47 protein-coding genes and 3 pseudogenes (2 of these 50 only partly in view) are annotated in these 57671 nt (G+C 70.2%); 21 read left to right on the top strand and 29 right to left on the bottom strand.

Annotation, left to right across the window (positions count from 1 at the left end):
• Positions 1-692 carry the final stretch of an IS1182 family transposase gene (locus Sdia_RS04955; RefSeq protein ID WP_189500063.1) on the top strand. 967 nt of this gene lie to the left of the window's left edge, so the window shows 692 of its 1659 coding nt (coding positions 968-1659); its start codon lies off the left edge, out of view; it ends in the stop codon at positions 690-692.
• Positions 693-729: 37 nt separating this feature from the next.
• On the opposite strand, the gene Sdia_RS04950 is transcribed toward Sdia_RS04955, so the two are convergent.
• The 10 genes and pseudogenes from Sdia_RS04950 to Sdia_RS30685 all read right to left on the bottom strand — a co-directional run.
• On the bottom strand, positions 730-1203 hold the full coding sequence (locus Sdia_RS04950) for a hypothetical protein (protein ID WP_115068947.1): 474 nt from the start codon (positions 1201-1203) through the stop codon (positions 730-732).
• Positions 1204-1362: 159 nt separating this feature from the next.
• On the bottom strand, positions 1363-2073 hold the full coding sequence (locus tag Sdia_RS04945) for a DUF3566 domain-containing protein (RefSeq protein WP_229830703.1): 711 nt from the start codon (positions 2071-2073) through the stop codon (positions 1363-1365).
• 18 nt (positions 2074-2091) lie between these two features.
• The gene (gyrA, locus tag Sdia_RS04940; RefSeq protein WP_189500062.1) at positions 2092-4713 is read right to left on the bottom strand and encodes a DNA gyrase subunit A; all 2622 of its coding nucleotides are present in this window, start codon (positions 4711-4713) and stop codon (positions 2092-2094) included.
• A 131-nt stretch (positions 4714-4844) separates the two neighbouring features.
• A complete protein-coding gene (gene gyrB, locus Sdia_RS04935) occupies positions 4845-6956 on the bottom strand; it encodes a DNA topoisomerase (ATP-hydrolyzing) subunit B (protein WP_181844064.1) in 2112 nt (703 codons plus the stop codon).
• A gap of 633 nt (positions 6957-7589) precedes the next feature.
• Positions 7590-8114, bottom strand: coding sequence for a DciA family protein (locus tag Sdia_RS04930; RefSeq protein ID WP_100457428.1), 525 nt, complete (start codon positions 8112-8114; stop codon positions 7590-7592).
• Positions 8111-9244: a DNA replication/repair protein RecF gene (recF, locus tag Sdia_RS04925; protein WP_189500061.1), complete on the bottom strand. Its 1134-nt coding sequence runs from the start codon at positions 9242-9244 to the stop codon at positions 8111-8113. The genes Sdia_RS04930 and recF overlap by 4 nt, the downstream gene beginning before the upstream one ends.
• A 95-nt stretch (positions 9245-9339) precedes the next feature.
• A complete protein-coding gene (gene gnd / locus Sdia_RS04920) occupies positions 9340-10218 on the bottom strand; it encodes a phosphogluconate dehydrogenase (NAD(+)-dependent, decarboxylating) (protein WP_100457430.1) in 879 nt (292 codons plus the stop codon).
• Positions 10219-10296: 78 nt separating this feature from the next.
• Positions 10297-11427, bottom strand: a complete 1131-nt coding sequence (dnaN, locus tag Sdia_RS04915) for a DNA polymerase III subunit beta (RefSeq protein WP_100457431.1) — start codon at positions 11425-11427, stop codon at positions 10297-10299.
• A 1248-nt stretch (positions 11428-12675) separates the two neighbouring features.
• A pseudogene (gene dnaA / locus Sdia_RS04910) lies at positions 12676-14082 on the bottom strand (chromosomal replication initiator protein DnaA); the annotation flags it as partial.
• A 345-nt stretch (positions 14083-14427) separates the two neighbouring features.
• Positions 14428-14808: pseudogene (locus Sdia_RS30685) on the bottom strand (chromosomal replication initiator protein DnaA); the annotation flags it as partial.
• 386 nt (positions 14809-15194) lie between these two features.
• Here Sdia_RS30685 and rpmH point away from each other — a divergent pair.
• The 9 genes from rpmH to Sdia_RS04865 all read left to right on the top strand — a co-directional run bounded on the left by rpmH (position 15195) and on the right by Sdia_RS04865 (position 22537).
• The gene (rpmH, locus tag Sdia_RS04905) at positions 15195-15332 is read left to right on the top strand and encodes a 50S ribosomal protein L34 (protein ID WP_003949374.1); all 138 of its coding nucleotides are present in this window, start codon (positions 15195-15197) and stop codon (positions 15330-15332) included.
• Between the two features lie 18 nt (positions 15333-15350).
• On the top strand, positions 15351-15722 hold the full coding sequence (gene rnpA, locus Sdia_RS04900) for a ribonuclease P protein component (protein WP_100457433.1): 372 nt from the start codon (positions 15351-15353) through the stop codon (positions 15720-15722).
• Positions 15719-16114 carry a membrane protein insertion efficiency factor YidD gene (yidD, locus tag Sdia_RS04895; protein WP_100457434.1) on the top strand — a complete coding sequence of 132 codons (396 nt, stop codon included), beginning with the start codon at positions 15719-15721 and terminating at the stop codon, positions 16112-16114. Before rnpA ends, yidD begins: the two co-directional genes overlap by 4 nt.
• A gap of 3 nt (positions 16115-16117) precedes the next feature.
• Positions 16118-17425 (top strand): membrane protein insertase YidC, encoded by a 1308-nt coding sequence (yidC, locus tag Sdia_RS04890; protein ID WP_100457435.1) that lies wholly within the window; start codon positions 16118-16120, stop codon positions 17423-17425.
• 13 nt (positions 17426-17438) lie between these two features.
• On the top strand, positions 17439-17945 hold the full coding sequence (locus Sdia_RS04885; protein WP_100457436.1) for a Jag family protein: 507 nt from the start codon (positions 17439-17441) through the stop codon (positions 17943-17945).
• Positions 17946-18459: 514 nt separating this feature from the next.
• Positions 18460-19167 (top strand): 16S rRNA (guanine(527)-N(7))-methyltransferase RsmG, encoded by a 708-nt coding sequence (gene rsmG, locus Sdia_RS04880; protein ID WP_115068951.1) that lies wholly within the window; start codon positions 18460-18462, stop codon positions 19165-19167.
• Between the two features lie 338 nt (positions 19168-19505).
• On the top strand, positions 19506-20582 hold the full coding sequence (locus Sdia_RS04875) for a ParA family protein (RefSeq protein ID WP_100457438.1): 1077 nt from the start codon (positions 19506-19508) through the stop codon (positions 20580-20582).
• A complete protein-coding gene (locus Sdia_RS04870; RefSeq protein ID WP_115068952.1) occupies positions 20579-21706 on the top strand; it encodes a ParB/RepB/Spo0J family partition protein in 1128 nt (375 codons plus the stop codon). Before Sdia_RS04875 ends, Sdia_RS04870 begins: the two co-directional genes overlap by 4 nt.
• A gap of 213 nt (positions 21707-21919) precedes the next feature.
• Complete coding sequence (locus tag Sdia_RS04865; protein ID WP_100457440.1) at positions 21920-22537, top strand: GNAT family N-acetyltransferase; 618 nt, start codon at positions 21920-21922, stop codon at positions 22535-22537.
• Positions 22538-22661: 124 nt separating this feature from the next.
• Here the strand turns inward: Sdia_RS04865 and trxA are convergent, their stop codons facing one another.
• The 7 genes from trxA to Sdia_RS04830 form a co-directional block, all read right to left on the bottom strand.
• A complete protein-coding gene (gene trxA, locus Sdia_RS04860) occupies positions 22662-23006 on the bottom strand; it encodes a thioredoxin (protein ID WP_100457441.1) in 345 nt (114 codons plus the stop codon).
• 57 nt (positions 23007-23063) lie between these two features.
• The gene (gene trxB / locus Sdia_RS04855) at positions 23064-24035 is read right to left on the bottom strand and encodes a thioredoxin-disulfide reductase (protein ID WP_115068953.1); all 972 of its coding nucleotides are present in this window, start codon (positions 24033-24035) and stop codon (positions 23064-23066) included.
• Positions 24036-24301: 266 nt separating this feature from the next.
• Entirely contained in the window at positions 24302-25525 is a 1224-nt protein-coding gene (locus Sdia_RS04850) for an RsmA family anti-sigma factor (protein ID WP_189400390.1), read from the bottom strand.
• 5 nt (positions 25526-25530) lie between these two features.
• Positions 25531-26247 carry an RNA polymerase sigma factor SigM gene (gene sigM, locus Sdia_RS04845; RefSeq protein ID WP_100457443.1) on the bottom strand — a complete coding sequence of 239 codons (717 nt, stop codon included), beginning with the start codon at positions 26245-26247 and terminating at the stop codon, positions 25531-25533.
• A gap of 27 nt (positions 26248-26274) precedes the next feature.
• A complete protein-coding gene (locus tag Sdia_RS04840; protein ID WP_100457444.1) occupies positions 26275-27972 on the bottom strand; it encodes a protein kinase family protein in 1698 nt (565 codons plus the stop codon).
• Between the two features lie 109 nt (positions 27973-28081).
• Positions 28082-30259, bottom strand: a complete 2178-nt coding sequence (murJ, locus tag Sdia_RS04835; protein ID WP_100457445.1) for a murein biosynthesis integral membrane protein MurJ — start codon at positions 30257-30259, stop codon at positions 28082-28084.
• Positions 30260-30307: 48 nt separating this feature from the next.
• Positions 30308-32671 carry a DUF6049 family protein gene (locus Sdia_RS04830; protein WP_189500060.1) on the bottom strand — a complete coding sequence of 788 codons (2364 nt, stop codon included), beginning with the start codon at positions 32669-32671 and terminating at the stop codon, positions 30308-30310.
• Between the two features lie 177 nt (positions 32672-32848).
• Here Sdia_RS04830 and Sdia_RS04825 point away from each other — a divergent pair, with 177 nt between their 5' ends.
• The gene (locus Sdia_RS04825; RefSeq protein WP_100457447.1) at positions 32849-34315 is read left to right on the top strand and encodes a CCA tRNA nucleotidyltransferase; all 1467 of its coding nucleotides are present in this window, start codon (positions 32849-32851) and stop codon (positions 34313-34315) included.
• 162 nt (positions 34316-34477) lie between these two features.
• Here the strand turns inward: Sdia_RS04825 and Sdia_RS04820 are convergent, their stop codons facing one another.
• From Sdia_RS04820 to Sdia_RS04805, 4 genes are all read right to left on the bottom strand, one after another.
• On the bottom strand, positions 34478-34615 hold the full coding sequence (locus tag Sdia_RS04820; protein ID WP_189500100.1) for a hypothetical protein: 138 nt from the start codon (positions 34613-34615) through the stop codon (positions 34478-34480).
• Positions 34616-34733: 118 nt separating this feature from the next.
• The gene (locus Sdia_RS04815; RefSeq protein ID WP_100457449.1) at positions 34734-35993 is read right to left on the bottom strand and encodes an MFS transporter; all 1260 of its coding nucleotides are present in this window, start codon (positions 35991-35993) and stop codon (positions 34734-34736) included.
• Positions 35994-36148: 155 nt separating this feature from the next.
• Positions 36149-37231 (bottom strand): inositol-3-phosphate synthase, encoded by a 1083-nt coding sequence (locus Sdia_RS04810; protein ID WP_100457450.1) that lies wholly within the window; start codon positions 37229-37231, stop codon positions 36149-36151.
• Between the two features lie 59 nt (positions 37232-37290).
• Positions 37291-37968, bottom strand: a complete 678-nt coding sequence (locus Sdia_RS04805) for a PadR family transcriptional regulator (RefSeq protein WP_100457451.1) — start codon at positions 37966-37968, stop codon at positions 37291-37293.
• Between the two features lie 384 nt (positions 37969-38352).
• Here Sdia_RS04805 and Sdia_RS04800 point away from each other — a divergent pair, with 384 nt between their 5' ends.
• Both Sdia_RS04800 and Sdia_RS04795 read left to right on the top strand, forming a co-directional pair.
• On the top strand, positions 38353-41034 hold the full coding sequence (locus Sdia_RS04800; RefSeq protein ID WP_229830701.1) for a transglycosylase domain-containing protein: 2682 nt from the start codon (positions 38353-38355) through the stop codon (positions 41032-41034).
• A 237-nt stretch (positions 41035-41271) separates the two neighbouring features.
• A pseudogene (locus Sdia_RS04795) lies at positions 41272-42807 on the top strand (glycosyltransferase family 87 protein).
• An 82-nt stretch (positions 42808-42889) separates the two neighbouring features.
• On the opposite strand, the gene Sdia_RS04790 reads toward Sdia_RS04795, so the two are convergent.
• The 3 genes from Sdia_RS04790 to Sdia_RS04780 form a co-directional block, all read right to left on the bottom strand.
• Complete coding sequence (locus Sdia_RS04790) at positions 42890-43921, bottom strand: alanine racemase (protein WP_115068959.1); 1032 nt, start codon at positions 43919-43921, stop codon at positions 42890-42892.
• Positions 43922-44009: 88 nt separating this feature from the next.
• The gene (locus Sdia_RS04785) at positions 44010-45131 is read right to left on the bottom strand and encodes a lipid II:glycine glycyltransferase FemX (RefSeq protein WP_100457455.1); all 1122 of its coding nucleotides are present in this window, start codon (positions 45129-45131) and stop codon (positions 44010-44012) included.
• A 178-nt stretch (positions 45132-45309) separates the two neighbouring features.
• On the bottom strand, positions 45310-45630 hold the full coding sequence (locus Sdia_RS04780; protein WP_100457456.1) for a hypothetical protein: 321 nt from the start codon (positions 45628-45630) through the stop codon (positions 45310-45312).
• A 298-nt stretch (positions 45631-45928) separates the two neighbouring features.
• On the opposite strand from Sdia_RS04780, the gene rpsF reads away from it, so the two are divergent.
• The 4 genes from rpsF (at position 45929) to rplI (ending at position 47651) form a co-directional block, all read left to right on the top strand.
• Entirely contained in the window at positions 45929-46219 is a 291-nt protein-coding gene (rpsF, locus tag Sdia_RS04775; protein ID WP_100457457.1) for a 30S ribosomal protein S6, read from the top strand.
• Positions 46220-46295: 76 nt separating this feature from the next.
• Positions 46296-46883: a single-stranded DNA-binding protein gene (locus Sdia_RS04770; protein WP_100457458.1), complete on the top strand. Its 588-nt coding sequence runs from the start codon at positions 46296-46298 to the stop codon at positions 46881-46883.
• Positions 46884-46949: 66 nt separating this feature from the next.
• Positions 46950-47186, top strand: coding sequence for a 30S ribosomal protein S18 (gene rpsR, locus Sdia_RS04765; protein ID WP_003949403.1), 237 nt, complete (start codon positions 46950-46952; stop codon positions 47184-47186).
• Positions 47187-47204: 18 nt separating this feature from the next.
• Complete coding sequence (rplI, locus tag Sdia_RS04760; RefSeq protein ID WP_100457459.1) at positions 47205-47651, top strand: 50S ribosomal protein L9; 447 nt, start codon at positions 47205-47207, stop codon at positions 47649-47651.
• 248 nt (positions 47652-47899) lie between these two features.
• On the opposite strand, the gene Sdia_RS04755 is transcribed toward rplI, so the two are convergent.
• Positions 47900-49237, bottom strand: coding sequence for an MATE family efflux transporter (locus Sdia_RS04755; RefSeq protein WP_100457460.1), 1338 nt, complete (start codon positions 49235-49237; stop codon positions 47900-47902).
• Positions 49238-49707: 470 nt separating this feature from the next.
• Between Sdia_RS04755 and dnaB the strand changes: the two genes are divergently transcribed.
• A complete protein-coding gene (gene dnaB, locus Sdia_RS04750; protein ID WP_100457461.1) occupies positions 49708-51177 on the top strand; it encodes a replicative DNA helicase in 1470 nt (489 codons plus the stop codon).
• Between the two features lie 82 nt (positions 51178-51259).
• Here dnaB and Sdia_RS04745 read toward each other — a convergent pair whose 3' ends face one another.
• The gene (locus Sdia_RS04745; RefSeq protein WP_189400400.1) at positions 51260-51823 is read right to left on the bottom strand and encodes a dihydrofolate reductase family protein; all 564 of its coding nucleotides are present in this window, start codon (positions 51821-51823) and stop codon (positions 51260-51262) included.
• Between the two features lie 329 nt (positions 51824-52152).
• On the opposite strand from Sdia_RS04745, the gene Sdia_RS04740 reads away from it, so the two are divergent.
• The 3 genes from Sdia_RS04740 (at position 52153) to Sdia_RS04730 (ending at position 55672) form a co-directional block, all read left to right on the top strand.
• The gene (locus Sdia_RS04740; protein WP_100457463.1) at positions 52153-52695 is read left to right on the top strand and encodes a DapH/DapD/GlmU-related protein; all 543 of its coding nucleotides are present in this window, start codon (positions 52153-52155) and stop codon (positions 52693-52695) included.
• Between the two features lie 179 nt (positions 52696-52874).
• A complete protein-coding gene (locus tag Sdia_RS04735; protein ID WP_189500059.1) occupies positions 52875-54023 on the top strand; it encodes a serine hydrolase domain-containing protein in 1149 nt (382 codons plus the stop codon).
• A gap of 248 nt (positions 54024-54271) precedes the next feature.
• On the top strand, positions 54272-55672 hold the full coding sequence (locus Sdia_RS04730) for a serine hydrolase domain-containing protein (protein ID WP_189500058.1): 1401 nt from the start codon (positions 54272-54274) through the stop codon (positions 55670-55672).
• Positions 55673-55828: 156 nt separating this feature from the next.
• Here the strand turns inward: Sdia_RS04730 and Sdia_RS04725 are convergent, their stop codons facing one another.
• From Sdia_RS04725 to Sdia_RS04715, 3 genes are all read right to left on the bottom strand, one after another.
• On the bottom strand, positions 55829-56224 hold the full coding sequence (locus Sdia_RS04725) for a GNAT family N-acetyltransferase (protein ID WP_189500097.1): 396 nt from the start codon (positions 56222-56224) through the stop codon (positions 55829-55831).
• A gap of 218 nt (positions 56225-56442) precedes the next feature.
• Positions 56443-56901, bottom strand: coding sequence for a MarR family winged helix-turn-helix transcriptional regulator (locus Sdia_RS04720; protein ID WP_100457465.1), 459 nt, complete (start codon positions 56899-56901; stop codon positions 56443-56445).
• A 253-nt stretch (positions 56902-57154) separates the two neighbouring features.
• Positions 57155-57671: the 3' portion of a GNAT family N-acetyltransferase gene (locus Sdia_RS04715; protein WP_189500057.1), read on the bottom strand. Its footprint extends 362 nt past the window's final position; only the last 517 of its 879 coding nucleotides appear in the window; its start codon lies off the right edge, out of view; its stop codon occupies positions 57155-57157.

Below are 57671 nucleotides of genomic sequence, written 5' to 3'. Positions count from 1 at the left end.
TCCAGGACGTACGGCTGGTCGCCCCGATCCACGCTCATCTCGCTGAGCGCGCCCTGCTGCCAGACCGGCACCTGGTCGACGCGGGCTACGCGACGGCCCGCGAAGTGGTCACCGCCCGTCGGGACCACGGTGTCGGCCTGGTGGGGCCGATCCTCGCGTCGACCAGCTGGCAGACCAAGGACAGCGGCGGCTTCTCGCAGGCCGACTTCACCATCGACTGGGACAGCCAGCGGGTGACCTGCCCCAACGGCATCACCACCAGCAACTGGCGGGAAGACCGCTCCCAGTACGGGGCGGCAGTGGTCCGGGCGCGGTTCCCGACGGCTGCCTGCCGGCCCTGCAAAGCGCGAGAGCAGTGCACCCGTTCCAACAACAAGTCGGACATGGGGCGCCGAATCACCCTCCGCCCGCAGGCGGAGCAGGAGGTGATCCAGCAGGCACGGGCCCAGGAAGACACCCCGGAGTGGAAGGAGCAGTACGCACACCGGGCCGGTGTCGAAGGCACGATCTCCCAGGTAGTACGAGCCTTCGGCCTGCGGCGATGCCGGTATCACGGCCTGCCCAAGGCCCGGCTGCAACACCAGCTCACCGCGATCGCGATGAACTTCCACCGCCTCAACGCATGGTGGACCGACACCCCACGAGCCCGGACCCGCACATCCCATCTTGCAGCTCTCCGGCCTGCCCATTAGACACAGCAGGCCTGCGTCCAACAGGGGCCGGGGGCCGTCAGTCCCACGAGTTGAAGAGTGTTGCGCCAAGGGTGTCCGGTTGCCACTGCTTGGTCTGACGCCACTCCGTCGCAGATAGAGCAGAGGTGTCCGACTCCGTCAGCGGCAACAGCAGCTGTGCTGCGCTCAAGACGACAAAGCCGTTGTCGGAGAGGACAGCGGCCCAAGTGGGAGGTTCCTGGAACTCGTCGGTGTACCAGTAGCGCCGGTCTCCGACGAAGGCGATCAACGGGTAGTGAGCGTGGAACAGCGCGATGTGGGCGCCGTCCCGATCGCTGATCGTGGCGCTGTGGAAGTTCTGCGGGTACTCCTGTTCCGTGAAGTCCTCGACCTGCCCGCCTGCAGCCCGCGCCGCGGCATACCAGGCGGCACGGCATGTCTGGGGATCGGTACTCGGCAGGGGCGGGTCACCCCGGTCGCGGAACCCGGTTACGCCCAGCTCCAAGAGAAAGGTGACCTGCGAGTCCTCCACGTTCACCCCTCCGAGCAGCCGTTCAACTTTGATGGCACAAACCTAGTGATCACCAACCTCCGTTAGCACAGGACATTCGCCAACGGTGTCGACCGAAGGGCGGGACCGGAATCCGGCCCCGCCCTCAGCGGCGTTCAGCGGCCCCGCCGGGGCCACCGCTCATTCGTCCTCGGCGAGCGTCAGCTCGACCCCGCCGACGAAACCGGCGGAGAGGTTGTAGATGAAGGCGCCCAGCGTGGCCAGGGCCGTCGCCAGGACCACGTCGATCACCGCGATGACCGAGGTGAACATCAGCACCCGGGGCAGCGACAGGAACGACTGGAGGTCGAACCCGTTCGACTCGCTCGACCCGGTCGCCTCCGCGATGGTGCCGCCGACCGTCGAGAAGACGCCCATGGCGTCCATGACCATCCACAGCACCGCCGCCGCCACCACCGTGCAGATGCCGAGCGCGATGGAGAGCAGGAAGCTCACCTTCATGACCGACCACGGGTCGGCCTTGGCCACCCGCAGCCGCGCCTTGCGGGTGCGCGGCTGGGTGCGCGCGCCCGTCCGGGGCCGCCGCACACCCGCCTGCTCCGGCGTCGGGTACGCCTGCGGCGGGGTGTAGGGCTGGGCCGGGCCCGCGTCGGCGGCGGGCCGCTCTCCGGGCAGCGGGCCCGCCTCGTACTGGTCGTACCCCTGGTACTGCCGGCCTCCGCCCTGGGTGCCCGGGTAGGGCTGCGCCCCCAGGGAATCGGGCTCGCGCGTGTCCGTCACGGTTCTCCCCCCGCCCGCGGAGGGATTTCCTCCGGCCTCGGCCTGGTGCGTGGCGGAGCCACGAACGCCGTTTCCGGGTCCACTCGCTCCGGCGCCCGTGGCTCCGCTCACGTTGACTCTCTCCTCGTGCTACTCCGCCGAGGGCTCGGCGGACTCGTCCGGGGACTGCGTGTCCCCGTCCGTACCACTGGCCGCCTCGTCCTCAGCGGCGTCGGCGGGGAGGTCACCGTCGACCTCCTCGGCCTCGCGGCCCGCTTCGGCGTTGCGGGCGATGCCCACCACGGCATCGCGCTTGCCCAGGTTGATCAGCTGGACGCCCATGGTGTCACGGCCGGTCTCCCTGATCTCGTTGACGCGCGTGCGGATCACACCGCCGCCGAGCGTGATGGCGAGGATCTCGTCGGTCTCCTCGACCACCAGCGCGCCGACCAGCGACCCGCGGTCCTCGACGATCTTCGCAGCCTTGATGCCGAGTCCGCCACGGCCCTGCACCCGGTACTCGTCCACGTTGGTGCGCTTCGCGTACCCGCCGTCCGTGGCGGTGAAGACGAAGGTACCCGGCCGGACCACGTTCATCGAGAGGAGCTGGTCGCCCTCACGGAAGCTCATGCCCTTCACACCGGAGGTGGCGCGGCCCATCGGACGCAACGACTCGTCGGTCGCGGTGAACCGGATGGACTGTGCCTTCTTGCTGATCAGCAGCAGGTCGTCGTCGGCCGAGACCAGCTCGGCGCCGATCAGCTCGTCGTCCGAACCGTCGGGAGTCTCGCGCAGATTGATGGCGATGACACCGCCGGAGCGGGGCGAATCGTAATCCTTCAGAGGCGTCTTCTTGACCAGCCCGCCCTTGGTGCCGAGCACCAGGTACGGCGCGGCGTCGTAGTCGCGGATCGCGAGGATCTGCGCGATGGACTCGTCCGGCTGGAAGGCGAGCAGGTTGGCGACGTGCTGGCCGCGCGCGTCCCGGCCGACGTCCGGCAGCTCGTACGCCTTGGCGCGGTAGACGCGGCCCTTGTTGGTGAAGAAGAGCAGCCAGTGGTGGGTGGTGGAGACGAAGAAGTGGTCGACGATGTCGTCTTCCTTGAGCTTCGTGCCCCGCACACCCTTGCCGCCGCGCTTCTGCGAGCGGTAGTCGTCGGTCTTGGTGCGCTTGACGTAGCCGCCGCGGGTGATCGTGACGACGATGTCCTCCTCGGCGATCAGGTCCTCGATGGACATGTCACCGTCGAAGGGCACCAGCGCGGAGCGCCGGTCCTCGCCGAACTTGTCGACGATCGCGGCCAGTTCCTCGCTGATGATCTGCCGCTGGCGGTCCGGCGAGGCGAGGATGGCGTTGTACTCGTCGATCTTGGCCTGGAGGTCGTCGTGCTCGGCGACGATCTTCTGGCGCTCCAGGGCGGCGAGCCGGCGGAGCTGCATCTCCAGGATCGCGTTGGCCTGGATCTCGTCGATCGTCAGCAGCTCCATCAGGCCGCCGCGCGCGACCTCCACCGTCTCGCTGGCCCGGATCAGCGCGATGACCTCGTCGATCGCGTCCAGGGCCTTCAGCAGACCGCGCAGGATGTGGGCGCGCTCCTCGGCCTTGCGCAGCCGGAAACGGGTCCGCCGGACGATGACCTCGATCTGGTGGGCGACCCAGTGCCGGATGAAGGCGTCCAGCGAGAGGGTGCGCGGCACCCCGTCGACCAGCGCCAGCATGTTGGCGCCGAAGTTGGTCTGGAGGTCGGTGTGCTTGTAGAGGTTGTTGAGGACGACCTTGGCGACCGCGTCCCGCTTGAGGACGATGACCAGGCGCTGGCCGGTCCGCGAGGAGGTCTCGTCGCGGACGTCGGCGATGCCGCCGATCCGGGCGTCCTTCACCAGGTCGGCGATCTTCTGCGCGAGGTTGTCCGGGTTGACCTGGTAGGGCAGCTCGGTGACGACCAGGCACTGGCGGTTCTGGATCTCCTCGACCTCGACCACCGCGCGCATCGTGATGGAGCCGCGCCCGGTCCGGTACGCCTCCTCGATGCCCTTGCGTCCGACGACCAGGGCGCCGGTCGGGAAGTCCGGGCCCTTGATCCGCTCGATCAGCGCGTCCAGCAGGGTGTCCGGGTCGGCCTCCGGGTTCTCCAGGAACCACTGGGCGCCCGCCGCGACCTCGTGGAGGTTGTGCGGCGGGATGTTGGTGGCCATGCCGACCGCGATACCCGCCGAACCGTTGATCAGCAGGTTCGGGAAGCGGGCCGGGAGGACCGAGGGCTCCTTGGAGCGGCCGTCGTAGTTGTCCGTGAAGTCGACGGTCTCCTCGTCGATGTCGCGGACCATCTCCATCGACAGCGGCGCCATCTTGCACTCGGTGTACCGCATGGCGGCGGCCGGGTCGTTGCCCGGGGAACCGAAGTTGCCGTTCGAGTCGACCAGCGGCATCCGCATCGACCAGGGCTGGGCGAGGCGGACCAGCGCGTCGTAGATCGAGGAGTCGCCGTGCGGGTGGTAGTTGCCCATCACGTCACCGACGACGCGCGCGCACTTGTAGAAGCCCTTCTCGGGCCGGTAACCGCCGTCGTACATCGCGTACAGCACGCGCCGGTGGACCGGCTTGAGGCCGTCGCGCACGTCGGGCAGGGCGCGCGAGACGATGACGGACATCGCGTAGTCGAGGTACGAGCGCTGCATCTCGGTCTCGAGCCCGACGGGCTCGACCCGCATGGCCAGCGGGAGGCCCTCGGCGTCGGTCTCGGGAGTGCTGGGGTTGTTCTCGTCGGCCATGGCCGTGCTGGTTCCCTTCGGGAGCGAATCCCCCGCAGCCGTCCGCCGCGGACGACGGGGTCGGGCGGTTCGGTTACGAGTACGAAGTCGTGGCGCCGTCCCCGCCCCGGCGGGCGGGGACGGCGACGCCGTCAGATGTCGAGGAAGCGGACGTCCTTGGCGTTGCGCTGGATGAACTGGCGCCGGGCCTCGACGTCCTCGCCCATGAGGACGGAGAAGAGGTCGTCGGCCTGGGCGGCGTCGTCCAGGGTGACCTGGCCGAGGACGCGGTGCTCCTGGTCCATCGTGGTGATGCGCAGCTCCTCGGCGTTCATCTCACCGAGACCCTTGAAGCGCTGGACCGAGTCGTCGCGGATGCGCTTGCCCTGCTCGCGGCCGAGCGCGATCAGCGCGTCCCGCTCGCGGTCGGAGTAGGCGTACTGGAAGTCGTCCCGGGTCCACTTGATCTTGTACAGCGGCGGGCGGGAGAGGAAGACGTGGCCCGCCTCGACCAGCGGCCGCATGAAGCGGAAGAGGAAGGTCAGCAGCAGGGTGTTGATGTGCTGGCCGTCGACGTCGGCGTCGGCCATCAGGATGATCTTGTGGTAGCGGAGCTTCTCGATGTCGAAGTCCTCGTGGACCCCGGTGCCGAAGGCCGAGATGAGCGCCTGGATCTCCTGGTTGTGCAGGATCTTGTCGATGCGGGCCTTCTCGACGTTCAGGATCTTGCCTCGGATCGGCAGGATGGCCTGGTACATCGGGTCGCGGCCGGACTTGGCGGAGCCGCCGGCCGAGTCGCCCTCGACGATGAAGATCTCGCACTTGGTCGGGTCGTTCGACTGGCAGTCCGAGAGCTTGCCGGGGAGCGAGGCCGTCTCCAGCAGGCCCTTGCGGCGGGTCAGGTCGCGCGCCTTGCGGGCCGCCACGCGGGCGGTCGCGGCGGCGATGCCCTTGCGGATGATGTCCGCGGCCTCGTTGGGGTTGCGGTCGAACCAGTCGGCGAGGTGCTCGTAGACGACCTTCTGCACGAAGGTCTTGGCCTCGGTGTTGCCGAGCTTGGTCTTGGTCTGGCCCTCGAACTGCGGCTCACCGAGCTTGACGGAGATGATCGCCGTCAGGCCCTCGCGGATGTCGTCGCCGGTGAGGTTGTCGTCCTTGTCGCGCAGGAGCTTGCGGTCCCGGGCGTACTTGTTGACCAGAGTGGTCAGCGCGCCGCGGAAGCCCTCCTCGTGGGTGCCGCCCTCGTGGGTGTGGATGGTGTTGGCGAAGGAGTAGACCCCCTCGCTGTACCCGCCGTTCCACTGCATGGCGACCTCGATGGACAGGAGCCGGTCCTTGTCCTCCGCCTCGATGTCGATCACCGTCGGGTGGATGACCTCGCCCTTGCGGGAGTTGAGGTACGTCACGAAGTCGACGATGCCGCCTTCGTAGTGGTAGGTGACGGTGCGCGGCTCCTCGGGCTCACCCGCCGTCGCCTCGTCCGAGTCGGCGCCCGCCGTCGCCTTGGCGGAGGCGCGCTCGTCGGTGAGCTTGATGGTGAGGCCCTTGTTGAGGAAGGCCATCTCCTGGAAGCGCCGGGAGAGCGTCTCGAAGGAGTAGTCGGTGGTCTCGAAGATCGACGGGTCGGCCCAGAAGGTGACCGAGGTGCCGGTCTCCTCGGTGGCCTCGCCCCGCGCGAGCGGCGCGGTCGGGACGCCGCGCTCGTAGCTCTGCGTCCAGTGGTGGCCGTCGGTGAGGATCTCCACGGCGACCCGGTTGGACAGGGCGTTGACCACGGAGACGCCGACGCCGTGCAGACCGCCGGAGACCGCGTAGCCGCCGCCGCCGAACTTGCCGCCCGCGTGCAGCACGGTGAGGACGACCTCGACGGCCGGCTTGCCCTCGGAGGGGACGATGCCGACGGGGATGCCGCGGCCGTTGTCGACCACGCGGACGCCGCCGTCGGCCAGGATCGTCACGTCGATGAAGTCGGCGTGGCCCGCCAGCGCCTCGTCGACGGAGTTGTCGACGACCTCCTGGACCATGTGGTGCAGGCCGCGCTCACCGGTCGAGCCGATGTACATGCCGGGTCGCTTGCGGACCGCGTCCAGGCCCTCCAGGACCGTGATCGCGCTCGCGTCGTACGACACGGCGGCCTCCACCGCGGTGCCCTCGGGCGCGGCGATGACCGCGTCCGGTGTCAGCGCGGGGCCGCCGGTGCCGGACGCGTCCTCCTCGCCGGGGGTGGACGGGATGTTCTCGTTGGGGTTGCCGGAATCGGCCACGAAGCGCCCTTTCTGGCACAGCTCAAGCCTTGATCCCCGGAGAGCCGGGATGCGGCTGCGTCGTTCGGTCTCGGTCAGCGGTTGCTGGGGCGAGGCGCGCTGTCCGGCTCCCGGCGGGGGCCTGCGGTGCGTCTCTGTCCGGCCTCCCGGCGAGGGAAGCACGAATCGAGCCCAGTCTACCGCTAGCGCCGATGGTAATGGGGCCTTGCCGGTACCTGAGTTCGCATCTGCGGCTCTGAACCGCCCTCTTTCGACTCCCCATATGCGGCCCAGGGCTCCAGGGGGCTCACAGTGGCACTCAGCGCTTCGGGGTGGCTCCATCGCGTCAACGTTCGGGCCGGGGGCGCGCGGGGGTCTTTCGGGTGACCCCGGGCACTGGGGAAAAACAGGTGGTGAGAGGCGGTTTCCGGGCTCGGCGCGGGGCTTGCGGTCCCGGGGTGGAGTGCGCGGGAGGGGGCGGGCGGCGACGCGTGTGCCGGCTGGGGAGGCGGGGGCCGGGCCCGGTCCCGGCCAGGGGGAGGCGGGGGCCGGGCGGGCCCGTCCCCGGACGGCGTGCACAAGCTCACATGACCGCCGGGCGAGAGCTGGTCCGGCATCGCCCACCGCCCGGTGCCGGGCGGGGAGCGGCCGGCTCTATCCGTACGTGTCCCCCGGCCCCTTGCTCCCCGGTGCGCGCAGCGGGCCGTACCGCCGGGAGGGGCCCGAGGGGCCCAGCACCTTGAGGAAGGTGACGGTGCCGGGCCCGATGTCCTTGTTGAGGCGGGCCACCAGCTGGGGGGCGAGCAGGCGCACCTGGGTCGCCCAGGGCGTCGAGTCGCAGCGCACGGTCAGTACCCGGGCCTCCTCGTCGTACCGTTCGGGCACGCAGTGGTTGGCCAGGTCCGGCCCCACGATCTGCGGCCAGCGGCCCATCACGCCCCCCACCGCGGCCGGCTTCTCCCAGCCCCGCTCGGTCATCAGCCGCGTGATCGCCGAGGCCAGTGGCAGCGGGTCCCGCCCGTCCGCGCGCGCGCCGGAGCGCAGGCCGCCGCGCCGGGCCTGCTTCTTCTGCTGGGCCGCCGCGCCCTGGGCCCGGGCCTGTTCGCGGGCGGCGCGCAGCGCGACCCTGGCCAGGTCCACGCCGGCCGGCTCGGCGCTGCTCCTGTCCGGCTCGGTCATGCCGGGGTCACCTCACCCCGGGTGACGCGGAAGCGGGCGCCCGCGAGGACCGGCGGTACGTCCTCGTCGACGGCGGCGGTCACCAGGACCTGCTCGCCCGGCGCGACCAGCTCGGCGAGCCGCTCCCGGCGCCGGGTGTCCAGCTCGGCGAAGACGTCGTCCAGGACGAGCACCGGCTCGCCGGTCGCCTCGCCGCCCTCCGAGCGCAGCAGGTCGTAGCTGGCCAGCCGCAGGGCCAGCGCCAGCGACCAGGACTCGCCGTGGCTCGCGTACCCCTTGGCGGGGAGATCGCCGAGGCGCAGGAGGAGTTCGTCGCGGTGCGGGCCGACGAGGGTGACGCCGCGCTCGATCTCCTGCTTGCGGACCTCCGCGAGGGCCTCCAGCAGGACGCCGTACAGCTCCTCGCGGGTGGTGCCCCCGCCGGCCGCCGAGGGCTTGTACTCCAGGTGGACCGGGCCGCCGCCGGGTGCCAGCCGCTCGTACGCCTTGTCGGTGAGCGGCTGGAGGGTGGCGATCAGGTCGAGGCGCTGGGCGAGCAGTTCGGCGCCGGCCCGGGCGAGGTGCTGGTCCCAGACGTCCAGGGTGGAGAGGTCCATGGTGCGGCCACCGTGGCGGCGGGCCAGCGCGGCCGTCTTCAGCAGCGTGTTGCGCTGCTTGAGCACCCGGTCGTAGTCGGAGCGGACCCCGGCCATCCGGGGGCTGCGGGCGGTGACCAGTTCGTCGAGGAAGCGGCGGCGCTCGCCCGGGTCGCCCTTGACCAGGGCGAGATCCTCGGGGGCGAAGAGCACGGTGCGCACGATGCCGAGCACGTCACGGGGTTTGACGTGCGAGGACCTGTTGATCCTGGCGCGGTTGGCCTTGCCCGGGTTCAGCTCCAGCTCGATGGTGCGGCGCCGCTCGCCGTGCTCGACGGCGGCGCGGATCACCGCCCGCTCCGCCCCGGCCCGCACCAGGGGCTGGTCCGAGGAGACCCGGTGGCTGGAGAGGGTGGCGAGATAGCCGACGGCCTCGACCAGGTTGGTCTTGCCCTGGCCGTTGGGTCCGACGAAGGCCGTGACGCCCGGGTCGAGCGCGAGGTCGGCCCGGGCGTAACTGCGGAAGTCGGCCAACGACAGGTGCGAGACGTGCATGGACGGAAGCCGACCTCCCCGGCGGTGTGCCGACCGGGGCCGTGCGGCCCCGGTCGCTGCGCGACGGACCTGGTCCGTCGCGCCTGCGCTGCTGACTACTTCTTCGCCTCGACCGCGTGGCCGCCGAACTGGTTGCGCAGCGCGGCGATCATCTTCATCTGCGGCGAGTCGTCCTGGCGGGAGGAGAAACGCGCGAAGAGCGAGGCGGTGATGGCGGGGAGCGGCACGGCGTTGTCGATGGCGGCCTCGACCGTCCACCGACCCTCGCCGGAGTCGGCGGCCCAGCCGCGCAGCCCCTCCAGGTGTTCGTCCTCGTCCAGCGCGTTCACCGCGAGGTCGAGCAGCCAGGAGCGGATGACCGTCCCCTCCTGCCAGGAGCGGAAGACCTCGCGGACGTCGGTGACCGAGTCGGCCTTCTCCAGCAGCTCCCAGCCCTCGGCGAACGCCTGCATCATGGCGTACTCGATGCCGTTGTGGACCATCTTGGCGAAGTGGCCGGCGCCGACCTTGCCCGCGTGGACCGAGCCGAACTCGCCCTCGGGCTTGAGCGCGTCGAAGATCGGCTGGACCTTGGCGACGTTCTCCTCGGTGCCGCCGTACATCAGGGCGTAGCCGTTCTCCAGGCCCCAGACGCCGCCGGAGACGCCGCAGTCGACGAAGCCGATGTCCTTGATGCCGAGCTGCACGGCGTGCTTCTCGTCGTCGGTCCAGCGGGAGTTCCCGCCGTCGACCACGATGTCGCCGGGCTCCAGGAGCTCGGCGAGCTCGTCGACGGTCGCCTGGGTGGCGGCGCCGGCCGGGACCATCACCCAGACGACGCGCGGGCCCTTGAGGCGGCCCACCAGCTCTTCCAGGCTCTGGACGTCCGCCAGATCGGGGTTGCGGTCGTATCCGATGACGGTGTGGCCTGCGCGGCGGATGCGCTCGCGCATGTTGCCGCCCATCTTGCCGAGGCCGACGAGACCGAGCTCCATCAGTGTTCCTTCGCTGCGTTCGGGCATTGCGTGACGCTGCCCGAGCCTACTGCCGTACCCCGCCGCACACCTGTGGGCTCAGCCGCTCAGTCGTACGGGCATGATCAGGTACTTGTACGCCTCGTCCGCCTCGGCGTCGACCGCGGGCTTGCCGCTGAGCAGGGCCGGCTTGGTCGAGGTGGTGAACGAGAGCTGGGCGGCGGGCGAGTCGATCGCGCTGAGGCCGTCCAGCAGGAAGGTCGGGTTGAAGGCGATGGAGATGTCGTCGCCCTCGAGCTGGGCGTCGACCCTTTCCACAGCCTGTGCGTCGTCGCTGGAGCCGGCCTCCAGGGTGAGGACGCCCGCCTCGAAACTCAGGCGGACCGGGGTGTTCCGCTCGGCCACCAGGGAGACGCGCTTGACGGCCTCCACGAAGGGCGCCGTCTCGATCACCGCGACGGAGTTGAACTCGGTCGGGAAGAGCGTGCGGTACTTCGGCAGGTCGCCTTCGAGCAGCCGGGTGGTGGTGCGGCGGCCGGCGCCCTCGAAACCGATGAGGCCCTCGCCCGCACCGGAGCCGGCGAGCGCGATGGTGACACTGTCGCCGCTGGTCAGGGCCTTGGCGGTGTCCAGGAGAGTCTTGGCGGGGACCAGGGCGACGGCGGACGCCTCCGGGTCCTCCGGCTTCCACAGGAACTCGCGGACCGCGAATCGGTAGCGGTCGGTGGAGGCGAGCGTGACGGTGTCGCCCTCGATCTCGACGCGGACACCGGTGAGCACGGGGAGCGTGTCGTCCCGGCCCGCGGCGATGGCGACCTGGGCGGCGGCCGAGGCGAAGACGTCGCCCGGGACGGTGCCCGTGGCGGTCGGCATCTGCGGCAGGGCCGGGTACTCCTCCACCGGCAGGGTGTGCAGGGTGAAACGCGAGGTACCGCAGTTCACCGTCGCCCGTACACCGTCTGTGGAGATCTCCACCGGGCGGTTGGGGAGGGCGCGGCAGATGTCGGCGAGCAGTCGGCCGGAGACGAGGACGGTGCCCTCCTCCTCGGTCTCGGCCTCGACGGAGACCCGCGCCGAGACCTCGTAGTCGAAGCTCGACAGGGAAAGGGCGCCGTCCTCCGCCTTCAGCAGCAGCCCCGCGAGGACGGGGGCCGGCGGCCGGGCCGGGAGGGAGCGGGCCGCCCAGGCCACTGCCTCCGCGAGTACGTCGCGTTCCACCCGGATCTTCACCGTAAGCCGCCTCCTGCGCTTGCTGGCTGCTCTCGCCCTGCTGGCCGTCGTCTGTCTGGTCGTCTTGCTGGGTCCTGCTGCTGCGGCGGGCCCGCCGGGGCCCGGTCGCTCTCCGCGGCGGGCGGGCCGCGGATGAAGTCGGCGGCCGGTGGGTACGGAACGGGCAGTCGGTGAGTGCTTCCGGCTTCGGTGCCGCTGCCTCGTCGATGCCGTCCCGGCGTCCTGCCGCCGTGCACCAGTCTGACGCACACCACCGACAGTCCGTGCGGCCCCGGGTCAAATCGAGAGATCGGCCCGGATCGGCGCTCGGGCCGAGTTGTGCACAGCACCCACTTCGAAACGGATTCCCTGCTCTCTACTCATGGACGTAGTAGTAGGGCCTGTGGATTCCGTGGATAACCCCGTCCTCGCAGGTCGGAAGCGGTTTTTTGTCCACCGGCCCTGTGGGTGGAGGCGGTGGACAACCGAGGGTTCCTGTGGACGGCCGGAAGTTACCCACACACGGTCCACAGCGGCGGGTGAGTTCTCCCCAGCTGCGTCCCCAGGTTCGGAGGAGTTCCCCACAGGGACCTGCGGCAACTTCCTGTGACGCAGTTCACTCCGAGTGGTGAGCGGGCGCGTTGGGTTGCCGAACAGTGGACAGCGCTGTGGGAAAGCCCCCGGAAGCTGTGCACAACACGGCTCAGCCTGTGGGCCGCCGGTGGACAACCGCGAGAGCCTCCCTGTGGACAGAGAATGATCCACAGCCTGTGGATATCTTCTGTCCACTAATCCCCACCCTTCCGACCTGGACTGATGATCTCTCACTCCACCCGCCTGTGGACAGGATCTGGACAACTCCCCAGTCCCCAAGCTGTGGACGCCATGAACCTGACGAATCTGTGGAGAACCCCGCCGCACAGGTCACTATTCGAACGGCGGGCCCGGGCCGGACCGTCGACCAGAGCGGCCGGCGAGGGCGCAAGAGGGGCGGGAAGAGCTCTCGCGCGACGGCGTTCGGGTCGCCGAGCGCTCACCGAGGACGGCCAGGGGACCTCTTCGGGCCCGGGGCCGGGCCGGTCAGGTGCCGGGTGCCCCGCGGGTGCGTCCGGGGCGTCCGGCCCACACGGCGAAGCCCCGTCCACCGCCTGGGGACGGAGGCGGACGGGGCTCATGCGGGTCCATGAGGGCGTGCGGGCCCGGACGGGGCTCGTGCGGGCCCGGGCAGGGCGTGCGGGCCCCAGTAATAAGGAGAAGGGCGCGCTCGTGTCAGCCGTTCTTGATGCGGTTGGTCAGCTCCGTGACCTGGTTGTAGATCGAGCGGCGCTCCGCCATCAGGGCGCGGATCTTGCGGTCGGCGTGCATGACCGTGGTGTGGTCCCGACCGCCGAACTGGGCCCCGATCTTCGGCAGCGACAGGTCGGTCAGCTCACGGCAGAGGTACATCGCGATCTGGCGGGCCGTCACCAGCACGCGGCTGCGCGAGGAACCGCAGAGGTCCTCGACGGTCAGGCCGAAGTAGTCGGCGGTGGCCGCCATGATGGCGCTCGCGGTGATCTCCGGGGCCGCGTCCTCGCCGCCGGGGATCAGGTCCTTCAGCACGATCTCGGTCAGACCGAGGTCGACCGGCTGCCGGTTGAGCGAGGCGAAGGCCGTCACCCGGATCAGCGCGCCCTCCAGCTCACGGATGTTCCGCGAGATGCGCGAGGCGATGAACTCCAGGACCTCCGGCGGGGCGTTGAGCTGCTCCTGGACCGCCTTCTTCCGCAGAATCGCGATCCGCGTCTCCAGCTCGGGCGGCTGGACGTCGGTGATCAGGCCCCACTCGAAACGGTTCCGCAGCCGGTCCTCCAGCGTCACGAGCTGCTTGGGCGGCCGGTCCGAGGAGAGCACGATCTGCTTGTTGGCGTTGTGCAGGGTGTTGAAGGTGTGGAAGAACTCCTCCTGCGTCGACTCCTTGTCCGCCAGGAACTGGATGTCGTCGACGAGCAGGATGTCCATCTCGCGGTACCGCTTGCGGAAGCTGTCGCCCTTGCCGTCGCGGATCGAGTTGATGAACTCGTTGGTGAACTCCTCCGAGCTCACGTACCGCACCCGCGTCCCCGGGTAGAGACTGCGCGCGTAGTGCCCGATGGCGTGCAGCAGGTGCGTCTTGCCGAGCCCCGACTCCCCGTAGACGAAGAGGGGGTTGTACGCCTTGGCCGGCGCCTCGGCGACCGCGACGGCGGCCGCGTGCGCGAAGCGGTTCGAGGCGCCGATGACGAAGGTGTCGAAGAGGTACTTCGGGTTCAGCCGCGCCGTCGGCTCGCCGGGCCCGGTCGCCGGCGCGGGCTGCGCGGCCAGCGGACCCGGCGCCCCGCTGGAGGCGGGCAGCGCCGAGCCGACCGGCCCGCCGCTGTGCACCCCGTGGCCGCCGTGCGCGCCACGCGCCTCCCGGGGGCCGCGCGGGTCGTGCCCGTCGTCCAGCGGCTCACGCCGTCCGTAGTCCCCGCGCTCGGGCCCCGGGCCGCGGTAGTCGTGCTGGCCGGAACCCCCGTGCGAGGGCCCGGTGTACGAGTCGCGCTCCGGGTAGCCGAGGCGCGGCTGCTGCCAGTAGTCGTCCTGCGTGCGGGGCCAGGCGCCCGGCTCGGGACGCGGACGCAGGTACTCCGGGTACGCGGGGCGGGCCTGCGGCAGGCCCTCGCGGCCCCGGCGCTCCTCGTCCCGGTGCTCGCCACCGGCCCCGCCCGGCTCGCCGCCGCGCTGCCCGTCGTAACGGTCCTGGCCGTACTGGTCGCCGTACTGCTCCTGGGGGAACGGCTGCTGCTCCGGCGGGTAGCCCGGCTCCTGCGGATACGGGTCGCCGGGGTGGCGGTCCTGGTCGTAGCGGCCGGGCTCGTAGCGGTCGCCGCCGAGGGGCTCCTGCTCGTACTCGTAGCGGCCGGAGGTGCCGGAGCGGCCGTGTTCCTGGGGGAAGGGGAACGCGCCCGGGCGGCGCTCCTCCTCGCGGGCCGGCTGCTGCTCCTCCGGCTCGGGCTCCTCGCCGCGCCGCTCGCCGCCCGCGCCGTAAGGGGGGTAGCCGTAGCCGCGGTCCTGGGCGGGGCGGGGCGGGGGCTCCGGGTAGCGCTGCGGGGGAGCGGGGTCGCCCATCGCCGGATCGACGGTGATGGCGATCCGGACAGGGCGGCCGCACTCCCGGCTCAGGGTCTCGCTGACCACCGGGGCGAGCCGGCCCTCCAGGACACCTTTGGCGAACTCGTTCGGCACCGCGAGCAGGGCCGTGTCGGCGACCAGCGCGAGCGGCTGGCAGCGCCGGACCCACTGCTCGTCCTTGGCCTCGACACCCTGTCCGCGCCCGTCCCCGAGAAGATGCTCCAGTACGCGCGGCCAGACTGCGGCAAGATCGGCGGGTACATCAGCCACAGGGCACGCTCTCTCACGGGTCCCACCAAGGAGTGGTGAAGGGACGGGTTGGTGTGGTCCGGTCCGGGCGGGGATCGGGGCGGATCAGGGGGGAAGCCCACGAAACCGGAGTCTGGCCACGGTAGTCAGCGCGGCCACTGCGGTACAAGTCGTTGTCCACAGCCTGTGCACAGTGTCCCTCCGCGATGCTGGTTTGACCGAATGGCGCAGCCGCACGTACCGTGACGAGGTCGAGTTGTCGATGGCTGCTGCCGCCTGCCTCCGATGGGCATAGATCATCTAGGGTGATCGTGGAGCGGTGCACTCGGGCGTAAGCGAGCTACTCGTGGGCGCACGGTGACAGCCAAGGCATCCCGCAACTACCTCATCATTTCTGGAGCCCCCGAGTGAGCAAGCGCACCTTCCAGCCGAACAACCGTCGTCGCGCGAAGACCCACGGTTTCCGCCTGCGTATGCGTACCCGTGCCGGCCGCGCGATCCTCGCGTCCCGCCGTGGCAAGGGTCGCGCCCGCCTGTCCGCCTGATCGCGCACAGGTCGTGTCGTGCTGCCCTCCGAGAATCGGCTGAGGCGGCGCGAGGACTTCGCGACCGCGGTACGCCGAGGACGTCGGGCCGGTCGCCCGGCCCTCGTCGTCCATCTCCGCAGCGGTGTCACGGACCCGCACGTGTCAGGGGAGGAGTCTCCCCCGACCCGTGCGGGTTTCGTCGTGAGCAAAGCTGTGGGCGGAGCCGTCGTCCGTACCGCGGTGAAGCGAAAGCTTCGCCACCTCATGCGGGAACGACTCGCCAGGCTGCCCGAGGGCAGCCTGGTCGTCGTCCGCGCGTTGCCCCCAGCCGGTGACGCAGACCACGCACAGCTGGCCCGAGACCTGGACGCCGCCCTGGAGCGGCTCCTGGGAGGGGGCGCGCGATGAAGTATCCGCTGCTCGCTTTGATCAAGTTGTACCAGTGGACGATCAGTCCGCTGCTCGGCCCGGTGTGCAAGTACTACCCGTCGTGTTCCCACTACGGCTACGGCGCCATCGACCGGCACGGAGCGATCAAGGGAACGGCCCTCACCGCCTGGCGGATCCTGCGGTGCAATCCGTGGTCCCCCGGTGGTGTCGACCATGTGCCTGAGCGCAAGCGACCGCGATGGCACGAAATGCTGCGCAACGCCTGGCGAGACCGGGGCGCCGGCCAGGGCAAGAACGCCGACGCCCCTTCCGGAGGGAACGGCGACACCTCGTCCCCCACCTCCACGACGGGCCCCCAGCCGGACCCGAGCCCGGCCGCCGAGACCTCGCCCCATGCTCAAGGAGCCTGATCAGTGGATACGATCGCCAGTCTCTTCAGTTTCATCACGACACCTGTGTCATGGGTGATCGTCCAGTTCCACAAACTGTACGGAGCCCTTTTCGGCGCTGACACGGGCTGGGCGTGGGGACTGTCCATCGTCTCCCTCGTGATCCTGATCCGTATCTGCCTGATCCCGCTCTTCGTGAAGCAGATCAAGGCGACCCGGGCGATGCAGACGCTCCAGCCCGAGATGAAGAAGATCCAGGAGCGCTACAAGAACGACAAGCAGCGCCAGTCCGAAGAGATGATGAAGCTCTACAAGGACTCGGGTACCAACCCGCTGGCCTCGTGTCTTCCCATCCTTCTCCAGTCGCCGTTCTTCTTCGCGCTCTACCACGTGCTGAACGGCATCGCGTCGAACAAGACGATCGGCTTCATCGACGAGCCGCTCCTCGCCAGCGCCCAGAAGGCGCACATCATCGGCGCCCCGCTGGCCGCGAAGTTCATGGACGGCGCCGACAAGGTCGAGGCCCTCGGCTCCACCACGACCAACGTGCACATCGTCACCGCGGTCATGATCATCCTGATGTCGGCCTCGCAGTTCTTCACCCAGCGCCAGCTGATGACGAAGAACGTCGACACCACCGTGAAGACGCCGTTCATGCAGCAGCAGAAGATGCTGATGTACGTCTTCCCGATCATGTTCGCCGTCTTCGGCATCAACTTCCCCGTCGGTGTCCTCGTCTACTGGCTGACCACCAACCTGTGGACCATGGGCCAGCAGATGTACGTCATCCGCCAGAACCCGACCCCGGGCAGCAAGGCGCAGGCCGCCTTCCTGGAGCGCTTCCTGAAGCGCGTCGCCATGAACCCGAAGGTCCGCAACAAGCGTGAGCGCAACCTCGTCAAGGCCATCGTCGCCAAGGGCCGCGACCGCAACGAGTACGAGCGCAAGTTCATCAACGGGCTGACCAAGGCCGGCCTCGCCGCCCAGACGGACGGCACCATCGGGCCGAAGAGCGCCGCAGGGGCCGTCGCCGTCGACGAGGACGGCGAGCCGGCCGACGAGGCGTCCACCGCGCCGCGCCGCCAGCAGCCCAAGCGGCAGAGCAAGTCGCAGCGCCAGGCACAGCCCACCGCGCCCCAGCGCCCCGGTCAGCGCACCCGGGCCTCCTCGGGCCGCGGTGCCGACCAATCCACCACCTCGCTGGAGAAGTCGCAGGACGGGGACGAGGGCAAGAAGTCCTCCGGCCGTCAGGCGGGCAAGTCCGGCTCCACAGGCCAAGCCAAGTCCGGACAGCGCAAGGGCCAGAAGCCCAAGCACCCGTCCAAGAAGTAGAGGAGTCCATCCCGTGACGGAAGGCACCACCACCGCCAAGGCCGGCGACGAGCTGTCCCACCTGGAGCAGGAGGGCGAGATCGCCGCCGACTACCTGGAGGGCCTGCTCGACATCGCCGATCTCGACGGCGACATCGACATGGACGTGGAAGCCGATCGGGCCGCTGTCTCGATCATCAGTGACTCCGGAAGCCGCGATCTGCAGAAGCTCGTCGGCCGTGACGGTGAGGTCCTGGAGGCGCTCCAGGAGCTGACCCGGCTCGCCGTGCACCGGGAGACGGGCGACCGCAGCCGCCTCATGCTGGACATCGGCGGTTACCGGGCGAAGAAGCGCGAGGAACTCTCCGAGATCGGCGCCAAGGCGGCTGCCGATGCGCGGAGCACCGGCGAGGCGGTCCGGCTCGACCCCATGACGCCGTTCGAGCGCAAGGTCGTCCACGACGCGGTCAAGGCCGCTGGGCTGCGCAGCGAGTCCGAGGGCGAGGAGCCCCAGCGGTTCGTCGTCGTCCTCCCCGCCTGACCCCGGAACGCCCGGCACGGGCGTCCTCCCACCGGCCCCGTCTGTGTGAACAGGCGGGGCCGGTGGCGGTCGGGGCGGCGGGTTCCCCGCCGTGTGCGGCTGGGGCGGAGACATGTCGCCGCGGGGTGCGTCGTCGGCTGGGTGGGGACAGGCACCCGCGGTCGGCGCGGGCGTCGGCCGGCACAGCGGGGAGCCGCACGGGACCACCGGGTGGTGAGAGTGTGGCGGATTCCTCCTGGCCGGGCTGCACGGCGCGGGATCTTGCCGTTAGCGTTCTCCCAGCACAGTGGTTTCCCGTGGAACGCAGGTACTGCGGGGAGTCCGCTCCACCGGTCCGCGGGTTTCCTCGGGAGCCGGTCGCCGATCGCCGGTCGGTCACCGGTCCTGTGGGTCGACCCTGAGGGCCGAGGAGATTGGGCCTTGTCAGGTCGGCGGTTCGACCCGCCATCCTGCCCGGCAGTTTGTTCGTCAGACATCAACACGTTCGAGATCGCGGTACGGAAGGACGGTCCCCGTGACGGAGGCAGCGGAACTCCCCGAGGCGCCCGCAGTGGCCAGGGAGGTTTTCGGCGAGCGTTTCCCGGATGCCGTCCGGTACGCGGAGCTGCTGGCCGACGCGGGGGTGCGGCGTGGGCTCATCGGCCCCCGGGAGGTGCCCCGGCTCTGGGAGCGCCACCTGCTCAACTGCGCCGTACTCTCCGAAGTGGTCGCCGAGGGCGTCTCCGTGTGCGACGTCGGCTCCGGGGCGGGACTGCCGGGGATCCCGCTGGCACTGGTCCGCCCCGACCTCAACATCACGTTGCTGGAGCCGCTGCTGCGGCGGACCACCTTCCTCACCGAGGTCGTCGAGCTGCTCGGTCTCGAACACGTCACCGTCGTCCGGGGGCGTGCTGAGGAGGTGCTCGGCACGCTGCCGCCGGTGCACGTCGTCACCGCTCGAGCTGTCGCCCCGCTGGAACGGCTCGCCGGGTGGGGCGTCCCTCTGCTGCGGCCCTACGGCGAGATGCTGGCGCTCAAGGGAGACACCGCCGAGGAAGAGGTGAAGGTGGCCTCCGCCGCGCTGAGCAAGCTCGGCGCGGTCACCACCTCCGTCGTGCAGGTCGGCGAGGGCGTCGTCGACCCCCTCTCGACCGTGGTGCGCGTCGAGGTGGGGGAGAGCCCCGGCGGGGTCCGCTTCGCCACGAAGAAGGCCAAGGCAGCGCGGGCCCGCAGGAGGCGTTGAGGCGCGCACGTTCTTCCAACAGGGGGCCGGTCCCATCGTGGGGGCCGGCCCCTCGTGCTGGGCAGGTGGCCTCGGCCGGGTGGGCCGGAGTGGTTGCCCGGTCCGGCTCGTTGGGGCCACGGGAGGCAGTGGCGCGGAGTGTCGGTCGAGCCCCTTGAACGCGGTGGGCCATCGTGTTTCACGTGAAACGTCGCTCACCGCTGCAAGGAATCATCAGCCGCGGCCGCGCTGCCGCCACTCCCCGCGACCGGAAACCTCTCGGACGGGTCACGAAGTTGTCCACAGAGGCGGATTCATCCACAGAACGACGGGCCCCGCTGGTTCCCGCACCCGAAACCATGGCACGCTCTGTTCATTGCGAGTCTGAAGTCGAGGAGAGTGAATCCTTGCGGTCCGACGCCAACATCGCGGGACCGATGACCGATCCGGTCCCCGGTCCCCGTGTCGAAACAGTGGGGGCGGATGTTTCACGTGAAACACCGCCGCCGATGGACGACACCCCCATCGCTCACACCGCCCATCTGGGTGTGCAGGCGCTGGGCCGTGCCGGAGAAGGTCTGCCACGCCCCGAACAGACCCGGGTCATGGTGGTCGCCAACCAGAAGGGCGGCGTGGGCAAGACGACCACGACGGTCAACCTCGCGGCCTCGCTGGCGCTGCACGGCAACCGAGTCCTGGTCATCGACCTCGACCCGCAGGGCAACGCCTCCACCGCGCTGGGGATCGACCATCACGCCGAAGTGCCGTCGATCTACGACGTCCTGGTGGACAGCCGTCCGCTCTCGGAGGTGGTCCAGCCTGTGCCGGACGTCGAGGGCCTCTTCTGCGCACCGGCCACGATCGACCTCGCCGGTGCGGAGATCGAACTCGTCTCGCTGGTCGCACGGGAGAGTCGCCTGGAGCGCGCCATCAAGTCGTACGAGCAGCCGCTCGACTACGTCCTGATCGACTGCCCGCCCTCCCTCGGCCTGCTCACGGTCAACGCACTGGTCGCGGGAGCCGAGGTGCTCATCCCCATCCAGTGCGAGTACTACGCGTTGGAAGGGCTGGGCCAGCTCCTCCGCAACGTCGAACTGGTCCGAGGCCATCTCAACCCGGCGCTTCACGTCTCCACGATCCTGCTCACCATGTACGACGGCAGGACGCGACTCGCTTCGCAGGTCGCCGAAGAGGTCCGCGGTCACTTCGGCAAGGAAGTCCTCCGGACGAGCATCCCCCGCTCCGTCCGCATCTCCGAGGCACCGAGCTACGGGCAGACCGTGCTCACCTACGATCCGGGGTCGAGCGGCGCGCTCTCGTACTTCGAGGCGGCACGGGAGATTGCCCTGCGCGGAGTCGGAATCCACTACGAGGCGCAGCACAACCAGCTGGCCGCGCCCAACGAGCAGCAGAACATGGCGGAGGGAATGCAGTGAGCGAGCGACGAAGGGGCCTGGGGCGGGGCCTGGGAGCCTTGATTCCCGCAGCGCCTACACCGGAGAAGTCCACGCCGGCTCAAGGCGGCCCGGCCACCGGGTCCGCACCGGTCCTCACCGCGCAACGCGGGATCGCCGCCGCGAAGGTGACGGGGATTCCGAGCGGCGATGTTTCACGTGAAACATCGCCGCGTTCCGCGGACGAGCTTCCCCCGAGCCCGGTCGGCGCCCACTTCGCCGAGCTGCCGCTGGACTCCATCAGCCCCAATCCGCGCCAGCCCCGGGAGATCTTCGACGAGGACGCCCTCGCTGAACTCGTCACCTCCATCAAGGAGGTCGGCCTCCTCCAGCCGGTCGTCGTCCGCCAGCTGGGCAATGGTCGGTACGAGCTGATCATGGGAGAGCGACGGTGGCGTGCTTGCCGAGAGGCGGGCCTGGATGCCATCCCCGCGATCGTGCGTGCCACCGAGGACGAGAAGCTTCTCCTCGACGCGCTGCTGGAGAATCTCCACCGTGCCCAGCTCAACCCACTGGAGGAGGCGGCCGCCTACGACCAGTTGTTGCAGGACTTCAACTGCACCCATGACCAGTTGGCCGACCGTATCGGCCGCTCGCGTCCGCAGGTGTCCAACACCCTGCGCCTGCTGAAGCTGACACCGGCGGTCCAGCGCCGGGTCGCGGCCGGGGTGCTGACCGCAGGTCACGCCCGCGCGCTTCTCTCGGTGGAGGATGCCGAGGAACAGGAGCGGCTCGCCCTGCGCATCGTGGCCGAGGGGCTCTCGGTCCGTTCCGTGGAAGAGGTCGTGACGCTGATGGGGTCCCGGCAGGCGGCGCCCGCCCGGTCCAAGGGACCTCGCGCCGGCTCTCGACTCTCCCCCGCCCTGAGTGAACTCTCCACCCGGCTCTCCGACCGGTTCGAGACGCGGGTCAAGGTCGACCTGGGGCAGAAGAAGGGAAAGATCGTCGTCGAGTTCGCCTCGATGGACGACCTCCAGCGCATTCTCCAGTCGCTGGCTCCCGAGGAAGGACCGGTGCTCCGGAGCGCGGAGACCAAGGATGCCGAGGGGTCTGGCGAGTCGAACGCCGCGAGTCCCGCTGATGGCGAGGGCCGGGAGACCGACTGACGGATCTGCCTCGCCTGTCTTGAGCGGGCCGTGTTCCGGAATCGACCGGAACACGGCCCGCTCCTACTTTGTGCTCCTGACCGCGCGTAAGTCCGATGGCTACGATGCACAGGGCGCCGATGCCCGGTGTCTCCGCCCGCTGTGACGGGGCGCGCCGGGTGGCGACCACGCGGTACTCCACGGCGTGGTGGGCCAAGGAGAGGAGCGGCCGGTATGGGGCGACGTCTCGCACCGATCACCCTGGACAACCTCGGAGCGCTCCCCGCACGGTGCCGCTCCTGCGTCTTCTGGGAACTCGACCCGGTCCGTGGTGAGGCCGCGGTCAGGGAGGGGCGGGCGGCAGCAGAGAAGGAATCGTGGATCTCCGCCGTCCTGCTGGAGTGGGGCTCGTGCGGCCGCATCGTCTACGTCGACGACATCCCGGTCGGCTTCGCCCTCTACGCTCCGGCGGCCTACGTCCCCCGCTCGCTCGCCTTCCCTACCAGCCCGGTGGCCCCGGACGCCGTCCAGCTCATGACGGGCTGGCTGCTGCCCGCCTACCGGGGCCAGGGGCTGGGCCGTGTCCTGGTGCAGACCGTGGCGAAGGACCTGCTGCGTCGCGACTTCAGGGCGGTGGAGGCGTTCGGTGACGCACGATGGCGCGACGCGGCCTGCCTGCTTCCCGCCGATCACCTCCTCGCCGTGGGCTTCAAAACGGTGCGGCCGCACCGCCACTACCCCCGGCTGCGGCTGGAGCTGCGGGCCACCCTCTCCTGGAAGGAGGACATGGAGCAGGCCCTCGATCGCCTTCTCGGCGCCGTGAAGAAGGACCCCGTTCCCCGGCCGCTCTAGTGAGGGGGCGGATCGCGGTACGGCACGGGGCACAGAACAAACATGGCCACCCCGAGGGGTGGCCATGTTTCACGTGAAACGTCGGGGCGATGTTTCACGTGAAACATCGCCGGTGCGCCTGGGCTCAGCCCTTGGCGCCCTCACCGATGAACTCGTCGAGGTCGCGCACGATGGCGGCCTTCGGCTTGGCGCCGACGATCGTCTTGGCGACCTCTCCGCCCTGGTACACGTTGAGGGTCGGAATCGACATGACGCCGTACTTGGCGGCGGTCTCCGGGTTCTCGTCGATGTTCAGCTTCACGACCTCGATCTGCTCAGCGTGCTCCGCGGCGATGGCCTCCAGCGACGGGGCGATCTGGCGGCACGGGCCGCACCAGGCCGCCCAGAAGTCGACGAGTACGGGCTTGTCGCTCTTGAGGACGTCCTGCTCGAAGGAGGCGTCGGTCACGTTCTTCAGGGTGCCGGCCACTGTGGGCTCCTTAGTCTTGGTGGGGGCGTGTGGGGAGGAAGCTTGTCGAGCCGTGGCTCAGGCGGTGACGATCTGCGTCTTCTCGTGGCCCTCGGTGTCGGCCAGCGTGGCGAGGTAGCGCTCGGCGTCGAGCGCCGCGGAACAGCCGGTACCGGCGGCGGTGATCGCCTGACGGTAGGTGTGGTCGACCACGTCGCCGGCGGCGAAGACGCCCGTGACGTTGGTGCGGGTCGAGGGAGCGGTGACCTTCAGGTAGCCCTCGGCGTCCAGGTCCAGCTGGCCCTTGAACAGCTCGGTGCGCGGGTCATGGCCGATGGCGATGAAGAGGCCGGTCACCGGGAGGAGCTCGGTCTCGCCGCTCTTCAAGTTGCGCAGGGTCAGGCCGGTGAGCTTCGGATCGCCGTGAATCTCGGCGACCTCGCTGTCCCAGATGAACTTGATCTTCGGGTCGGCGAAGGCACGCTCCTGCATGGCCTTGGAGGCCCGCAGACTGTCCCGGCGGTGGACGATCGTGACCGACTTGGCGAAGCGCGAGAGGAAGGTGGCCTCCTCCATCGCGGTGTCGCCGCCGCCGATGACCGCGATGTCCTGGTCCTTGAAGAAGAAACCGTCGCAGGTGGCACACCAGGAGACGCCGCGCCCGGAGAGAGCGTCCTCGTTCGGCAGGCCCAGCTTGCGGTGCTGCGAGCCGGTGGTGACGATGACGGTCTTGGCGCGGTGCACGGTGCCGGCGGTGTCGGTGACCGTCTTGATCTCGCCGGAGAGGTCAACCGAGACGATGTCGTCCGGGACCAGCTCGGCGCCGAAGCGCTCGGCCTGGGCGCGCATGTTGTCCATGAGCTCGGGGCCCATCACGCCGTCCTGGAAGCCGGGGAAGTTCTCCACCTCGGTGGTGTTCATCAGGGCTCCACCCGCGGTGACGGCGCCCTCGAAGACCAGCGGCTTGAGGGATGCGCGTGCGGTGTAGAGCGCGGCTGTGTAGCCGGCCGGCCCGGAGCCGATGATGATCACGTTACGGACGTCGGTCACGGCTTGATTCCTCGTCTCTGGGGACTGCTGCGTTGCCAGGGGCCTGATCCCTGCCGGGGCTCTCACCCCACCCAACCGATCCTACGCACCGTGCATTCCCGCACCGCCCGCCTCCCACGCTGGCCACGGGCACAGCTCGTCGGCGTCTCGTCGAGGGCGGCAGGACTGCCCGGCGGAAGGCGTGAGAAGCGGGGTCCCGAAGGAGCCCGTCCCCCGGCTGGGCGAAGAAGAGCGGCGAGTGCTCAGCCCGTCGGTGGAGCCGAGCTTCAACTCCGGGGATAGGTCCGGGTCAGCAGAATCTCGCCGGCCTTGTCTCCGGCGTCCACGCAGCCGGCATCGACCAGGTAGGCCGTGACGCGAGCATCGTCGCGGTGGTCGGGCAGGACGACGAGGAAGGCGTCGGTGCCCCGGTAGCGGCCCCGCTCCAGGGCGAGAGCGGGCTCGGTTCCCGCGACGGCACGCTCCACACAGGGCGGGAGCTCAGGCCCGGGGGCCATCAGGGGTTCGTTGAGTTCCGGCGTCTCGGGGCTGGACTGGACGCCCAGCGAGGAATCGTCCTTCCCGGCCCCCGGCTCCCGCTTCTCCTCCCGCCCGCCGCCCGTCTCCTTGCCCGACAGCAGTGCGGAGACCTGGCCCTGGAGGGCGCGGTCGGAGTACACCGGTCCCGAGTTCGCGGAAGACGCGGTGCCGGCCTCACCATCCGAGTCGGCACCGGTGAGCGCGGGCACCAGGACGGCGCCCAGCCCGATGGCGGCTGCCGCGAGTACCGAGGAGAGGACGAGGCGTCGGCGCCTGCCCCTGCCTCCGGCCTGACGACCCGGGCCTGTGGCTCCGCGTGCGTGCCCTTCGGGCCGGCCGGGCCGCCTGACTCCGCCCCGGCCCAAGGCGCCGGGCGAGGAGGGTGACGTGAGCCGGTCCTGAGCCGGGCTCGCTTCGGGCGACGCGGCCTCTGCCGAATCCGTGCCGCCGGAGGCTGCGGCGGATTCTGTCGGATCTGTGGCACCGGAGGATGAGCAGGTGGTCTCCGCGGCGACCGTTTCACGCGATGTTTCACGTGAAACATCGGCCGCCGTTGTTTCACGTGAAACAACGGGTTCCGTGCGCTCGGCGTCGGCGGTGTCCTCGTCCGCCTCCGCCTCCGCCGTCGCGAGGCGGGGCTGCTCTTCCGAGGCGGAGTAATCCTGTGGCCCGCCCGCTCCTCGTCCGGCCGCCGCTTCCCCGGCCTCCGGCTCCATGGTCCCGAGGAGCGCCTCGGCGGCCAGGGCCGCGTCGATGCGTCCCGCGACATCGGCCGGCATCCGGGTGGGGCCGGGCAGCGTGCCCAGCAGGCCCCGGATCTCCTCCAGGGAGGAGCGGACGTCCGCGCAGAGCGCGCAGGCATCCAGATGGGAGCGGACCTCGCCGCTCCTCGGCGGGGCAAGCAGCCCCTCGGCGAGGTCGGAGATCTCCGCCACGTCCGGGTGCCCGGCGTCGCCGGTCGCGTCGGTCATGGATGTCACGCTCGCCCACCTCCGCCCTTCAGGGCAGCCGAATTCGCCGGCCCGGTATCTCTCGGGCCCGCCGCTGGTGGGACGGATGCCCCCTGCGTCCGGTTCCTTCCCCCACCAGCAGCGCTGTTATCCCTGTCCGGCGGCGCGGAGTCCGTCCGCAGATGGGTGACGAGGGGCAGCAGGCGCGCCCGGCCTCGGGCGCACCGGCTCTTGACGGTGCCGACGGGCACCCCCAGGACGCGGGCCGCCTCCGCCACCGGGTAACCCTGCATGTCGACGAGGACGAGAGCAGCCCGCTGATCGGGGGCGAGGGTGGCGAGGGCCTCGGCGAGCTGGCGCCGTACGTCGCCGCGCTCGGCCGGGGCGGCGGCCGACTCGTGCGGTTCCAGCACTCGTTCCAGGCGCTCCGGGTCGTCCATGGGGGAGGTGCGGCGCGAGGCTGACTTGCGGGCGCGGTCGAGGCAGGCGTTGACGGTGATCCGGTGGAGCCAGGTGGTCACCGCCGAGCGACCCTGGAAGGTGTGTGCCCGGCGGTAGGCGGAGACCAGGGCGTCCTGGACGGCGTCGGCCGCCTCCTCACGGTCGCCGAGGGTCCGGATCGCCACCGCCCAGAGACGGTCGCGGTGGCGCCTGACCAGCTCGCCGAAGGCGTCCGGGTCGCCGCCGACATGGGCGGCGAGCAGTTCGGCGTCGTCCGGCGCCCCGGATATGGCTTCGTCCACCGTGGAACCCTCCCCCCAGAGCTCCGCTCAGCCCCTGAGTTTCACATCCGTGATCGCCTGCTTGTACCCGGAGCCGCTGTACTGATCCCCCGGCGCCTGCGGGACGTGGGTCAGCCAGACCACGACGTACCGCGTCTTGACGGCCTCCTTGGCCTCGACCTTCGCCGTGGTGGACCGGGTGGTGGCGGTGCCGATCTTCTTCATGGACCCGACCGGGGTGCCGGAACTCAGGGAGTCGGCCGCGTAGAGCTCGACCGTGGTGCGGTCGCCGCTGTAGCGCAGACCTATCGACGCCGCTGAGACGTCCTTCTCCGCGCCGAGGTCGTAGACGATGCCGACGCCCTGCTTGTACGGAGCCAGTCGCGGACCGTCCACGAAGCTCCGGGAGCGCCAGTACGTGGAGCTGTCACCGTCGTAGGTGTTGCCGACGGAGTCAGCGTTCTGCGGGGCACCGTCCGGCGCGTACTCGGCGGCACCGGTGATCTTGTGGGTGGCGATCTCCGGCTTCTCGTCCGTGGTGTCCACCGGCTGAGAGGTCTCGGGCTGCTGGGGGGCGTCGCGGTTCATCAGCGCGTCGGCAAGCTGCCAGCTGCCGAGGCCGAGAGCGGCGATCAGCAGAGCGGCCACTCCCCACTTGAGCGCTTTGCCGGTCCGGCTCTGCAACGGGGGCGGCGGCACGATCACCGGCGCGGTCTGCGCGGCGTGCGGTGCCGGGCGGCCGTATGAGCCCTGCTGGTAGCTGGTCCGCTGGTACTCGGGCGGTGCGGTGAAGACCGGCTCGGGCGGTCGGATGCGGGGCATCTCGGCGATGGCCCGCACCAGCTCGTCCGGGGTGGTGCACGGGCTCTCCTGGCGGGAGGCGGTCGAGCCGTCGTTGGCCAGGGCGCGCATGGCCAGTTCGGAGAGGCCCCGGTGCACGCCTGCCCGCACCTGGTCGGGGGCGATGAGCCCCATGCCCTTGGGCAGCCCGGAGAGGCCGTACGCGTCGTCCTCGTAGGGCCAGCGCTGGGTGAGGGCGGCGTAGAGGAGGGCGCCGATGGCCTCGGTGTCGGTGCGCTGGGGGCTGTCGACGTCGATGCCGCGGAGCGCGGCGTTCACCGCGAGGCCGCGGACGCGCCATTGGCCGGTGGAGGTGCGCAGGACGGCGCCCGGGTTGAGCCGCAGGTGCGAGAGGCCCTCGCGGTGGGCCGCGGCCATGGCCTGGGAGATCTGCTGGGCCAGCTGGTAGACGTCGTGCGCCTCCAGAGGGCCGGCGGCGAGGAGCGCGGTCAGCTCGGTGGCGTCCGGCAGCCACTCGTGGACCACGTAGACGATCTCGTCCTCCTCGACGGCGTCGAGGACCTGGACGAAGCGCGGGTCGCCCAGGAGCGCCGCCGAGCGGGCGGCGGCCAGCACGGAGCGGGCACGCGGGTGGTCGGCCGGCAGCAGGTGCACTCCGACGGCACGGCGCAACTTCTCGTCCACCGCTCGCCAGCTGCTGAAACCGTCCAGACGGGTGAGGCACTCCTCCAGCCGGTAGCGCCGGGCGAGTTTGTGCCCGCTGTGCAGCTCGGGGGCCGAGACCGTGGCGGAGCTGCCCGCCCGATCGGTCTCCTCTCTGCTCTGGGGTGCCGTTTCCCGCTCCCGGGACTTCCCGTCGCCCGTGGACGCGCCCGCCTTGGCGGTCAGCGGTTCCTCACCACTGGTGTCGGCCACGTCGACGGCAGCCGTGCTCCGATCCGCCACCGTCGTTCCTGCCTCCCCATCCGTTGCACTCCGTACGACGCCAAACCCAATTGTGCCCACAGTCGGTCGCTATGCACGACACGCGGGCAGCGCTGATGGTTGTGCGCTCTCAGCGTCCCAGACGCCCGCGGACCATTCCCACCAGGGAGTTGATCTCGTTGATCCGCATCTTGCGGCCGACGAAGAAGAAGACCGCCAGCAGCACCGCACCGCCGCCCGCCAGCGCGGCCAGGGAACCCAGGGCGCCGCTGCCGAGCAGGCGCATGAGGAGGAAGGAGAGGCCGCCGCCGAGCAGGGAGGCGGGGATCGCCGCGCCGACGAGCCGCGCGTAGGTCCGCAGCACGTGCGCGCCGTCCAGATCGCCGCCCAGCCGCTTGGCCAGCCGCTTCCACGCCACCCCGACGCCGACCGCGTAGGCGAGGCCGTAGGAGGCGGCCATGCCGACCACGGCCCAGCGGGCGGGGAGGACCAGGTAGCAGACGCCGGAGGCGGCGGCGTTGACGGCGGCGACGATCACCGTGTTGTAGAAGGGCGTGCGGGTGTCCTCGTAGGCGTAGAAGCCCCGGAGCACGACGTACTGCACGGAGTAGGGGATGAGGCCGAGGGCGAAGGCCATCAGGATGTAGCCCATCGAGTGGGCGGCCTCGAGTCCGGCGGAGGAGAAGAGCAGGGTGGCGGTGGGCAGGCCGAGGGCGAGGAAGCCGAAGGCGATCGGGACGATGGCGACGGCGGAGTTGCGCAGGCCCTGCGAGATGTCGTCGCGGACGGCGCCCACGTCGTTGTCGCTGGCCGCGCGCGAGATGCGGGGCAGCAGGGCGGCCATGACCGAGACGGTGATGATCGCCTGCGGCATGCCCCAGATGAGCTGGGCGTTGGAGTAGGCCAGGATGCCGGTGCCCTCGACGCTCGTCTCGGTGCCGGCGAGGGTGGCGAGCTGGGTGACGACGATGACGCCGGCCTGGTTGGCGAGGACGAAGAGGACGGTCCACTTGGCGAGGCGGACGGTCTTGCCGAGCCCATGGCCCTTCCAGTCGAACCGCGGCCGGAAGCGGAAACCGGTCTCGCGCAGGTAGGGGATCATCGCCAGTGCCTGGACGACCAGGCCGAGCAGGGTGCCGATGCCGAGGAGCCGCACCCCTTCGTCCGGGATGGTCGCCACCGTCATGCCCGAGGTGGCGGAGGTGCCGTAGACCCAGATGAAGAGGCCGAAGGTGGTGATCATCACGATGTTGTTGAGGACCGGGGTCCACATCATCGCGCCGAACTTGCCGCGGGCGTTGAGGATCTGGCCCATCACCACGTGGACGCCCATGAAGAAGATCGTGGGCAGGCAGTAGCGGGCGAAGGTGATGCCGACCCGGTTGGCGTCGGGATCGCTGGCCACGGGGTCGGACATCAGGTTGATCAGGAGCGGCGCCGCGAGGACCGCCACGGCCACGATGGCGCCGAGCGCCACCATCACCAGGGTCAGGAGCCGGTTGGCGAACGCCTCGCCGCCGTCGGCGTCGTTCTTCATCGCCCGCACGAGCTGCGGGACGAAGACGGAGTTCAGACCGCCGCCGACGGTGAGGATGTAGATCATCGTCGGCAGGGTGTAGGCGACCGTGAAGGTGTCACCGAGGAGAGCCGCGCCGAGCGCCGCGGTGATGACCAGCGAGCGGACGAAGCCGGTCAGCCGGGAGACCATGGTGCCGGCGGCCATTATGGCGCTGGACTTCAGCAGCGAGGCCGCCTTGCCCTGCTTCTTCGGGGCCGGCTCCGGCTCGGGTTCGGCCTGCGGGGGCGGATCGGCGGGCGGTCGTCCTCCGCCGCTCTGCTGCTGGTCCTTGTAGAGGTGGGCGAAGGCGTCCGGCTCGTGGCGCTCCTCACCGGCCCGGGACACCAGGTCGTCCACCCCCACGAACTGCGTCGTTCCGGTGGCGTCGCCGTACGGGAGGTGCTTGCCCGGTCCCGCGGGCTCCGGCGCGGGCGCCTGGGCCCAGAGCCGGGGGTCGGGGGTCGGCTGCTCCGGCTGGGGCGGGCCGTACATCGGGGCCTGGGGAGCGCCGGCGGGCGGGGGGTGGGAGGCCCGGTCGTAGAGGGCCTCTCCGACCGGGTCCTGGGCACTCAGGTCGTGCGCGCGGTACGGGTCCTGCTCGTAGGCGTGCTGGAGGTAGGGGTCGGGCCCGGGCTGCTGGGGAAACCCGTCTCCCGTGGGTCCGCCGGGCTCCGGCGGGGCCGGCCGGTCGCCCTGCGGCCCCGAGCCGTCCGCGCGCTGGCCACGGTCACCGTTGTACGGCGCGTTCATGGTCTAACCCCACCTCATCGTCCCCGGGCCCACGGGCCACGACATTGCTCAGCGGTCCACTGTCTCACCCGGGCCGGACGGGGCCGGGCTTTCGGGAGCGGTGTCCGGTCCGTGGTCACCCGGCTGCCCGGGCCCCCCGTCCACGTCCGGTCCCTCGTCCGCCGTGCCGGGCCCGGGATCGCCCGGCGCCCCGCCCTGCTCCGCCTCCAGCTCCCGCGCCTGCCGCTTGCGCTGGGTGTACATCCGGAATCCGGCGAGGACGAGCAAGAGTACGCCGCCCGCGAGGACCAGCATCACCGTCGGCGTGAACTCCGTGACGTTCACGTCGAAGCGGATCGGGGCGCCGTAGGCCCGCCCGTCCTCGGTGTAGAGCTGGGCCCAGACCGGTACGGGGCCGTTGGCGTTGGCGGTGGTGGTGAACTTGACCGACTGGCTGTGGCCGCCGGAGACCTTGACCGGCTGGTCCTGGTAGCGCCCCTCGCCGATCTTGAGCCGGGTCGGCTTGGAGGACTCCAGCCGCAGCACCAGCTTGTCGACACCCTGGAGCAGGTTGTTCTGCACGGTCACCGGGATGGTGGCGCTGTGACCGGAGAGCTTCGCCTCGCTCTTCTCGATCAGCTGCACGCTCCCGATCAGCTGGTTCAGGTACCTCGACACCACGGAGCGGAACTGCTCCGCCTCCTTGGGCAGCCCCCGCCACGAGGTGGACATCTCGCGGTCGACGGCCCGGCCGAAGGGGGGCACCACCCGGTCCTGGTTGGTGAGGATGACCTTGAAACGGTCCAGCTTGTCCTGGGTCTCCTTTATCTCCTCGAACGCCGCCTTCCGCAGCTCCTGCTTGCGCAGCGCCTCGGGGTACGAGCCGTTGCCCGGCACCCGGGCCGTGGCGCGCGCGTCGGGGTCGGCCTTCGCGGCCGCCGTCAGGTTCTGCGGGGTGCTCCACCGTTCGTCGTCGAGGGCCTCCAGCGCCTCCGCCATCGTGCGGGCCTGGCTGGCGGTGGGCATCCGCTGCGGGGCGACGACCAGACTGCGTTCGTTCCCCTCGTCCTGGAGCGTCGTCATGAGTGTCTGGGCCACGAACCGCTGGACGGCGAGGGTGGCGTTGCCGGCCTTCGTCATGTCGCCCTGGAAGAGGGTGGAGAGCCGGTCGTCGGCGACCACGGCCGTCGTCCCACCCCCGATCGGCCGGGCAGCCGACGGGGTGTAGGTGAGGCTCCCGGCCTCGCGCATGCTGTCACTGCGGGCGATGACGTTCCGTGCGCCCGCCGAGGTCGCCACGTCGATGATCGAGGGGGTGACCGCACCCTCCACCGGCCAGGAGAAGTCGGTGCTGGGCTTGACGTGGAGGATCGTCTCCACGGTGCTGGCGGCCACGTCGGTGGCGTCCTTCAGCCGGCCCAGGGATCCGGAGACGTTCTTGCCCCGGTGGGCGATCGAGGCGATGTCGGGGTCCCCGTAGGGCAGGGCGACGATCTTCTTGCCCGCCACCGCGCTCTCCACGGCGGCGAGCCAGTCGGTGGCGAGTTTCCTGCCCTGCTCGCCGCCGGGCCGGGTGGAGCCGTCCGCGTTGCGCACCCGGTAGCCGTCGCGCATCGCGTCGACGGAGGCCAGCAGGTCGGGGTCGACGACCCAGGTGATGTCGAGCTCCCGGCCGAGGGCGACCATGCGCTCCAGCCGGCCGCCCGGGGCCAGCTCCGCGGCGAGGTTGTCGTCCTCGAAGATCGGCGTCTGCTCCTCGTCCGTGTCGGTCTCCGCGGTGAGGTGCGGGGTGGAGATGAGCGGCCACAGCATCGTCAGCGAGGTCTGCCCCCCGGCGGCCTTCGGCTGCCACGGCAGGAAGGTCCGCTCGATGCCCTGCACCTGTTCGTAGGGCTGGGCGGCGGTCTTCCCGCTCAACGAGACGCCGAGCTGGTAGATGCCGTTGCCATCGAGATCGAGGTCGTCGACCGGCACCGAGAGGCGGAACGGCAGGGAGCGGCCCGCGGCGAGCGAGTCGATCTCCTGGGCGTACTCCTCGTCGATCTCCAGACCGTCCGCACCCGGGGAGAAGCCGTCACGGCGGGCCGCGTGGTCGATGGCGCTGCGCCCGTTGAGGACCGGGCCGACCCGGAGGCCGACGTGGGCATCGGTGATCGCCCGCTTGCTCTGGTTGGTGACCGTGCCCGTGATCGTCAGGCGGTCGCCCTCGACCGGGGCCGCGGGGCTGAACGAGTCGAGGGAGACGGAGACCGGCTGCGCGGTACGTGCCTGAGCGTCGGTCGCCGGTGCCTGCGGGACCGGAGCGGCCTGTGCGGCGGGGAGGTGCAACAGCCCGCCGAGAAGGGCCGTGCCGGCGAGGAGGGCCGCGCCCCGGCCGAGCCACCGGCGGGCAGCTGACGGGCCGGTCCTCGGGATGTCTGCCGCCTCGGCCACGCGCTCGTCCGTCCCTCGTTCGTCAGCTCGGTCGGTGGTTGTCGGGTGATGCGTCCAGGCATCGTAACGATGCGGACTGAGCGGAAGTGCCGGGGAGTGCTCCAGAGGATCATCGCCCGGGGCGCCCGCCGGAATCGGGTCGGCCCGCGCCGGTGCGGGCACGTACCCTTTTCTGTTGTGCCGAACGCCAACGAAGACAAGCCCCGTGAACTGAGCCAGGCGCAGCGCCGCGCTGTGAGCGAACTGCTGCGCGTCTCCCCCGCCGCGGACGATCTGGCCCGCCGCTTCGAGGAGGCCGGACACTCCCTCGCCCTGGTGGGTGGCTCGGTCCGGGACGCCTTGCTCGGGCGGCTGGGCAACGACCTGGACTTCACGACCGACGCCCGGCCGGAGCAGGTCCTGAGGATCGTCAGGCCCTGGGCGGACGCCGTCTGGGAGGTGGGGATCGCCTTCGGGACCGTCGGCTGCCAGAAGCGGGCCGTCGTGGCGGGCGAGGAGCTCACCTTCGAGATCGAGATCACCACGTACCGCTCGGAGGCGTACGACCGGACCTCGCGCAAGCCCGAGGTCTCCTACGGCGACGCGATCGAGGACGACCTGGTCCGCCGCGACTTCACGGTCAACGCGATGGCGGTGGCCCTGCCGCAGAAGGCGTTCGTCGACCCGTACGGGGGTCTGGAGGATCTGGCGGCCCTGGTGCTGAGGACGCCCGGGACGCCCGAGGCGTCCTTCTCCGACGATCCGCTGCGGATGATGCGCGCGGCGCGGTTCGCCGCCCAGCTCGACTTCGACGTGGCTCCGGAGGTGGTCGCCGCGATGACGGAGATGGCCGAGCGGATCACCATCGTCTCCGCCGAGCGGGTCCGCGACGAACTGAACAAGCTGCTCCTTGCCGCCCATCCTCGCAAGGGCCTCACCCTGCTCGTCGACACCGGCCTCGCCGCGCACGTACTCCCGGAGCTGCCGGCCCTGCGCCTGGAGAGTGACGAGCATCACCGTCACAAGGATGTCTACGAGCACAGCCTGACCGTCCTGGAGCAGGCCATCGACCTGGAGGAGGACGGCCCGGACCTCACCCTCCGGCTCGCCGCGCTCCTCCACGACATCGGCAAGCCGCGCACCCGGCGCTTCGAGAAGGACGGCCGGGTCTCCTTCCACCACCACGAGGTGGTCGGCGCCAAGATGGTGAAGAAGCGCATGACGGCGCTCAAGTACGCCAACGAGCTGGTCAAGGACGTCTCGCGGCTGGTCGAGCTGCATTTGCGGTTCCACGGCTACGGCACGGGCGAGTGGACCGACTCAGCGGTGCGCCGGTATGTCCGGGACGCCGGGCCCCAGCTGTCCCGTCTGCACAAGCTGACGCGCTCGGACTGCACCACCCGGAACAAGCGCAAGGCGTCGGCGCTCTCACGGGCCTACGACGGCCTGGAGGAGCGCATCGCCCAGCTCCAGGAGCAGGAGGAACTGGATGCCATCCGGCCGGATCTGGACGGCAACCAGATCATGCGGATTCTCGGGGTGGGCCCCGGGCCGGTGATCGGCAAGGCGTACGCCTTCCTGCTCGACCAGCGGCTGGAGCACGGCCCCATGGGCGAAGAGGCCGCTGCGGCCGCGCTCAAGGAGTGGTGGGCCGCGCAGGGCTGAGTCCTTCGTCCGGCGCCGGACGAAGTGGAGGGGCGGCATGTTTCACGTGAAACATGCCGCCCCTCCACTGATCCCGGGACGTGTCGCCCCTGCCCCCTTTTTCTGCCGCGTGCGATGTTTCACGTGAAACGTCCGCAGCTGAAGCAGGGGCCTGGCCGTGGATCAGGCGTCGTCCAGGCAGAGCACGAAGCTCTTGCTGCCGCCGGTCTCCGTGTAGGCGTACTTGAAGCCCTCCGCCTCGGCCTCGCACTTGGACTGGGCGCCGTACGGGTTCTGGCCCTGGGGCGGCGGAGTGGTCACTTGGGGATCCCCCTGTGGAAAACGAGGTCGTGGCCTCGTGCGATAAGACCTTCGTAAGCTAACCGGCCACACGGACAGTCGAGAAGCGAACAGGGGCTCTGTGTCACTGATGTGACACTTACTGCCGGTCAAACCGGATCAGGAGTACCGAAATCGCTCCGTACAGCAGTGCCACCAGCACCACCAGCACCGTCGATTTTCCGTCAGCGGGCAACAGGAGCGCGGAGACCCCCGCGGCCGCCACGAAGGCCACGTTGAAGAGGACGTCGTAGACCGAGAAGATCCGCCCACGGAAGTCGTCCGCCACCGACGCCTGCACGATGGTGTCCGTGGCGATCTTCGCGCCCTGGGTGGCGACGCCGAGCACGAACGCCCCGGCCAGCAGCGGCACCGGAGCGAAAGTGAGCCCCAGGGCCAGTTCCAGCACCCCCGCCCCGGCCGCGCAGGACACGATCCAGCCGGCGGCCCCCAGGCGGCGCACGCCTGTCGGGGTGACCAGGGCGGCGACGAAGAAGCCGGCCCCGGAGACGGCCACCGCGACGCCGAGCAGCGCGAGCCCCTCGTCCTCGTCGGTGGACCAGGCGTACCGGCAGAGCATGAGGAGCATGACGGTGAGCGCTCCGTAGCAGAAGCGCATGGCGGCCATCGCCGCCAGTGCCCGCGCGGCCCCGCGGCGGCCCGGCTCGCGCAGATGGCGGACACCGGCGACGAGCCCGTGGGCCGTCCCGGCGACCGCGGTGCGCAGGTGTTGGAGCTGGCCCGGGTCGGGGCCCAGGAGCGGGACGGCCAGCCTGAGGGAGGCGGCGGCCGAGGCGAGGTAGAGGAGCCCGCCCAGCAGCAGCACCGCCGCGTCGGAGTCCGACACCAGCAGCCTGACGAGGAAGGCGAGACCGCCGCCGGCGGTGGCGGCGAGTGTCCCGGCCGTCGGCGAGAGGGCGTTGGCGATGACCAGTTCGTCGCGGGCGACCACCCGTGGCAGCGCCGCGGAGAGCCCGGCGAGCACGAACCGGTTGACCGCGGTCACGCAGAGGGCCGCCACGTAGAAGAGCCACTCGGGGACGCCGGTGACCACGAGGACGGCGGTGAGCGCGGCGAGGACGGCGCGGAGCAGGTTGCCGTAGAGGAAGACCTGGCGGCGGCGCCAGCGGTCCAGGAGCACGCCGGCGAAGGGGCCGATCAGGGAGTACGGGAGAAGGAGGACCGCCATGGCCGAGGCGATGGCGGCGGCGGAGGTCTGCTTCTCGGGCGAGAAGACGACGTGGGTGGCGAGAGCCACCTGGAAGACGCCGTCGGCGCCCTGGGAGAGGAGGCGGACGGTGAGCAGCCGCCGGAAGTCCCGCACACGCAGGAGCACTCGCAGGTCACCGACGACAGACATGGAGCCAGAATCGCATGCGGGGGCGGGCCCGGAACGCGTCACCCGGCCGCTCCGGGCGGGCCTCCCGGCTCACGAGCGGAGGGGTGGCCCTCCCTGGTGGGAGGGCCACCCCTCAAGAGCGGCTCCGAGCGGCGCGGTTCAGCGCCGCTCGCGGTTCAGCGCTCGACCTCGCCCTTGATGAACTTCTCGACGTTGGCGTGGGCCTCGTCGTCGAAGTACTGGACGGGCGGGCTCTTCATGAAGTAGCTGCTCGCGGAGAGGATGGGACCGCCGACTCCCCGGTCCTTGGCGATCTTCGCGGCGCGGACGGCGTCGATGATGACACCGGCGGAGTTCGGGGAGTCCCAGACCTCCAGCTTGTACTCCAGGTTCAGCGGGACGTCGCCGAAGGCGCGGCCCTCCAGGCGGACGTAGGCCCACTTGCGGTCGTCCAGCCAGGCCACGTAGTCCGAGGGGCCGATGTGGACGTTGTCCGCGCCCAGGTCGCGGTCGCGGATCTGCGAGGTGACGGCCTGGGTCTTGGAGATCTTCTTGGACTCCAGGCGGTCGCGCTCCAGCATGTTCTTGAAGTCCATGTTGCCGCCGACGTTGAGCTGCATCGTGCGGTCCAGGATGACGCCCCGGTCCTCGAAGAGCTTCGCCATCACGCGGTGCGTGATCGTCGCGCCGACCTGGGACTTGATGTCGTCACCGACGATCGGGACCCCGGCCTCGGTGAACTTGTCCGCCCACTCCTTGGTGCCGGCGATGAAGACCGGGAGGGCGTTGACGAACGCGACCTTGGCGTCGATGGCGCACTGCGCGTAGTACTTCGCGGCGTCCTCGGAGCCCACCGGCAGGTAGCAGACGAGGACGTCGACCTGGCGGTCCTTGAGGGTCTGGACGATGTCGGCGGGCTCCTCGGCCGACTCCTCGATGGTCTCCCGGTAGTACCGGCCGAGGCCGTCCAGGGTGTGACCGCGCTGGACGGTCACGCCGGTGCTCGGCACGTCGCAGATCTTGATCGTGTTGTTCTCACTGGCGCCGATGGCGTCGGCGAGGTCCAGGCCGACCTTCTTGGCATCCACGTCGAAGGCGGCGACGAAGTCGACGTCGCGGACGTGGTAGTCGCCGAACTGGACATGCATGAGGCCCGGGACCTTGCTGTCCGGGTCGGCGTCCTTGTAGTACTCGACGCCCTGCACCAGTGAGGCGGCGCAGTTGCCCACGCCGACGATGGCTACGCGAACCGAACCCATTCCGGTTGCTCCCTGTGTGTTCTCGGTGTTCCCGATGAGGCCCTGCGGAATGCCGGGACTCATGTGGCGGTGTCGTCGGACGAATCCGGGCGGGAGTCCTCCCGCGACCGGGGCAGATCGTCCTTCTCTCCGGATGTGCCCTGCTGAGGTGAGCCGTCCTGGCCGGTCCGCCGGTGGCGGCCCGACCGTTCGCTCTCGATCAGCTCGTTCAGCCAGCGCACCTCGCGCTCCACGGACTCCATTCCGTGCCGTTGGAGTTCGAGGGTGTAGTCGTCGAGGCGCTCCCTGGTGCGGGCCAGTGAGGCCCGCATCTTCTCCAGCCGCTCCTCCAGCCGGCTGCGCCGGCCTTCGAGCACCCGCATGCGGACATCGCGCGACGTCTGGCCGAAGAAGGCGAAGCGGGCGGCGAAGTGCTCGTCCTCGTAGGCGTCGGGACCGGTCTGCGAGAGCAGTTCCTCGAAGTGCTCCTTACCTTCCGCGGTGAGCCGGTAGACGATCTTGGCCCGGCGTCCGGTGAGGGGCACCGCGGGGGTGTCCTCGGGCGGGACGCTGGACTCCTCGATCAACCAGCCGTTGGCAACCAGCGTTTTGAGGCACGGATAGAGCGTGCCGTAGCTGAAGGCGCGGAAGATCCCGAGCGAGGTGTTGAGTCGTTTCCGCAGCTCGTAGCCGTGCATCGGGGACTCGCGCAGCAGCCCGAGGACGGCGAACTCGAGGATGCCGGAGCGTCTGCTCATGTCCGCCTCTCCGTCGCCGTGTGGTGCCCTGGCCGGTCTTTATGCCGAGCTGATGTATCGACTCGATACATCTCGACGATAGGTCCGCCTCAGGTGAGGGACAAGTGGGCCCACGGTGAACGGCGTCACATCACCGGAACGACGCACCGGAGTTGCCTGATTTGGGGTGAACTTGGCCGCCCGGGTGGTTTTGACGGTGCGTAGTCTGTGCGGCATGCAGACCGCCGGGAACTATGGGGCGCCAGGTGGCGTCAGCAATAGGGGCGCGCCCGGACACCATGTGGACGACCGTCGCAGTGACGCGCGTCCGGGCGTCGGGGGGACCGACAATCAGCTGCCGTTCCAGGCGCGCGAATCCGCGCCTGCCCGAGGAGTAGTCGTTCGATGAGCGAGCATCGTCGCAAACCGCCGCAGCAGCAGGGCGGCGGACGTGCCGCCGCCCGGCGTAGCCAGTCAGGCCGCCGTGCTGCGCCGCGTGGCGCCTCTCATGCGCCTTCCGCCTCGTTCGGTTCCGAGGGCGAGGAACGCCCGTACGGGGGCCGCGCCGAGGCGCGCCGGGCGGCCAAGGGCGGCCGCCGCAGGGCCGCCGACCACGGTGCCGGACACGGCGCCGGCGCGGGTGGCGGCCGTCGGGGTGGCGGAGGCGGGTCCGAAGGAGGGCGGGGCCGTGGTCGCGGCCGTGAGCCGGAGAAGAAGCGCTTCATCGACTACCCACGTGCGGGGAAGTACGGCTGGCGCCGCTTCGTGCCTTCGTGGAAGCAGGTGACGGGCACCTGCCTCGGATTCTTCGGCCTGCTGGTGGCGACCGCCGGCATAGGCCTGGCCATGGTGGACATCCCGGACCCGCAGAGGACGGCGAACGTCCAGAAGAACGTCTACTACTGGTCCGACGACACGCAGATGGTCATCGCGGGGGGCGGTGACAAGAACCGCCAGATCGTCGACATCGAAGAGATTCCGCAGTCGATGCAGAACGCGGTGGTCGCGGCCGAGAACGCCACCTTCTGGGACGACAACGGCGTGGACCCGATGGGTATCGCCCGAGCCGTGGTGAACATGGCGATGGGCGGCAGCACCCAGAGTGGATCGACCATCACCCAGCAGTACGTCAAGAACACCTACCTCAGCCAGGAGCAGACGCTCAAGCGCAAGATCACGGAGCTGCTGATCTCGGTGAAGGTGGGCGGTATCCAGTCGAAGGAGACGATCCTCGCGGGATATCTCAACACTGCCTACTACGGACGTGGTGCGTACGGCATCGAGGCCGCCGCACGCGCCTACTACAACAAGTCCGCCATCGACCTCGACACCAGCGAGTCGGCGTTCCTAGCAGCCACTCTCAACGGCCCGAACCTCTACGACCCGGCGGGCGGCCAGGGTCCCGGCGCCTCGGCGAAGGAGAACACGGAGCGGGCGACCAACCGCTGGAAGTTCGCGCTGCGCCGCATGGTCGAGATCGGTGAGCTGGACCAGAGCGAGCGGCAGGAGATCCTGACCAAGGGCTTCCCCGAGCCCGACAAGCCCAAGCCGGCCACCAACAAGGCAGGTCAGATCGGCTACCTGACCGACCTGGCTGACAACTACATCATCGCCAACACCAACATCAGCCGCAACAAGCTCGATCAGGGCGGCTACAAGATCCACACCACCTTCGACAAGAAGAAGATGGCGGCTCTGACCAAGGCCGTCGAGAAGGTGGAGAAGGAGAACATCGACGAGAAGAAGCGGCCCGAGACGGACAAGTACGTCCAGTTCGGCGGCGCTTCGGTCGAGCCCAAGACCGGCAAGATCAAGGCGATCTACGGCGGCTCCGACGCCACGGTCCACTTCACCAACAACGCCGACTACACCGGCGTCCAGGTCGGCTCCACCTTCAAGCCGTTCGTTCTCTCGGCCGCCATGGAGTACGGCATCCGCGACCCGGACCTGCCGCCCGAGCAGACGCCGGAGCAGCGGACCATCGTGTCGCCGAAGAGCATCTACGACGGCGACAACAAGCTGAAGGTGAAGAACTACGACGGCACGATCTGGCACAACGAGAAGGACGAGGAGTGGCATCAGCGCAACGACGGCGATGAGTCGAAGGGCGACATCGACCTGAGGACCGCGATGCAGTTCTCGACCAACACGCCCTACATCCAGCTCGCCATGGACGTCGGCCTCGACAAGGTCCGCCAGACGGCCGAGGCGGCGGGGATCAAGAAGGACAACCTCCCCGGCTGGCGCAGTCCCTCCTTCGCCCTTGGCACCTCGGCGCCGAGCGCCATCCGGCTCGCCGGCGCGTACGCCACGTTCGCGGCCAGCGGCAAGCAGGCCGAGCCGTACTCGGTGGAGTCCATCGAGAGCAAGGACGGCGAGGTCTGGAACCACGACGAGGTCGCCAAGGTGAAGCAGGGCATCCCGGCGGACGTCGCGGACAACGTCACCGACGTCCTGCGCACCGTGGTGCAGGAGGGCACGGGTACGGCCGCCAAGCCGGTCGACGCCCAGTGGCCGACCGCCGGCAAGACCGGTACGACCGACGGCAACAAGTCGGCGTGGTTCGCCGGGTACACCCGGCAGCTCTCCACCGCCATCGGGATGTTCCGCGTGGACGACCAGGCGAAGAACCAGAAGTTCCTGGAGATGTACGGAACCGGTGGCCAGAAGTCGATCCACGGTGCCTCGTTCCCGGCCGAGATCTGGACCGAGTACATGCTGTCGGCGATGAAGGACAAGAGCCCGCAGCAGTTCCCGGAGCCCTCCGACCTCGGCACGATCGTCGGCGAGCCGACGCCCACGCCGCCGCCCTCGCCGACCGAGACGGAGGAGGAGGAGTCACCGGACCCGTCGCCGACCACGGAGGCGCCGCCGACGTCCCCGGAGCCCGACCCCACCTCGACCTGCCGGCCGCTCGACTGGGAGTGCCGCCAGAACGAGAACGGCGGCAACGAGAACGGGGGCGAAGAGAACGGCGGTTCGGGCGACCCGGGAGGTGGGGAACCCACCACGGAGCAACCGGACCCCGGTGAGAACGAGGGCAACGAGAACGGCAATCCGGGGGCCTGGTTCGGGTCCAGCAAGTAGCCGCTCTCCCCGCCCGTAGAACGAGTCCGCCCACTTCCGGCCCGCGCGCCGGGGGTGGGCGGTTCTCGTTCGGGCTCACCGGGCCAAGGCTCGGACTCACCGGACCAGCCGGACGCCGTGAGCCCATCGACATGTTTCACGTGAAACATCGCGTTTCACGTGAAACCGGGGGTCGTCGCACCGACGGGTGCGGCGGCCCTCCCGGCGTTCCTGGGGCCATGGGGCAGGATGGCGCCCATGCCCAGTCCAGAGACGACACGTGCCAGCGCGCCGCAGCGGGACACCGTGCAGCCGACGCGGGAGGACGAGGTGGCAGCCGCCGGCTCCGAGCTGATCGGCGGCCCCATGGGCAGACGGGCGTTCACCGGCCGCGCCTGGTGGTCGCCGGTCCGCGTCATCGCCCTGGTGATGATCGGCATGTTCGCCCTCGGCATGGTGCAGAAGCTGCCCTGCTAAAACGGCGCCTGGTTCTTCGGCACCGGCGCCCAGTACACCCACGCCTGCTACTCGGACATCCCCCATCTGTTCCAGGGCCGGGGCTTCGCCGACGGACTGGTCCCCTACTTCGACCGGCTCCCCGGGGACATGGAGTTCCTGGAGTACCCGGTCCTGACCGGCGTGTTCATGGAGGTGGCCTCCTGGGTCACCCCCGGTTCCGGGTCACTCGTCGAGCGCGAGCAGATCTACTGGCTGGTCAACGCCGGGATGCTGATGGCCTGCGCCGCCGTCATCGCCGTCTGCGTCGCGCGCACCCACCGCCGACGCCCCTGGGACGCTCTGCTCGTCGCCCTGGCCCCCGCGCTGGCGCTGACCGCGACCATCAACTGGGACCTGCTCGCGGTCGCCCTGACCGCCGCCGCGCTGCTGATGTGGTCCCGTGAGCGGCCGTTCGCCTTCGGTGTCCTCCTCGGACTCGCCACCGCGGCCAAGCTGTACCCGGCCCTGATCCTCGGTCCCCTCTTCCTGCTCTGCTGGCGGGCGGGCAAGTGGCGCGCCTTCGGCACGGCGCTCGCCGGGAGTGCCGGGGCCTGGCTGGTGGTCAACCTGCCGGTGATGATCGGCGCCTTCGAGGGCTGGTCGAAGTTCTACACGTTCAGTGAGGAACGCGGCGTCGACTTCGGTTCGTTCTGGCTTGTGCTCTCCCAGAACTCCGACCAGCCGCTGGCCACCGAGACGGTCAACACCCTGGCGACCCTGCTGATGGTCCTGGCGTGCGCGCTGATCGCCACCCTCGTCCTCATGGCACCCCGCCGCCCCCGGCTGGCGCAGGTGGCCTTCCTCGTCGTCGCGGCCTTCATCCTCACCAACAAGGTGTACTCGCCGCAGTACGTACTCTGGCTGATCCCGCTGGCCGCCCTCGCCCGCCCCCGCTGGCGCGACTTCCTGATCTGGCAGAGCTGCGAGGTGCTGTACTACCTCGGCATCTGGATGTACCTGGCCTACACCAGCAGTGGGGACGCCCAGCGCGGCCTGCCCCTGGAGGGGTACCACCTCGCGATCTGCCTGCACCTGGCCGGGACGCTCTACCTCTGCGCCGTCGTCGTGCGCGACGCGCTGTTCCCCGAACGGGACGTGGTCCGCCGGGACGGGGACGACGATCCCTCCGGCGGGGTCCTGGACGGCGCGCCGGACCGGTTCGTCCTCGGCTACGCCGCCGCCCATCCGCCGCAACACGCCGCCCACTTCGACCGCCCGGTGGTGCGCTGGGGCACGGGCAGGACGATCGGCGACGGCCTGAGCGCGAGTGGCCCCGTGGCGCCCGGTTCGTCCTGACGCGCGGACCTGAACGCCAGAGGCCCCCGGCCGCTCCCTCCACGGGGCGGCCAGGGGCCTCTGCACGTGCGGCCCGGTCGGCTCAGCGTTCGACGACCCGGTCGTACTGCGTGGTGGTGTGCCGCAGGTGGGCGACCAGCTCGTCGCCGACCTGCGGGGCAGGGGCGTCGGCGGGGACGAAGAGGATCGAGACCTGCATGTGCGGCGGCTCGGCGAACCAGCGCTGCTTGCCCGCCCAGACGAACGGCGAGAGGTTCCGGTTGACCGTCGCCAGCCCCGCACGGGCGACACCCTTGGCACGCGGCATCACCCCGTGCAGGGCCTTCGGCGACTCCAGGCCCACTCCGTGCGAGGTGCCGCCGGCGACCACGACCAGGTAGCCGTCACCGGCCGCCTTCTGCTGGCGGTAGCCGAAGCGGTCGCCCTTGGAGACCTGGGTGACGTCCAGCACCGCGCCGCGGTACTCGGTCGCCTCCTCGTCGCCCAGCCACAGCCGGGTGCCGATCCGGGCGCGGAACCGCGTCTGCGGGAACTGCTGCTGGAGGCGGGCGAGTTCGGTGGCCTTGAGGTGACTCACGAACATGGTGTGCAGCGGCAGGCGGTGGGCGCGCAGACGGTCCATCCAGGCGATGACCTCCTCGACGGCGTCGGTGCCGTCGGTGCGGTCCAGCGGCAGGTGGATGGCGAAGCCCTCCAGCCGGACGTCCTCGATGGCCGCGTGGAGCTTCGGGAGGTCCTCCTCGCTCACCCCGTGGCGCTTCATCGAGGACATCACCTCGATGACCACGCGGGCGCCGACCAGTCCGTGCACCCCGTCCACCGAGGAGACCGAGCGGACGACCCGGTCCGGCAGCGGCACCGGCTCCTCGCCGCGCCGGAACGGCGTCAGGACCAGCAGGTCACCGCTGAACCAGTCCTTGATCCGGGCCGCCTCGTAGGTGGTGCCCACGGCGAGGATGTCGGCACCGAAGCGGATCGCCTCCTCGGCCAGCCGCTCGTGCCCGAAGCCGTACCCGTTGCCCTTGCAGACGGGGACGATGCCCGGGAACTGCTCGCGCACCTGGTGGTGGTGTTCCCGCCAGCGCGCGGTGTCGACGTACAGCGTGAGCGCCATGGCCGGTCCGGAGCCTTCCTGTGTCAGTCGCGGTGCGGCGGGGCGGCCGATGCGCCCCGCCGGATGAATTGTGCCGTGCCCGCCGGGGTCAGCGGCGGGACATGTAGATGTCGAGCGCCTTGTGCAGGAGCTTGTTGAGCGGGAAGTCCCACTCGCCGAGGTACTCGGCAGCCTGCCCGCCGGTGCCGACCTTGAACTGGATGAGGCCGAAGAGGTGGTCCGACTCGTCCAGGGAGTCGGAGATGCCGCGCAGGTCGTAGACGGTGGCGCCGAGTGCGTAGGCGTCGCGCAGCATCCGCCACTGCATGGCGTTGGAGGGCCGGACCTCGCGCTTGTGGTTGGCGGAGGCGCCGTAGGAGTACCAGACGTGGCCGCCGACGACCAGCATCGTGGCGGCCGCGACGTTCTCCCCCTCGTGGCGGGCGAAGTACAGCCGCATCCGGTTGGGGTCCTCGTTGTTCAGCGTCGTCCACATGCGCTGGAAGTAGCTGAGGGGACGCGGACGGAACCGGTCGCGCTCAGCGGTGACCTCGTAGAGGCGCTGCCACTCCTCGAGGTCCTGGTAACCGCCCTGGACCACCTCGACGCCGGCCTTCTCGGCCTTCTTGATGTTGCGCCGCCACAGCTGGTTGAAGCCCTTGTGGACGTCCTCCAGCGAACGGTTGGCCAGCGGGACCTGGAACACGTACCGCGGCTGCACGTCGCCGAAGCCCGCGCCGCCGTCCTCGCCCTGCTGCCACCCCATGCGCCGCAGCCGGTCCGCGACCTCGAAGGCGCGCGGCTCGATGAAGTCCGCCTCGACGTCCCGCAGGCGCTTGACGTCCGGGTCCTGGATGCCCTTCTTGATACTGGCGGCCTCCCAGCGCCGGATGACCACCGGCGGGCCCATCTTCACCGAGAAGGCACCCTGCTGCTTGAGGTGGGCCAGCATCGGCTGGAGCCACTCCTCCAGATGGGGGGAGAACCAGTTGATCACCGGTCCCTCGGGGAGGTAGGCCAGGTACCGCTTGATCTTCGGGAGCTGGCGGTACAGGACGAGACCGGCGCCCACCATCTCGCCCGTCCGGTCGTCGAACCAGCCCAGGCTCTCCGCGCGCCACTCCGCTTTGACGTCCGCCCAGGCCGGGACCTGCATGTGGCTGGCCGCGGGCAGTGTCTGGATGTACGCCAGATGCTGCTCACGGCTGATGGTCCTGAGGGTCAGACTCATTCGGGGCGCTCCTCGGGCTGGTGTGTCCCCATGCGGTCAGGGGCTCCGGCTCTCGCGCGAAGCCTACTGCGCCGGTGATCGCCCCGTTCGGGCCGCCACCGAACCGGCCGGGGGCGCGGCGCCGGCCGAGGGACCGCTCCGATGCGGAACGGTCCCTCGGCCGGAAAGGCGGGAGGTGTCAGTTGATCACGCCGCCGAAGAGGCCTCCGTGGGCCATGCCCAGGTAGAAGCCGAGGGCGGAAGCACCGAGTCCCACGATGAGCAAGGTGCGCTCCCTGGTCGTCACGGAGATGAACTGGCCGTAGGCGCCGGTGAGGATGCCCACGAGCCCGGCCCAGGAACTGACCAGGTGCAAATGGTGGAACCCGGCTGTGACCAGGGCCAGCACCCCGAGTGCCAGGGTGACGACCATCAGCGCGTCGGGGAGCGGGTGGGGCTTGCCGTCGGTGGCGAAGAGGGAACCGGCTGTCTTCGTACGCATCGTCTGGGGCTGGGCCATTACGGCACCTCCTGCGGAAGCGGCGCTCGTCGGTGCGGGCACCGGCACTGCGCGACCGATGCCGAAGCACCCGATATACCCAGATTGCGGGCATCGGCGGCCGGATTTCAACCGGAAGCGGTCGTGCGGGTACTCTGTACCGTCTGCACCGGTGTCTGCCCAGATCCTGGATCACCCGCTCACACGGCTCCCGCTCGCGGGTCCGTCGTCAGTGGCGGCCGATACCGTTGCGCTCGCATCAAGACCCTCCTGCCACGGAACGACCGTGGCCGCTGAGTCCAAAGGAGGTGGGTTCTACATGCGTCACTACGAGGTGATGGTCATCCTCGACCCCGATCTGGAGGAGCGCTCCGTCGCCCCTCTGATCGAGAACTTCCTCTCCGTCGTCCGTGAGGCCGACGGAAAGGTCGAGAAGGTCGACACCTGGGGCCGTCGTCGTCTGTCGTACGAGATCAAGAAGAAGCCCGAGGGCATCTACTCGGTGATCGACCTGCAGGCCGAGCCTGCGGTCGTCAAGGAACTCGACCGCCAGATGAACCTGAACGAGTCGGTCCTGAGGACCAAGGTCCTCCGCCCCGAGAACCACTGAGCTCTTTCCCGCTCAGTTCCACTCGGGATCCGAGTAGCAGCCAGCAGCCAGCAGCAAACCCGCCGAGAGGTACCCCATGGCAGGCGAGACCGTTATCACGGTGGTCGGCAATCTTGTCGACGACCCCGAGCTGCGCTTCACCCCGTCCGGTGCGGCGGTCGCGAAGTTCCGCGTCGCGTCCACTCCCCGCACCTTCGACCGTCAGACCAACGAGTGGAAGGACGGCGACAGCCTCTTCCTCACCTGCTCGGTCTGGCGTCAGGCGGCGGAGAACGTCGCCGAGTCGCTTCAGCGAGGCATGCGCGTCATCGTGCAGGGCCGGCTGAAGCAGCGGTCCTACGAGGACCGTGAGGGCATCAAGCGCACGGTCTACGACCTGGACGTCGACGAGGTCGGCGCCAGCCTGCGGAACGCCACGGCCAAGGTCACCAAGACCACCGGCCGCGGTGGCCAGGGCGGTTACGGCGGCGGTGGCGGCGGCCAGCAGGGCGGCTGGGGCGGCGGCCCCGGCGGTGGCCAGCAGCAGGGCGGCGGCGGTGCTCCCGCCGACGACCCCTGGGCCACCAGTGCTCCCGCCGGCGGCGGCCAGCAGCAGGGTGGCGGCGGCGGCTGGGGCGGCAGCTCCGGCGGCGGTGGCGGCTACTCGGACGAGCCCCCCTTCTAGGACGCTCCGCGTCCGCGAGGGATCAGGGTTCGCCACCACACTTCTTGATCACACAGGAGAAACACCATGGCTAAGCCGCCTGTGCGCAAGCCGAAGAAAAAGGTCTGCGCGTTCTGCAAGGACAAGGTCACGTACGTGGACTACAAGGACACGAACATGCTGCGGAAGTTCATTTCCGACCGCGGCAAGATCCGTGCCCGCCGCGTGACCGGCAACTGCACGCAGCACCAGCGTGACGTCGCCACGGCTGTGAAGAACAGCCGTGAGATGGCGCTGCTGCCCTACACGTCGACCGCGCGATAAGGGAAGGGTGACCGACTGATGAAGATCATCCTCACCCACGAGGTCTCCGGCCTCGGTGCGGCCGGTGACGTCGTCGACGTCAAGGACGGCTACGCCCGGAACTACCTGGTCCCGCGTGGTTTCGCGATCCGCTGGACCAAGGGTGGCGAGAAGGACGTCGAGCAGATCCGTCGTGCTCGCAAGATCCACGAGATCGCCACCATCGAGCAGGCCAACCAGGTCAAGGCCGAGCTCGAGGGCGTCAAGGTCCGCCTGAGCACCCGCTCCGGCGAGGCCGGCCGTCTCTTCGGTTCCGTCACGCAGGCCGACATCGCCGAGGCGATCACGGCTGCCGGCGGTCCGAAGGTCGACAAGCGTCGCATCGAGCTGGACGCGCCGATCAAGTCGCTGGGCGCGCACTCCGCGTCCGTGCGTCTGCACCCCGAGGTCGCCGCCAAGGTGAACGTCGAGGTCGTCGCCGCCTGATCAGCGATCCGGCAGCGTGAAGCGGAGGGCCGTACCCGTCAGGGTGCGGCCCTCCGTCGTGCCCGGACAGCCGTGTCCGGGGTGGGTGGTGTGCGCGAGGTGGGCGTCGTGCCGGCCCGGTGCTCCACGTGAGACCTGTGCTCGGGGCGGTCATCCCCCGGCGGTGATGTTTCACGTGAAACATCATCTGTCGCCAGCGCGCCGGCGCAGTTGCCCCGTCACGCGGGCCCGGCCCGTCGGCTCCGGTGTCACCGGCTGGCTCCCGTGACCAGCCAGCGCCCCGACCTCGTACGGAGGCCCAGGGTGACCGCCCGGGTGGCCATCATCAGCGTCATCGCTCCCCAGACCGCGGTGAGGCCGCCGCCCCAGGCGGGAATCAGCAGGGCGAACGGCGTGAAGATCGCGAGGGTGAGCAGCATGGCCCAGGCGAGGTACGGGCCGTCGCCCGCTCCCATGAGGACACCGTCGAGGACGTAGACGATGCCCGAGAGGGGCTGGCAGCAGGCGACCACCAGCAGGGCGGGGAGGGCGGCGTCATGTACCGCCGAGTCGCTGGTGAACAGAGGGATGAACAGGGGCCGGGAGACGACCACCAGGACGCCGAGGGCGACGCCGGAGCCGATGCCCCACTCCACCATGCGACGGCAGACGGCCTGGGCCCCTCGGGTGTCACCGGCGCCGAGGTAGCGCCCGATGATCGCCTGCCCGGCGATGGCGATGGCGTCCATGGCGAAGGCGAGCAGGCTCCACAGGGAGAGGATGATCTGGTGGGCGGCGATCTCCGTGTCCCCGAGGCGTGCGGCCACGGCGGTCGCGATCATCAGGACGGCCCGCAGCGACAAGGTACGCACCAGCAGCGGGGCGCCCGCCTGCGCGGAGGCGCGGATGCCCGCCGCGTCCGGCTTGAGCGAGGCGCCGTGCTTGCGGGCGCCTCGGACGACGACCACCAGGTAGACGGCGGCCATGCCGCACTGGGCGATGACCGTGCCCCAGGCGGAGCCGGCGATGCCCAGCCCGGCGCCGTAGACCAGGACGACGTTGAGGACGGCGTTGGCGACGAAGCCGCCGATGGCGACGTAGAGCGGGGTGCGGGTGTTCTGGAGTCCGCGCAGCACACCGGTGGCGGCCAGCACGACGAGCATCGCCGGAATGCCGAGCGAGGAGATGCGCAGGTACGTGACCGCGTACGGTGCGGCGGTCTCGGAGGCTCCGAAGAGGTCGATGAGGGCCGGGGCGGTCGGCAGGACCACCGCGATGACGGCGGCTCCCAGGAGCAGCGCCAGCCAGATGCCGTCCATGCCCTGCCGGATGGCGGCGGAGAGGTCTCCCGCGCCGACGCGTCGGGCGACGGCGCCGGTGGTGGCGTAGGCGAGGAAGACGAAGATGCTGACCGCGGTGGTCAGCAGGGCGGAGGCCACGGCGAGCCCGGCGAGTTGCGCGGTGCCCAGGTGGCCGATGATCGCGCTGTCCGCCATCACGAAGAGGGGCTCGGCGACGAGGGCTCCGAAGGCGGGGACGGCAAGGGCGACGATCTCGCGGTCGTGCCGACGGCGATGGGGCTTGGCCTGCGGAGCTGCCTTGGTCATGGCGCCCAATGTAATCATCCACAGGTAATGGATGCAATGCCGGTAGGCTCCTTACTTGGCGCCAGGTTGCGGGTGGAGTGGCAACGGTTTGGAGACGATCTCGCGCGAGGTGGGGAAGTTTTTCTCCTGCACAGCCTGCGGGCGGTGAAATTGCAGGTCAGCGGTAGGGTGGCGAGGTGCCTGAGGGGTTGTTCACAGTGCTGTCCACGGAAGCGTGCACAGGTTTCGGCGGGTTCTCCACAGCATTGGGGCGATCATCCACAGGGCCTGTGGATAACCAGATTGGCTGACGGTGTCGACGGGCCTACCGTGGTCCGGCGACCCACCCGCGCGCGGCCTGAGTCACCGACCGAGGAAACTCACGACTTCGACGCGTCAGAAGAGGGGTTCGGCCTCTCGCTTTGTCAGTGTCGGGCCGTACGGAAGCGCGCACGGCGAGGTCCGCTCGGCGGACGGATGGAGGCGGCACGGTGAGTATCTCCGAGCCCTTGGACGACCCGTGGGCGGCGGACGCCGGACCTGGTGACCGGCTGCCGGCCTCCCGACGCCGGGGCAGGGGCAACGACGGAGGCCGTGACCGCGACGGCGACAACTGGGACGGCGGCCAGGCGACCGCGTTCGAGCGCGTACCACCGCAGGACCTCGACGCCGAGCAGTCGGTACTCGGCGGCATGCTCCTCTCCAAGGACGCCATCGCCGACGTGGTGGAGATCCTCAAGGGCAACGACTTCTACCGTCCCGCGCACGAGACGATCTACCAGGCGATCCTCGATCTCTACGCCAAGGGTGAGCCCGCCGACCCCATCACCGTCGCCGCGGAGCTGACGAAGCGCGGCGAGATCACCAAGGTCGGCGGCGCCCCGTACCTCCACACCGTCGTGCAGACGGTGCCCACCGCGGCCAACGCCGAGTACTACGCGGAGATCGTCCACGAGCGGGCGGTGCTCCGCCGCCTCGTGGAGGCGGGCACCAAGATCACGCAGATGGGATACGCCGCCGACGGTGACGTCGACGAGATCGTCAACAGCGCGCAGGCGGAGATCTACGCCGTCACCGAGCAGCGGACCTCCGAGGACTACCTGCCGCTCGGCGACATCATGGAGGGCGCGCTCGACGAGATCGAGGCGATCGGCTCCCGCAGCGGCGAGATGACCGGCGTCCCCACCGGCTTCACCGACTTCGACTCGCTCACCAACGGCCTGCACCCCGGCCAGATGATCGTCATCGCCGCCCGCCCCGCCATGGGCAAGTCCACGCTCGCCCTCGACTTCGCGCGCGCCGCCTCGATCCAGAACAACCTGCCGAGCGTCGTCTTCTCCCTGGAGATGGGCCGCAACGAGATCGCCATGCGCCTGCTCTCCGCCGAAGCACGGGTCGCGCTGCACCACATGCGTTCCGGCACGATGACCGACGAGGACTGGACGCGGCTCGCCCGCCGCATGCCCGACGTGTCGGCCGCGCCGCTCTACATCGACGACTCCCCGAACCTGTCGATGATGGAGATCCGCGCCAAGTGCCGGCGTCTCAAGCAGCGCAACGACCTCAAGCTCGTCGTCATCGACTACCTCCAGCTCATGCAGTCCGGCGGCTCCAAGCGGGCCGAGAGCCGGCAGCAGGAGGTCTCGGACATGTCCCGTAACCTCAAGCTCCTCGCCAAGGAGCTGGAGATCCCGGTCATCGCGCTCTCTCAGCTGAACCGTGGCCCCGAACAGCGCACCGACAAGAAGCCGATGGTCTCCGACCTCCGTGAATCCGGCTCCATCGAGCAGGACGCCGACATGGTGATCCTGCTCCACCGCGAGGACGCCTACGAGAAGGAGTCACCTCGCGCGGGCGAGGCGGACCTGATCGTCGCCAAGCACCGAAACGGCCCCACGGCCACCATCACCGTCGCCTTCCAGGGCCACTACAGCCGGTTCGTGGACATGGCTCACGGGTGAAGACGTGACGTGTGCCCGCTGGAGCTTTCCGGGCCCGAGGCACCCGCCGGCCCGGCGGTCCGGCGAGTCCCGTGCGGGTTGCTCAGCGCCTCGTCTCGTACCTCGTCAGGACCACGTCGCCGGGTAGCGTCCGCGTCTCCACCAACTTCAGGTTCACCCAGTCGTCCAGTGCGGTGAAGAACGGTGTGCCGCCGCCGACCAGGACGGGTGCGGTCGCCAGCACGTACTCGTCGATCAACCCGGCTCGCATGGCCGCCGCGGCCAGCGTGGCGCCGCCGATGTCCATCGGGCCGCCGTCCTCGGCCTTGAGGCGGGCGATCTCGGCGACCGCCTCGCCGCTGACCAGCCGGGTGTTCCAGTCGACCTGGCCGAGCGTCGAGGAGAACACCACCTTCGGCATGTCCCGCCAGCGGCGCGCGAACCCGGCCTCCGCCGGGGTGGCGCCGGGCTGCTGGGCGACGGTCGGCCAGTAGGGGCACATCATCTGCCACAGCTTGCGCCCGTACAGCGAGAGGTCGGTCGCCTGCAGCCGGTCGGACCAGTACTGGAACAGCTCGTCGCTCGGCACGCTCCAGCCGATGTCGTCGCCGGGCGCGGCGATGTAGCCGTCCAAGGACACGTTCATGCCGTAGATCAGTTTCCGCATGGTGCCAGCCTTCCGTGAGTCGGTCTCACGCGTACAGACCGGCGCGGCGCGGGAATCTCATTGGTGCGCGCTTCCACCCTCGGCGGCCCTCGGGCAATAAGGCGGGCACCGCTCGGCGGTACAGGGGCTTTGGCGACCAGGGAAGCCCACGGGCACTCGGGGGCATTTCGAGGGGGGCACTGTCGCCTTGCAGGCAGGGCTGAGCGCCCACCGGGGTCAGGTGGGCGTGGCCATGCTGGAGCGTCGCCCCCAGGCCGGCGAGCCCGACGGAACCTTCCCCTCCGTCGGACCCGGTCCCCGACGGACTCCGCGCCTGCGAGGATCGGCCCATGCCCGACGACCGATTCATGCGTATCCGCAGCGCCCAGTTCCAGGCCATGTCCGAGCGGGTGCTGCGTGCCACGGAGCTGACCTCTCGCCTGAACGTACTGCCGTTCGAGGACGAGGTGGGCAAGGCGGAGCTGTTCGAGCAGATCCTCGGGCGGAAGCTGCCGGCCAGGACCACGATCTACCCGCCGTTCTACACGGACCACGGCCTGAATCTGGAGCTGGCCGAGCGTGTGTTCATCAACCAGAACTGCACCTTCCTGGATTACGCGGGCATCAGGCTCGGTGAGCGGGTGATGATCGGGCCGAAGGCGACCTTCATCACGGTCGGCCATCCGGTCGATCCCGTGGAGCGCCGGGACTGGCTGAGCGGTGGTCCCATCGATGTGGGGGAGAACGTGTGGATCGGCGCGGGGGCGACGGTCCTGCCCGGCGTCAGCATCGGGCGGGACGCGGTGGTGGCCGCGGGCGCGGTCGTGGCGGAGGATGTCCCCCCGGCCAGCCTGGTGACCGGCGGGAAGGCGACCGTCAACCGGAGGTGGTGAGGCGCGTCCGGGCGTCACCGGACCGGGGCTGACGCGTGGCCGGGCGTGGGGGGCGCGTGGCCGTGGGGCTCCTGCTCCACCGACTGCCCGTCGAAAAACACATGGTGGCCCCTGGGGCCGGACTCGTAGCCTGTCGCGGTCCAGCGGCCTGAGCCGGCCGGAGTCGAGCGTGTGCAGGAGTGGGTGTCGTGGAGATCGGCGGTTGGGCGGACGAGACCTTCGGGGGCGTGGCCGACGTCTTCCGCGACAACTTCACGGAGTTCGGGGAACTGGGCACGGCGGTGTCGGTCCGGGTGGGTGGCCGCCCCGTGGTGGAACTCTGGGGCGGCGTGGCCGACCAACGGTCCGGGCGGCCGTGGACCCGCGAGACGGTCGTGCCCGTCTTCTCCTGCGCCAAGGGCCTCGTCAGCATCTGCGCCCATCTCCTCGCCCAGCAGGGGCGGCTCGACCTCGACGCACCGGTCGCGACCTACTGGCCGGAGTTCGCCGCCGTGGGCAAGGAGCGGATCACCACGCGCATGGTGCTCGGCCACCGGGCCGGAGTGCCGGTGCTCGACCGCACTCCGAGCTTCGCCGAGATCGCCGAGTGGGCACCGGTCGTCCACGCCGTCGAGGAGCAGGTCCCGCTCTGGGAACCGGGTGAGGCGTACGAGTACCACGGGCACGTCTTCGGGTTCCTGGTCGGGGAGATCATCCGTCGGGTCACCGGGCTCACCCCGGGCCGGTTCTTCCGTGAGGCGATCGGCGAGCCGCTCGGAGTACGGGCCTGGATCGGCCTGCCCGCCTCCGAGACGGGGGAGTTGGCGCGACTGGTGGAGGCCGAGGGCCGTCCCGCCGGTGATCCTCAGTCGCTGCTGATGCGCATCGTCACGATGAACGGAGCGCTGGTCTTCCCCGGACTCGACGAGCCCCACGGCTGGAACGACCCCGAACTGCTCGGCATGGAACTGCCCGGCGCGGGAGCGGTCGCCTCCGCGAGTGGACTCGCCGCCCTGTACGGCGCCGCCGTGACGGGGATCGACGGCGGCTCCCGCCTGCTCTCGACCGAGACGGTGACCGACGCCGTGCGCGAGGTGTCGGCGGGACCCACCTGGCAGGGCTTCGACCTGGGCCAGCGCTGGGGCTCGGGCTTCCTCCTCGACTCGGAGCACCCGCGCCCGATGCTGGGTGGCCGCAGCTTCGGCAATGACGGTGCGGGGGGCCAGTTCGTCTTCGGCGACGACGAGTTCGGCGTCGGCTTCGCCTACGTGGCCAACCGCATGATCGGCCACGGGGACGACCGGGCCAACCGGCTCGTCACGGCGCTCCGTGCGTGCCTCAAGGGGTGACAGGCGTCAACGCCGACGCCCATCCGCCGGAAGACCGAGGTGGCGGGGGCGGATGTGCACTCCTCGCTCCCCACCCGCGGCTCAGCTCCTGGTGGCGGTCGGCCCGCGGGAGCGGGAGCGATTCGAGGAGCGAGAGCCGTCCAGGTGCGCAGCAGCGGCTGAGTCCGTGTGCCGGTCGATCGGGGCGGACTGGACCTGTCCGCGGAAAGTGCTGGACCTCCTTTGGCCGAGCGAGTGGAGTGGAGACCATGACAACTGATGAGACAGTCGAAGACCTCGGCCTTCTGCCCACCACCCGTCGGGCCTTGCGCCACCGGATCGCCAAGGCGCAGAACGAGTCCCGCGTGCCGTCGCTCGTGGCCGGGGTGGCGCGGGACGGGGAGGTGATCTGGGAGGGTGCCCTCTCCGCGCTCGACGGGGTCGAGACCGACGGCCGCACGCAGTACCGGGTCGGCTCCATCAGTAAGACCTTCACGGCCGTTCTTGTCATGCGGCTTCGTGACGAGGGGCTTCTGGAGCTGACCGATCCCCTGGAGAAGCATCTGCCCGGCACGGGCGCGGGCCAGGCGACCATCGCCGACCTGCTGTCCCACACGGCCGGGCTCGCCGCTGAGGCGCCCGGTGAATGGTGGGAACGGAGTCCCGGCACTCTGCGGCCGGAGTTGTCCGACGTACTCGGCGAGGAGCCGCACCGGCACCCGGTAGGCCGGATTCACCACTACTCCAACCCCGGCTACACCCTGCTCGGCGCACTCGTCGAGGAGATGCGGGGCGAGCCCTGGGAGAAGGTGCTGCGCACCGAGGTGCTGGAGCCGCTGGGGCTGACCCGGACCAGCTACGGGCCGCAGGCGCCGTACGCGCGAGGCTGGGCGGTGCACCCCTGGGCCGACGCGCTCCTGCCGGAGCCGGCGCACGATCTCGGCCGCATGGCCCCCGCCGGGCAGCTCTGGTCGACGACGCGGGATCTCTTGCGCTTCGCCGCCTTCCTGCTCGATGGCGACGAGGAGGTGCTGAGCGCGGCCTCGGTACGGGAGATGCGGACGCCTGCGGCTCCGAGCCTGCCGGGGACGCCGGAGAGCGCCTACGGGCTGGGGTTGCAGGTGTTGAGCGGCGCCGGGGCCACGCTCACCGGCCATATGGGTTCCCTGCCCGGGTACCTGGCCGCCCTGCTGTCGCATGAGGGCGAGCGGCTGACCGCCGTCGTCCTGGCCAACACCACCTCCGGGCTCCTCGTGGGCACCCTCGCCGCCGAACTCCTCGGCATCGTCGCCGAGGCGGAGCCGGCGATGCCTCGGCTCTGGCGGCCGATGCGGGAGGTGGACCCGGCGGTACTGGAGCTGGCCGGTGCCTGGTACTGGGGCGTGACGCCGTACGGACTGCACTGTGGTGCCGATGGCGGGGTGGAGCTGCGGCCGCTGAAGGGGACTGGGCGCGCCTCGCGTTTCGAGGCGGTCGGTGACGGGACGTGGCGGGGGCTGGACGGTTACTTCCGCGGGGAGATCCTGCGGCCCGTGCGCGACGTCGAAGGTGCCGTGACGCATCTGGATCTGGGTGCGTTCGTGTACACGCGCGAGCCCTACGCCCCGGACTCGGTGGTTCCTGGCGGCGTGGATGCCCGTGGATGGCACGGCCAGGTCGAGTCGGGGTGAACGAAGCCTGATTGAGGGGATGTTTCACGTGAAACATCCCCAGCACCCGGCGGTGTGATGTTTCACGTGAAACATGGCTCAAGCCGGGGTTTCACGTGAGACACCCATCACCGGGGGGCCTGTTGCGCCGGCCCGGCCGAAGCGGCAGAGCGCGGCTCAGAGTTGCCGCTTGAACCCCACGTGGGAGGCGACGAAACCGAGGCGCTCGTAGAACCGGTGGGCGTCCTCGCGTGAGGCGTCGGAGGTGAGCTGGACGAGCTGGCAGCCCTCGGTGCTGGAGGTCTCGACGGCCCACTCGATGAGGAGGCTGCCGAGACCGCTTCCCCGCTCGTCCGCGTGGACGCGCACTCCCTCGATGAGGGACCGGGTGGCGGCCCGGCGGGAGAGGCCCGGGACGAGGGTCAGCTGAAGCGTTCCGACGACCTTGCCGGCACGCTCGGCCACGACGAGGCGCTGATGGGGGTCGGAGGCCAGCCGGGAGTAGGCCGCCAGATACGGAGTGAGGTCCTCCGGGGACTCCCGGGTGGCGCCCAGCGGGTCGTCCGCGAGCATGGCGACGATGGCCGCCACGTCGGAGACTTCGGCGGGGCGGATCAGCAGTTCCCCGGTGGAGCGGGCTTCCCGGTGGCCGTCCGCGTCGCCGCGCGGGCGGGGTGCGGCGGCATCGTCTGTGGTTGTGGGCTCGTGGTCCTGCTGGGGCGTGCTGCTGAAGTGATCCATGAGCCGCACAGTAGAGCAGCGCCCTGGGCGCTCCGGGCGCGGTGATGACGTCAGGCGGGGACGCGCAGGGTCTCCACGGCCTGGACGAGTGGGGCGAGTTCGGGATTCTGGGCGGCGGCGTCGAGGGCTTCCCGCAGGGCCGCGTCGTTGGTGGGGCGGGCTTCTTCGAGGAGAGTGGCCCCCGACGGGGTCACGTCGGTGTAGATGCCGCGCCGGTCGGTGGGGCAGAGGTAGCGGGAGAGCAGGCCGCGGTCCTCCAGCCGGGTCACCAGTCGCGTGGTGGCGCTCTGGCTGAGGACGACGGCGTCGGCGACCTGCTTCATCTGCAGATGGCCGCCCTCGCCGTCGTGCTGTCGGCTGAGTACGTCCAGCAGTGAGTACTCGCGCGTGCTGAGGCCGTGCCCGGACTGGAGGGCCCGCTCCAGGTGTGCCTCGATACGGCCGTGCAGCAGCGACAGGGCGCACCAGCTCTGTGCCAGCGCGGTCAGTGCGGGGTCCGTGGCGGTCATGGCTCCTCGCTCCTCCTCGTCGTGGCCTCTCGGCCGCCCGGGGCGGTCTACTGTCCGGGTTGTCGTCCAGCCTAAGTCATCGACGCAATATACGGCGTATGCGTGTAGCGGGCTGGCGCAAGTAAAAGTTCCCGTGTGAGGGCTCAACGCGGCTGTTCACGCCACGCGCCATCTCCTGGCTGGCGCGTGGCGTGAACTCGTCCGCCCCGGCGGAGCGAGGGTGCCCGGCGGGCTGTCGTGGTCCTGCGGACGCTCAGGCCGCGGCGACGGTGAGGGGGGCGAAACGCCTGGTCCAGTCGCCGGGGAGGGCGGGCAGGTCGCGGGTCATCAGGTCGCTGACCTCCGTCACCGGCATCCCGCTCCCGCCCAGCCAGTCCAGCAGGGCCGTGTGCCGCACGTCGACGTCCACGCGGAGCGGACGGTGGCTGCCCACGGCCAGGGCGGTGATCAGAGCCCGGGCGGTGTCGCCGTCCCGGGCGACGAGCGGACCGACCACCTCGCTCCCGGTGCTGGGCCAGCGTGCCGCGAAGCCGGTCAGTTCCCCACCCTCCTCCGCCACCAGGAGCCGGTCGGCGAAGGCGGGGAGCCGGGTGATCAGGGGCGTCCGGTCGGTTCCGAACACCTCGGCGTCGAGCCGCAGGATGCGGGGCAGATCGCCCGCCCGGGCAGGGGAGAGCGAGAGCCCCGGACGCGCCGGGGACGAGGCGGGGCCGGTGAACCGCCCGGTGGCCTTCGCGGCCTGGCCCACGGAGCTGAAGCCCAGCTTCCGG

Source organism: Streptomyces diastaticus subsp. diastaticus, from assembly GCF_011170125.1.
GTDB classification, from domain to species: Bacteria; Actinomycetota; Actinomycetes; order Streptomycetales; family Streptomycetaceae; genus Streptomyces; species Streptomyces diastaticus.
The sequence above is the reverse complement of the archived record's forward strand: the minus strand, read 5'-3'. Positions and strand labels throughout refer to the sequence as shown.

Bases quoted from the DNA above. Each gene is read 5' to 3' on its own strand.
- gyrA (WP_189500062.1), bottom strand. From the start codon at position 4,713: ATGGCCGACGAGAACAACCCCAGCACTCCCGAGACCGACGCCGAGGGC.
- Sdia_RS04930 (WP_100457428.1), bottom strand. From the start codon at position 8,114: ATGACCGAGCCGGACAGGAGCAGCGCCGAGCCGGCCGGCGTGGACCTG.
- recF (WP_189500061.1), bottom strand. From the start codon at position 9,244: ATGCACGTCTCGCACCTGTCGTTGGCCGACTTCCGCAGTTACGCCCGG.
- gnd (WP_100457430.1), bottom strand. From the start codon at position 10,218: ATGGAGCTCGGTCTCGTCGGCCTCGGCAAGATGGGCGGCAACATGCGC.
- yidD (WP_100457434.1), top strand. From the start codon at position 15,719: ATGAAGTATCCGCTGCTCGCTTTGATCAAGTTGTACCAGTGGACGATC.
- Sdia_RS04875 (WP_100457438.1), top strand. From the start codon at position 19,506: ATGGCACGCTCTGTTCATTGCGAGTCTGAAGTCGAGGAGAGTGAATCC.
- Sdia_RS04865 (WP_100457440.1), top strand. From the start codon at position 21,920: ATGGGGCGACGTCTCGCACCGATCACCCTGGACAACCTCGGAGCGCTC.
- Sdia_RS04850 (WP_189400390.1), bottom strand. From the start codon at position 25,525: ATGACCGACGCGACCGGCGACGCCGGGCACCCGGACGTGGCGGAGATC.
- murJ (WP_100457445.1), bottom strand. From the start codon at position 30,259: ATGAACGCGCCGTACAACGGTGACCGTGGCCAGCGCGCGGACGGCTCG.
- Sdia_RS04815 (WP_100457449.1), bottom strand. From the start codon at position 35,993: ATGTCTGTCGTCGGTGACCTGCGAGTGCTCCTGCGTGTGCGGGACTTC.
- Sdia_RS04810 (WP_100457450.1), bottom strand. From the start codon at position 37,231: ATGGGTTCGGTTCGCGTAGCCATCGTCGGCGTGGGCAACTGCGCCGCC.
- Sdia_RS04805 (WP_100457451.1), bottom strand. From the start codon at position 37,968: ATGAGCAGACGCTCCGGCATCCTCGAGTTCGCCGTCCTCGGGCTGCTG.
- Sdia_RS04800 (WP_229830701.1), top strand. From the start codon at position 38,353: ATGAGCGAGCATCGTCGCAAACCGCCGCAGCAGCAGGGCGGCGGACGT.
- Sdia_RS04790 (WP_115068959.1), bottom strand. From the start codon at position 43,921: ATGGCGCTCACGCTGTACGTCGACACCGCGCGCTGGCGGGAACACCAC.
- Sdia_RS04785 (WP_100457455.1), bottom strand. From the start codon at position 45,131: ATGAGTCTGACCCTCAGGACCATCAGCCGTGAGCAGCATCTGGCGTAC.
- Sdia_RS04780 (WP_100457456.1), bottom strand. From the start codon at position 45,630: ATGGCCCAGCCCCAGACGATGCGTACGAAGACAGCCGGTTCCCTCTTC.
- rpsF (WP_100457457.1), top strand. From the start codon at position 45,929: ATGCGTCACTACGAGGTGATGGTCATCCTCGACCCCGATCTGGAGGAG.
- Sdia_RS04770 (WP_100457458.1), top strand. From the start codon at position 46,296: ATGGCAGGCGAGACCGTTATCACGGTGGTCGGCAATCTTGTCGACGAC.
- rpsR (WP_003949403.1), top strand. From the start codon at position 46,950: ATGGCTAAGCCGCCTGTGCGCAAGCCGAAGAAAAAGGTCTGCGCGTTC.
- rplI (WP_100457459.1), top strand. From the start codon at position 47,205: ATGAAGATCATCCTCACCCACGAGGTCTCCGGCCTCGGTGCGGCCGGT.
- Sdia_RS04755 (WP_100457460.1), bottom strand. From the start codon at position 49,237: ATGACCAAGGCAGCTCCGCAGGCCAAGCCCCATCGCCGTCGGCACGAC.
- Sdia_RS04745 (WP_189400400.1), bottom strand. From the start codon at position 51,823: ATGCGGAAACTGATCTACGGCATGAACGTGTCCTTGGACGGCTACATC.
- Sdia_RS04740 (WP_100457463.1), top strand. From the start codon at position 52,153: ATGCCCGACGACCGATTCATGCGTATCCGCAGCGCCCAGTTCCAGGCC.
- Sdia_RS04730 (WP_189500058.1), top strand. From the start codon at position 54,272: ATGACAACTGATGAGACAGTCGAAGACCTCGGCCTTCTGCCCACCACC.
- Sdia_RS04725 (WP_189500097.1), bottom strand. From the start codon at position 56,224: ATGCTCGCGGACGACCCGCTGGGCGCCACCCGGGAGTCCCCGGAGGAC.
- Sdia_RS04720 (WP_100457465.1), bottom strand. From the start codon at position 56,901: ATGACCGCCACGGACCCCGCACTGACCGCGCTGGCACAGAGCTGGTGC.